Origin of the sequence: Paraglaciecola sp. 20A4 (assembly GCF_011378905.1) — a bacterium.
Classification (GTDB): domain Bacteria; phylum Pseudomonadota; class Gammaproteobacteria; order Enterobacterales; family Alteromonadaceae; genus Paraglaciecola.
The window spans coordinates 53,682-111,352 of sequence record NZ_WTPY01000006.1 but is presented as its reverse complement, the minus strand read 5'-3'; the positions used below and the strand labels follow the sequence as shown (position 1 = coordinate 111,352).

Genomic DNA, 57,671 nt, shown 5'->3' with positions numbered 1-57,671 from the left:
ATTTCATCGCATTTCGATGCTACGTTATTATCATGTGTCGATATTAAAAACGTCGTATTGTCAGTGCGATTGATCTCACGCAGTAAGTTCATAACTTGTTTTGCCGTATCTTGATCTAGATTCCCCGTAGGTTCATCAGCTAAAACAAGGTCCGGTTTATTTATCAGTGCGCGTGCAATCGCTACCCGTTGCTTTTGACCGCCCGACAATTGACTTGCTAGAAAGTGGCTACGATCACTCAGCCCTACTCTATCTAACAAATGCAAGGCTCGCTTTCTAAGCTCACCCGTTAGGCGCCCCTGAGGAGCGGCCGCTGGAAAAGCTACATTTTCTAGCGCGGTAAAATCGGGGAGTAAATTATGATATTGAAAAACAAACCCTAGATGTTGATTACGATACTTGGACAAGCTCCCATCCGATAAATTTGTTAAAGATTGGTCTAATAGCATTAACTCACCAGCAGTTGGGCGCATGAGCAACCCCAAAATATTAAGCAATGTCGACTTTCCTGAACCAGAAGCGCCCTGCAACGCAAGCATTTTTCCTTGAGGTATATTTAAATCAATACCTTTAAGAACACATGTTTCCTGCTCGCCATTACGAAAACTTTTAATAATATCCTTAGCCAACAGTAGTGTATGACTCATTGTTGAATTGCCTCGACCGGGTCAACTGCAGAGGCTGCCCGTGCAGGCAGCACAGCGGCTAAAGCAGCACCGAGAATGGTAAGCGTTATAACTAACGCATACCCCCCCTCATTGGGTGCAATTGGTAACATTGCATCGCCATCGGGGCCGGTAATAGAAGCTAATTGCACACATAACAGATAACCTGCAGTTGCGCCTAACATAGCGCCAAGAGCCCCGATAAAAACCCCTTGCAGAATAAATACAGTCGCAACAAATTGTCTGGAAACCCCCGTAGCTCGCATAATGCCTATCTCGGCACGACGACGGTAGGTTGACAATAAAAGGGCGCTAGAAATAGAGATAATAATGGCCAGCAATGCAAACGCTTGAATAAAGTTACCTGTTCGACCTTGGGCTTCAGTGGCATTTTGTAGACTTTTGTTTTTTTCTTGCCATGCAGTGGCTTTTAGCTGCGTGGCGTTGTGTAGTAACGTAGCAATAGCCGGCGCTTTAGCAGGGTCATCAAGCTTTAATCCCAATAGCGTTATACCGTCGGGTAATTCGAATAACGGTCTTGCCACACGTATTGATAAGAAACCAACCCGTTGATCTAAGCTTGCTAAACCCACACGAAAAATACCAGTGATAGGTAACAAACGCTCTGCACCGCGTTCCGATTTTAATAATACGGGCGTGCCAACAAGCAGCCCCAACTCGGTAGCTAAATCAGCACCGATAACTAAACCACCGGTTGTAAGCTCAGCGCTTCCTGAAATAATGTATGCACTAATATTGGTGATTGCATCAACCTTGCTAGGCTCAACGCCTTGGATTGCAACAGGACGGGTCGCTTCTCCTCGTACCAAAAAACCATTTCCTTCAACAATAGGACTAATTGCGCTTACACCGGGAGTGAATTGAGCAATGTCGATTACCTGCTGCCAATTACGTATTTGTTTGCGTTGCAACGTAGACACAGGTTGTGCCACAAAACGTGAGTCATCTATCAATACTCGCGCTATTCTATTCGGGGGCTCTAGTTCGACGTGTGCAATTTTACTTGTGGTTTCCTGAGTTAAAAAAATACTAAGGCCATTAATTAACGCCGTAATAAACACAAATACCACCACACTAAGCGCCACACCCAGCACCAGTAACAGTGTTTGAAAACTGTTTGCAGTGATATAACGCCACGACACTAATAATGAAAATGGCATTAGTCCTCCATTTTCTTGGTACTAACGCTTTGATTTTTAGCTAAAGCGACAGCAGCAATAGTTGCATCAAGAGCAACTAACGCGCCTGAATGTAGACCTGTCTCCAATACAACTGAACTACCTGGCCAATCGATAAAGGTCACAATATTAGACTTTATTGTTGTATCGACAATGGTGTAAACAAACCAACTATCGCCTTCTTTTCTAAGGGCACTCCTAGGCACGCTAAGTACTTCGTCAAAGGATTGCACATAAATATTCACATCGATTGAACGCCCCGGCACAAAGTCGGCGTTAAATTCATTTAACATTAAGCGCGTAAGCCTTGATCCATTTAACGGGTTTACTCTTGGAGATATTTCAGTGATACGTCCTTTCGTTACCTGTTGTTTACCAGTGGGCGCAAGTAGGGCTTGCATACCAAGTACGAGCTCTGAAGCGTAAATCTCATCTACTTCAGCTTCTATCTCAATGGGACCAACAGAGCCTATTTGATAAAGCGTATCACTGAGACCAACCACTTGTCCTTGGTCTATCGGGCGCGACAGCACAACCCCATCGAGCGGACTTTGAATAATATAGTCATCGACCCGAATTCGGGCTTGGTTACGAGCCTCCTGTGATGAACCCAGTTTTGCTTGGGCAGATTCAAGATTAGTACGAGCTTGATCAAGCAATGAATTAGCGACTAACCCTTTTTTTGATAACGCCGCTATACGCTTATAATCCTGAGCCGCGAAGTCGAGTTGCGCTTTAACTGCACGCAAGTCGGCATCCGCCTCACCAAGTGCAGCTTGCTGCGCCGCAGAACGCACCTCAGCAATAGTATCGCCACGATTAACCTTGTCACCTTCATCAACCAGCAAAGCGGTAACCTTGCCGGCAAACTCAACTCGTACATCAACCACATCTTTGTTGCGCACACGTCCGACAACAGCGAGTACTAACTGTGCATCGCCTGGGCTTACACGCAAAACATCAATCTCTAATGGCGCACGGCTTTGCTTATATAAATATCCAGCAATAAACACGATGACGAGTAAACAACTTACAATCAAAAATGGCTTTCGATATTGACCCATGCGCTTAAGTAACTTCCTACTAGTATGGATTTATTTTCATTATATTAAGTTTAAACAATATTAATGACTTACTAAATAAATAATGACGCTTAATTAGCACCGCAATCAAGCACATCGAATGATTACGCTATGGAAAAATTACAACCCGTTCAAATCGACACTACACGGTCTAACGCAATCTCTGCAACGCCAAAACTAAGCGGCGACCATACAAGTCATTGTACTTGACGTCACTCTTATCAATGCTTAAAAAATCTTTTTTAATTAATGTAAAAAGATAGATAAATCGTATTTCAGGCATAGGTATCCACACTTTTGGTGAATACGGGATCTATAGCCTTACCTTGCAATTTTTGTAAGTCGGCTAGAACATCACGGAAGTTTTCCGTTGACTGCCCAGTACTTTCTCGATAAGCAATTCTATTTTGGTAATAGTCGATGAAGTTTATTTTTTCATCCTGCACGGCTTCCATCTGCGCCTTAGTATTTGATGTCAGATCAATGCCCTCAGTGGGCAAAGCAATGTAGCCAAGCGGCACTTCTCCCGCCTTTACCAATTGATTGTATTCTCGGCGCGACATATTAGTAAAATCGTAAACGTCGCTAGTGTCTTGCTCGTTTGTAGTTCGAAACGCAGGTGGGTATTGCTGCGCTTCATTACCGTTGCCTGGCAATGCATTGCCTGATGCGCTAACACGTTTATTCTCGCTAAGTGATGATAAAACTGAGTTTGATGGGATCTGCATTATAACTCCTTAAGTTTCTATCCGCGATTTTTCCAGCTTATATCTGTGGCATAGCAAGGGGTATTCCAGTGTCGCAGTGATGGTGGTTTTGATTAACGATGAAACGGCACGTCGTTTGGTTAAATCGACCTAATGGCAAAAGGCTAGATAGCAATAATGGGGTGATGCAGGTCCTATGTGGGCTGCTCAAAAGGGTAAATCAGCAAAATATGAAAAATAATCTCACCTAAGTGTGCCTATAAAAACGCATTTTTGTTATATTCCCTAGACTTTGTGCAACGTATTTTCAAATTTTTCGGATGGCCATTCAATTCATGTCAAAATCTCTTCTACATCCAAGGCACTGGACCAGCTGGCTGGCAGTGTTGATCCTTAGGATAATCGCCTTACTCCCTTTTAAAGTAAAAATGTTAGCCGGCAGTGCATTTGGCAAAATTGGCTATCGGCTACTTAAACGACGCCGTCACATTACTACCACTAATATTGCCTTGTGTTTTCCTGAAAAATCTAAAGCTGAACAAGAGCAACTAGTCAAAGACATATTTGTAGCTAACGGTATTGGTTTTTTTGAAATCGCTTGGGCTTGGTGGGCTAATCCAGATTCATTGCGCAAACGGTTTACAGTAAAAGGGTTAGATGTGCTAAAGGCCGCGACAGAAAACGGCCAAGGCGTATTACTAATTGGCGGCCATTATACGCATTTAGATTTAGCGGGGATGATGGTTAACTTGGTTGCTGATATTGATGTTGTCTACCGCAAAAATAACGATCCTGTTTTTGAATACGTCATCACCAGTGGCAGAAAACGTGTTTTTAAAAACGTATTTGAGCGTTCTGACATGCGGGCCATTATTCGGACTTTGCGCGAAGGGCGCACCGTATGGTTTTCACCGGATCAGGATCACGGCATCAAGAACTCGGTATTTGCTCCCTTTTTTGGCATACCCGCGACGACTGTGACGTCAGCGAGTAAACTAATGAGATTAGGTAAAGCCAAGCCAGTCTTCGTATCACACAAACGTGACCTTAAGACCAACCAATATCAAGTTACCTTTGCAGTGCCAGAGACTGAATTTCCAAGTGGCGATGATGTACAAGACGCAACGATCATCAATCAGATGATCGAAAACTCGATCAGAGAGCAGCCAGACCAATATATGTGGGTTCATCGCAGATTTAAAACACGTCCAGAAGGCGAACCGTCAGTCTATTAGATAATAAAACGACTATTGGGATTAAACAGCGTCAACCTACAAAAGCTTGGTGACGCGCTTCTTACCCCATAGGGCTTTTGATGACGCGCAATACATTTCAGGTATAGAGGTTATTCTAAAAATACCACTAAGACGTTTCGACTATCGCTCACAGATACGGATCGCTAAATGTGTTTAATAACCATCAGCGTAATCAAGCTAATCACATTATCTTTTTTAAGCAAAATCCAACTATTTGCTAATAGCATAAAATCCATGGTTAGATAAAATATTAGATATATTTTACGATTCTGCATGCCAATAGTGGTTCTATCCTTAATGCGCGACTAGAGTGATAGATAAGTTATAGTCATCCTTATCAAATTTGGGTATATACCGCGTTGTTAGCTTTTAAATTGTTCAAATTTTTTGGCCTTCTTTTATTTTTTTTGTCCCTAGGCGCGCCTAGCATTGGACATGCCAACCCTATCAAAAATAATCGTGCTGATGAGATATATAACCGTTTTGATACCGCTGAATTTTTATCGGAAGAACAATTAGATCGTTTGTTAGAAGAGTATAAGAACAGCTTGGCACCGGACGATGTCATTCGGCAACGACTACATATACGGCTAACATGTTGGAACCTTCCTAGCGATACAAATGAGCAATTAGCGCATGTTATTGCCTATGCGGATGAATACTTAAGAATTTACAAAGAGCCTACCCCTTCTGCCCTTCAGGTTGATTTACAGCTATGTAAGACCTGGCAATTACATATGCTAGGCAAAAACGACGAGATATTACCTGAGCTAAACGAAGTGGTAAAGGATGCTTATTTATTAGAAGATCCTCGTCTTATTGCTGAGGCTCGCGGCATCAGAGGCTCTATTTTATCTTACGTTGGTAATTTTTCGGCAGCACTTGAAGATCTCATTACCGCGCAAGACCTATATGAAACGCTTAACCTGCCATATTCAGCCAACTTAAATTTAAGTGAACTTGCTAACAGTTATCGCCGTTTTGGTGACGCTGAAACCGCATTGAGATACCTGCGTAAACTCGAACAAAATTATTTAGACAAACAATTAATTTATGATGCGAACGAAACCAAAACGTTGATTGGCTTTTCATTAGAATCGCTGGGGAGATACGAAGAAGCGCTTGATGCTTTTCGTCAGATTCATCAATATTGGTTGAAAGAAAATAATTTGACGGCAGCAGCGGATTCGTCAATTGATATAGCCAATATTTTGATCAGTTTAAATCGGTTAGATGACGCACAAAACGCATTACGTGAAGCACAGAAACATGTGACACCTGAAAATGATACGAGCTACAGTCACATGAACTTAAATCTTGCCAAGCTACATTACAAATTAAACGATAATGAACAGGCTCTACAGTATATAAATAAAGCACAGGATGCGTTTAACTACAGTAACAACGCGAGAGGACTAAGTCTATCCCTTGACCTAAAACGTCAAATTTATCAAGCACTTGAAAAATGGCCCGAAGCGTATATTGCGTTAACCGAGTTCGTCGAAAACTACCTTGCGCTAGATAAGCAGATCATTTCTGAGCGAAACGCTGAAATGCAAGTTCGCTTTAATACTGACAAAATTCAAACTGAAAATGACCAGCTCATTCAACAAGAAAAAGTCAAAGAGAAGCAACTACACATCATGCAACGTAATGATAGTTTGCAGATCATAATTATCATTCTGGTAGCGATAATTTTGTTGATTGTATCAGTCTACGCCTATAAACAAGTTATGCGTAAACAGGTGTTTAGACAGTTAGCACTCACCGATGAACTCACCAATTTATCAAATAGACGTGACACCTATGCCCACGGAGAGGAGTGCTTAAAAGCCGCAAAGAAAAACAACCAGCCGTTTTCAATCATCTCTTTTGATGCTGACCATTTTAAATTGGTTAACGACAGCTTAGGCCACGAGATTGGCGACAAAGTACTCATACAACTTGCTTCCATTAGTAAAAGTATGATGCGTGAAACTGACACTGTCGGCCGCGTGGGCGGCGAAGAATTTTTGATTTTATTGCCCAACATTGATAAAGACAAAGCAATCGAAATAGCACAACGATTAATTGATACGATTGCCCAATACGACTGGTCAATAATTTCAGCGAACTTGCACCAAACCGTCAGTGCAGGGGTTGTTAGCTACACTGATGAAAATGAATTATCGCCCTTAATGTTAAAAGCAGATAAAGCGCTCTATTCAGCCAAAGCGGCGGGGCGAAACTGCGTAAGAGTGGAATAAGTGCCTTACATTCTCGAGAGACCAGCAATAGCAATGCTGGCATCAGACGTTTCAGCGTAAATATAGCCTCACAAAAACGATGCAAAGTGTTATACCAATTCCAATAAATAATTGCCCGTGGTTAATTATTTACTGAAGTTGGTATTAGTGATCCACTGGTATTTAATCAATTCTTCTTCTTAGCAATATAATGAAAAGAACAGAAAATAGCATCACAAAGTGCACGCTCCCCGCGGATTTTGAGGTGGTTTCATTGTTGACTGCGCTAGGTTTAGGTGCAACATTAAACGTAACGGTTTGCGAAGCCTGATGATGTCGGTCATCCGCAGTAAACATTAATGTGACTGACGTATCTGAGTAGTCCGTTGGAATGCTTACCTTAAACTCCCCCACCGTTGGCGGCAGGCTTAGAGAATTCGCGAGTAAATTGTCGCTTGAGACACTCATATGAATAAAATCTTTATTGAGATCGATGGCTTCAATATTAAAACTAGCCGTACTTCCTTTTGTAATGTTCTGCGTAACTTGAGAAACCGTTAAGCTAGGGGCAACTTGGGTTGGATTAATACGCACCCCAACTTGCTTCCTAATAGTTTGCCCTTGATCCCTAACAATAAACGCTAAGCCCACATACTCTTCTTGAGTCACCTCTGGTGCCACGAAGCTTATGCTGTTTTCGTCCGCAGTTAAGGTAACTGTTGGGCCCATAAATTGTTTGTAAAGGACAGAAGCGGTATTACTGTGATGACTTAATATATATGTGAACCTCGCTGTGTCTCCACCATCAATGACCTGCTGATCAGTTTTAATTTGAAATTGAATATCAGAGGGAATTTTTTGTTCCGGTAATCGATAGTTTTCTTTTTCTACTCCGATCGTATCGTAGTTAAAAGCACCATCGCGATAATTAGCATTAACGATCGGAGTTACCGCTTCACTTTCTAGCAAATACGCCTCTAAAAGCGCGTCAAGTTCAGTCACTTTATGAACCTGGGTTTCAGCTAAATTAACTGATTCAGAGGGGTCAAGGTCAAGATTATAAAGTTTATAAAGATGGCCCCCATATTTGCCGTAATGAAATGTACGAATTAATTTCCAGCCATCTAAGGTAACAGTAGCAGAGGGTGGCAGCCAATCTGGAACCTTTGGCTCCGCGGGATAGTAAGTAAAAATAGCACGCGTATCTAAGGTATCACCTTGTAAAATTGGCCGAATATCTCGACCATCAACAATATGTGTTGATGGCCACGACAAGTTAACTCCGTTGAGTAACGTAGGAAAGAAATCTGCCGTTTGTATAGGTGTATCACTCAACGTGTTAGGCTGCGTAAGACCCGGCCAAATAACCGCCGTCGGAACTCTTAATCCCCCTTCATATTCAGTGGCCTTCCCTCCTTTTAGAGGAAAGTTACTCGTTGCATGTGTGTTTCCTACAACGGTGTACATATTGCCACCATTGTCCGAGGTAAAAATAATAATGGTATTTTTTTCTACCTTAGCCTCAACCAATGCTTGCCACAATATACCAATAGCATCATCAAATTGTTTCACCATAGCCGCATAAGTGACATTACGTTGACTATGAAACCCCGAACGCTTATTAATAAAATAATCAATTACGTCGGCGTCTGCATTAAATGGAGCATGAACCGAAAACGCCCAAAAATTTAAAAAGAAGGGGCCATCATCTTTCACACTGAATATCCATTTTTTTGCTTCTTTGGCGAGTCGAATATCGATATGTTCACCCGCAGTTTGTGGCTGAATATCGGGCGCAAATGACCAAGGAGCAAGATACCCTCCGGTAGGGCCAGCTCCGTGAAAATTGGGTATATCTATATCAAAACCGTGTTCCAAAGGACTATATGGACGAGCCCCAAGATGCCATTTACCAAAGTGTGCAGTATGATAGCCGTTGGCTTTTGCTATAGAGGATAGAGTCGGTAGTTTTGTGTCCAAACGTGTAACCGTTTGTGGCGCTATAGACTTTCTATTTGTAGCCGCCGAGGCTGGTAATGAAGGCGTTAATCTCACCAAAGGCAAATGATGACTTGGAGTAGTTGAGCCGTGTCGAGCCGGGGTTTGCCCAGTAAGTAAAGAAGCGCGAGTAGGAGAACACAGTGGACTATTAGCATAGGCCTGACTGAAAATCATACCTTTCGCCGCAAGTGCATTAATATTAGGGGTTTCTAAAAATTGACTCGGCTGAAATATAGTTGTGTCATTCCAACCAAGATCATCAGCCAAAATAATAACGATGTTTTTGGGTTGCTCATCTAATGCCTTGATATTAAAAGAAATTATCAATATCAGACATGCAAAAAAACGAAACATGCTATTAAGTCCTTTTAAAATACGTCCACGCTCTAAGAATGTAAGGTCTTTGCAGCGATAAATACGACGTCAGGCAATTTATATTTTAATGTCCAGTTTAACGAACATCTGGATAAGCATATTAACGAGATGCTGCTACACCAAATCTGCTACCTATCCCTATAACAACAAAACTATCCTGAAAACTAATTCGAAAACCATCTCAAAAACTATCCCGAAAACAACACCTTACTTATTATCTGTCTATTATAGGACGCCGCAAAAAGAAAACCACACTAATTGGCAAAAAATAGTACCGTAAACCAGAAAATACTGAGTAATAAAACGTTCACCAACAGCAAATCTAGTTCCATTCGCTATACACAGAAATTATGATGGAAGTCCGGCTTAGCGCCATTTTTTGAACGACACGACAAACGTTAAGCAGTACTTATCTGTATAGGTTATTTCATTAATGTAAATCGATTAACCCAGCCATACTGGACACGGCAATAGTAAATACTGCCTGCAAGATTAACAATAATAGATTGAGGGTAGCCATTCCCAATACCGTCCAGTTTGATTGAAACTTAAAATTTCATGCGCCAATATTTGTGGTTTATTTAGTTGAAAACGTCAGGGGTGGCGCCCTCCTCTTCTTGGCAATGACAAACAGCAATCTTGATTAAACCGGCATAATGCCATACTTTATCGCGCACACAATTTTGCAAAAGAGTCTCGCGTGTTTTATTTAGTCGCTGTCACCGTTTTATGGGCATTTTCGTTTTCGCTAATAGGTGAGTACTTGGCGGGCGCCGTAGACAGCTATTTTTCTGTACTTACCCGAGTTTTACTCGCGTCTCTGGTGTTCTTACCCTTTTTGAAGCTCTCACTACTGAGCGCCAAGCAAAAACTGGCTCTGGCTTGTTTAGGCGCATTGCAGCTGGGTTTGATGTATATCTTTTTTTACCATTCATTTCTTTATCTATCGGTACCAGAAGTACTGCTGTTCACTATTTTCACGCCAATTTATGTGACTATGCTTAACGATGCGCTATTTAAGCGGTTCTCGCCTTTTCATCTGTTGTGTGCGCTAATTGCTACTGTGGGTGCGGCAGTCATTCGTTTTGAGGGCGTCAGTGATCATTTCTGGACAGGCTTTTTTATTGTGCAAGGCGCCAACCTTTGTTTTGCTATTGGTCAGGTTGGCTATCGAAAACTAGCTGCCACATTCCAGCCAACTGTTTCTGCGCATAATGTATTCGCCTGGTTCTACATTGGCGCTTTAGCCGTAGCTTTACCTGCTTTCTTTATGTTCGGTAACGCAAGTCAATTACCACAAAATACAGCCCAATGGAGCGTACTGTTATGGTTGGGCGTAATGGCATCTGGAATGGGTTACTACTTCTGGAATCAAGGAGCGCTAAAGGTATCGGCGGGCACGTTGGCTATTATGAATAATGCCCTGATCCCTGCTGGGCTAATCGTCAATCTAGTGCTGTGGCAAATAGACACTGATTTTAGCCGCCTTGCACTTGGCGGTTGCATTATTGCTATCGCGCTGTGGTTATCACAAAAGCGCAATAAAATGGACGCTGCATAACTTGATATATCTGCACTTATGTAGAGGTTAGCCTAATAACGTGTTTTAAATTGGGCACAAAGTACGTTATGCCCGTTGATAAAGACTTGTCATTTTATAGTCTTTTCGTGGGCCTTTGACCTGCCATGTTGACTCCCAGCATGGCCAATAATCAAAATCATACTTCACCACATAATGATCGTCACCACACAAGTGCTCCGCATAAGGTTTGGCCGCAGTAAAGCTATGAAAATAGCGGTGGTCATCAAATAACACGTCAATTTTACCGCCAGCTTGCTGTTGCCACACATAGGCGCGCTCAGCTTGAAGCACCTTTTTATCTGGTGCTGTGACTATCCCAGATTCTTGGTAAAGCAATTGAGAATCAGACCACGCAAAGTTTGCCGCCCCGTTGAATAAAAACGCTTCACCGCTACTTTGCAGTATTTGCCTATTGAGCTGCCATACGCCCACAAAGTCCTTAAGGCAAGAGGGCGAATCATTATTTGGAATCACCGAATTTCCCTGACGTAGACCAGTGCTGGTGTATTTATTCACCGCCATTAATTATTACCCAAGGTTGCTATTATCAAATGCCACTTTTATAAAAATCAATTCTTACCCATATAAATAACAGCTAATTTGCCGAGACTTTTAGCGCTCGGCATGGGTTAATCCATCTTGTTACCAGAAATAACTGGCAGTAGCCGATAATTGATCAGAGCGTCCCGGAGTGCCGGGAATTTCTTCAAAGGATTCATCCCACAGATTATCGACAGCGAGTACAACACTGAAGCCTTCAATCTGCGCTGGCGAGTAGGTCAGTGTAATGTGCGTGAAAAACGCCGTATCATCCCCCTTTCGTAACGCGTTCTGCTCTTGTTTACGCCATTCGTTGTCTACTCTTAATTCAAGTGAGTCCACAGGAAACCAAATCACCCCAAGGGTAAAACGATGGGGAGGATAGTTTAACGCGTAAAAGCTCGCGTCTATGTTCTCATCCCGATAGTCTTCGGATTTATCGAGATAGGTATAGCTTGTGACAACATCAACATTTTCTAAGCGCCCAATAGCGATAAATTCAACCCCTACTGTTTCGATATCTACTGGGTTTGCCACTCGCGCGGAGGTAGAGTCGAAGCTGTAAGTCCAGTCGGTTAATTCGTTATCCCAGCGGTAAAACACAGCTGAGTCGAGGCGCCATGTTGCTTCATCTAATGAGACGCCCAATTCCAGATTTTTGCTCGTTTCTCGCTGAAGTTCGTCATTACTTCTGAAAAGTCCGCTTGACGTACTTCCGCCAATGGCCGTGTACCCAGCTACTTGAGTGGCTTCAGAATAGGACAAATTTACCGTGCGTGTAGACTTGTCTGCGTTTATTTTATGCCAAACAATATCACTTATCACAGAGACGCTTGAATCATCGCGATTGGTATCGTCATACGCCGCCCCAACACGAAGTGTTAGGTGCTGATTGTCTGGCAAGGCAATAGCGTACTCAGGCACGACACTTAACTTATAGTAATCGCGAGAGGTAAAGTTGTTTTCAAGGGTCGTGGATTCAATCTCATCAGCCGTGAACTGCGCCGCGTAGTTCACGGCAAATTTTGCATCGACACGATGGCGACCAGATACCGCGACTGATTTTACCTTGGTTTCGTGAAACGCTTGAAAGGCCTCAGGATTTTCTCTTGAGAAAACGTAGTGGTCATTGTGCTTTCGATAATAGGCAGACACTTCAAAGGCGCTATCTTGCGCATATTGCTGTTGATGATTAAACATCAACAAACGGGTTTGTAATTCCTCAGTCTCGTTTACATTAAAAGGGGTATACAAGTTAGGCCAACCAAAGAACTTCTCTTGATAACCAAAAAACAAATCCGTTTGCGAGGTGTTACTTTTCAGTTGCACCCGCCCTGAAGCTCGCTCAAAATCATGATCACCATTTTCTATTGTTCCATCACTTTCAGAGCGCGAATACTCACCTTCAACGCCTGCGACCCATTCTGAAGAACCATCGACAGTCCAAGCAATAGCGTTGTGCACACTTTGCATATTAAAGTTATTGTTGCCAGCACCTAAAGAAACACTGCCTGCAGTTTGAATAGGTCGCCATTTATAGGAAACCGAACCCACCGAGCTATTTGTCCCGTAAAGTGAATTATCGACGCCTGTTAAAATTGCAGGTGCACTGAGCATCTCTGGCGCAATAGGTATTTCTGCAAAGTAATGCCCAGTTTGCGGATCTATAAGGGTTGCACTTCCCACGCTAAAGCCAGTGTTTTCGAATATACCACCGCGAATTGTTACATCGGCCTGGGCTTCAGCCATGTTTCTGGATTGAAGATCGACTCGTGGATCGTATTCTAAATTAGAGATAGGCGAATTAAAGGTGCCAACAGGTGATTCATTCGCTGTCGCGGCGCCCTCAATAGTGATTTTTTCAATATTTTTTACACTACCTTTTTCTGTGCCTGTCATAACAAGAGCGGCACCGTATGAAGATATTGAGAAGGTAGAAGCCATATATATAGCCGTCATCATTACAGCGCGAGTCATTTTTTATCCTTTTTGCGTGTATTTTTTATGTATATTTCATGCGCGTTTGATTGCATTTTTTATTAGGTTTTTTATTGTTTTTTTTGCGCACTATCAAAACACCGCCACCTGGTCAGCTAGCCATTAGCTTGAAACTAGCCAATACACTGTATTTTTAATTGTGAGGGTGTGCTGGTGTCCCGATAATAAACGGTCGAGGATTGTATATGATTGAGAGATATCAAGGAAGATGGCAGGTGCCGAAGAATACACGCTAAGGCGTAATCGAGCACATAACGTCTTTTAGGGATGATTAAAATCTTGATGGCTAACATAGAAAGCCTGTTGGCAGTATTGCTACCAGACTGCTGTGGCTTATTGTTTGCTGTTTGCCGTATGGCTACTACCCAGCGGTTGGCATTTAGTGCGCTGTCTTTTTCTGTGACGTTTCTGTACTTGGCAAGTCTTGAAGTTGCAATGATCTGCTGTAAAGTCCTGCCAAGTACGTGTGGTTTTACCTCACCATTTTGTTAACTGATCCTGCACAGTTTGCATATCAGGATCATCACATTCCAACTCTTCTTTATCTTGCTGCACAATCCGTAATACACGCGCTAAGTAAGCTTGAGTTTCAAGGCTGCGCTTTGCCACTTCTTCTTTGCTTGGCTGATATTGGTCAAGCTCGCCCTTGGCAATCACGCCTTTGTCCACCAACATGCACTCAAGAGAAGCTAAGCGCTCTTTAGTCACGGACAACTCCATGGCTAACGTCATGGCCACCGACAATGCTTGCTCGGTCTGTTTATCAACCAAAAAGTACGGTCGCTGTCCTTTGGCTTTCGTCCCTGCTAAGTTAGCTTTTTCTGCGTCACTCAGTTGTTCTTTATGTTCACTCATGCTGCATTCTCACTCAATTTAGCGTGTTGTCCTTTCCATAACCCTAGCGCATTCCAAATAGGAGAACGTCCATAATCTTCGCCGTCAGTTTTTGGCTTACCAAAAATCTTTTCATCTACCTTGGATATCACGCCGACGTCAAACATATCATTAGGATCAAAGCCGCAATCGGTAAAGACTTGCTTTAAATCTAACTCATGCATGGGGCCCCAGTAAGGCTCGTTGTTGAAGTAGGTGTCCCAATCGCGAATAAACTGTTGGTATACATCCATGCCTGTATATTGCGGTTGCTCTAGGTGTAAATTCAAACCACCATCGGCTAAGAGTCGATTGATGTTCTTGAGTATTTTTGGCAGTGCTTGATGAGACAACTCGTGTAAAAACATCGAAGTAGTAATCAAATCAAATGAGCCGTCATCAAATTGGCTTAAATCTTCGGCATTCGCTTGTACAAATTGAATATTGTTCACGCCTAACGATTTCGCTCTAGCATGAGCGTAGCGCAAACTGGGTCGCGCCACATCAATGGCTATCACCTGGGCATCAGGAAAATGCTCGGCTAAGGGCAAGGCATTGTGCCCCACAGTGCAGCCGATATCTAAAATACGCTTAGGCGAAAAATCTGGGTGTTGGGTTTTAAGCCAGTTAGCAATACCTTGCCCACCTCCGTCACTCAATGCACCGAGTAAGCCTGCGGTGGTCACAAACAAACCTACATCATAGCTGGCAGCGACGGTGACATCATTCTCAAAATACTCTGCATAGTAACAGCCGGGCTGGCAATGAATGTCCACTGAGCCTACGTTTGGCGGTATGCTCACGCGGCTATCAAGCTGAATATTGGCATCATTTTCGCAGGCTTTATTGACCTTTTCGACGATGTCATCAATTTGACCAAGCACTTGAGCGCGCGCCGCTTGATGGCGCATTTCCATAGTATTTCGGCGTAGCGCACTCCACATCTGAAAATAGCCATTTTTCAGCATGTGCTTACGTACTTCGTGACGTGACTCAGGCGCTTTACCCGTTTGCGCAATGATCTCGGGCATAACCTGTTTGTCAAAAGCGGTTTTTACCCCAGGCAATATTTGACTACTCAAGTGCACATTTAAATGCGTTAAAAAGTTAAGCCGGGCGACTTCATCGTGATCTGCAACTGGAAATACATCATGTTTACTCAGTACATCCCATGATGGTAACGCGTTACTGTTGCTCATTACTCGCCTCCAATAATTTGGTATTCGGTTAATTCATAATGGGTTTGCATATAACCGTCAACACCGGCTTTGAGTAAAAGATAGTCGTCATCAGCGGTTACCCACAACTCGTATGGTGGATGCTCTTCTGGTAAGTTGCCCGCCGTATCAACGACTTGAAAATGGCGTGCGAGAAATTTCCCGGCTTGAATGACAATCTCTTCTTCACCCACATACTGAATACCCAACCCGTTCATTTTAAATAACATGGGTCCGGTCGCACCACGATGATCTGGCGAAGTGAGCATAATATCTGGGAAAAAAGTTTTACCTGGCCCTTGGGATAGGTCATATAATTTCATTAAGATCCCATCGCCAACTATAGGGTGCGACTGTAACCACTTAACTGGGCTGTCGAGTTCAATTCGCTGAGTAATACGGCCATCACGCTGATTGTGTGTTTCACATTCAGCGTAGGAATCGGTCACGCGGATCCAGCCGCTACCTTCATATTTGTCACCCACAGATAAGCGCACACTGCAATCAATCGGACTGCAGTCCTGTCGCATAGACTGCACCACATCTCGAACAACATTTGGCTCATCGTCTATTTCGCAGTGAGCGTGCATAACTTGTACGCCATCGGATTGAGTAGTAAGAGTGAAGAATTCACGCCCTCTTTCATGGCCAAATTTTTCAGGCTTTTTACTGGTATATTGTATCGTTCCGCGAATCGTTCTGTGCTTCATGTATGTGTTCGCCTTTTTTGTATGGGTAAGTAAGTCAACTAGCTGGGTATCTTTTAACACTCAAAAAGCCTTCAGCAATTGGCCGATGTCAATTTGGCCAGCAATTATATTTGCAAGCAGTATTAAAATTGCGTTATAAATACAATTGTTATATCAATAGTACATTAATTATAAATAACACTAAAAGCTAACGCAATTCAAGGTTAAATTGTTGCCAATATCAGCCATAAAACCTATGACAATTATCAAAGATTTGAAGGTAATCCGATGCAAACGACCACTAAGACCGCAAAAGAAATATACAACGAGGTAAAAAACAATCCCGCACGTAAGCGTTTCGGCTTTGGCAATAAAGCAGTGTTGGTGAATATCGATCCGCAAAAGGCCTATACCTGTAAAGATGAATTCGCGACCGCTTATGAAACTGATCCCCGCCAGATGGAATATATTAACGAGATGTCAAAAACATTTCGAGCCTTAGGCTGGCCCGTTGTTTGGACACACGTTGCCTACATGGAAGGTGCCGAAGACGCCGGTATTTGGGGAACACGCACCGATACGCCTGATTCTTTACAGAATATAAAATTTGATTCTAGGCGCAGTGAGTTCGATGATCGGCTCGAAATCGACTACGTAAAAGATGTGGTGTATTTAAAGAAAATGCCCTCCGCGTTTTTTGAAACACAACTACAGTCATTGTTAGTTTGGCATCAAGTGGATACGGTTATTCTCACTGGAGGCTCTACCTCAGGATGTATTCGCGCCACAGCGGTCGATTCACTGTCTCGCGGTTACCGCACCATTGTGCCAGAGGAATGTGTGGCGGATAAACACGAGAGCTACCATTACGCAAATCTGACAGATTTATCGTTAAAATACGCAGATGTATTAACCCTTGATGAAGTTAACCAGTGGCTAAGCCAGCAACACACGAAATAGTCGCTCAGTAGCAAAGAGGTAGTAAAAAATGAAAAGTGATCCTGGGTTCTATGATTACTGGCCCTATGAAAATCGCCCAAAAATTCGCTGGCCCGATGGTAAAAAAATGGCCTTTTGGGTAGCTCCGAATATTGAATTCTATGAGCTTAATCCACCGGCAAATCCGTCACGTAAAGCGTGGCCTCAGCCTTACCCTGCCACACAAGGCTACAGTATTCGAGACTATGGTAATCGCGTGGGCCATAAAAGACAGATGGATTTACTGGAAAAATACGGCATACGCGGCTCTATTTCATTATCGACTGCCCTGTGCGATCACCATCCTGAAATCATTCAAATGTGCAAAGAGCGTGACTGGGAATTTTTTAGTCATGGCATTTACAATACTCGCTACACCTATGGTATGTCAGAGCAACAAGAGCGTGACATGATCAAAGATTCAATGGAAAGCATTTATCAGCACACTGGCCAAAAATGTGCTGGTTATCTAGCCCCAGCTTTATCACACTCAGAGTTAACCTTGGATTTATTCGCCGAAGTGGGTACTGAGTTATTTGGTAGCGAAGGCGGCATATATACCTGCGATTTGTTTCATGATGATCAACCTACGCCAATCCATACCCGCAGTAATAAGCCGTTTGTCTCAATCCCCTATTCGTTGGAAATGAACGACACCATCGCCTTTGTGGTGAATAAAATAGAGCCTAGGCGCTACGGGCAAATGCTAAAAAATAACTTTGACCGACTTTATGCCGAAGGCGAAGAGTCGGGCACAATCATGTGCATTCCGACGCATAATTACCAGGTGTCTTGCCCTCATAGAATGAAAGCCTATGAAGAAGCCTTAGATTACATTACCAGTCACGATGACGTATGGATCACCACAGGCAAAGAGATAGCTGATTACTACCTAGAGCATTACTACGAGCAAGCCAAAACAGACATTGCGCAAAAAAATGCTGCCGCGCTTCAAACTGCTCTGAACAAAGGAGCGAAATAATGGCCCTTGATAAATCATACCTACAATACGCTCATCGCAGTTATGGCATGGATCACGAACGTTATGACTGGTCGATGCTTAGCAATCGACCTGCCATTACTTGGCCTGGTGGAAAAAAGCTCGCACTTTGGGTAAACGTGCCTTTGCAATTTTTCCCGCTAGATCAAAAAGGCGAACCGTTTAAGATCCAAGGCGGCATGACCATGCCCTACCCCGACTTACGGCATTTTAGTCTACGTGACTATGGTAACCGGGTAGGTATTTTTCGCTTTTTAAAAGCCTTCGATAAATACGGCGTCACGCCCACGTTTGCCATGAACACTGAATTAGCCAAACGCACGCCTTATCTACTTGACACAATAAAAGAGCGCGGTAATGAAGTAATGTGTCACGGCATGCACATGGACGCACTGCATTATGGTGGTCAAGACAAACAAGTAGAAGCTCAGTTAGTAAAAGATTCATTGACACAATTGCGCGAGTTAACCGAACAAGATGTCACAGGTTGGTTAAGTCCCGGGCGTAACGAAAGTGAGAACACCCCAGAGCTATTAGCAGCCAACGGCATTAAGTATTTTTGTGATTGGGTAAACGACGATATGCCGTACACCTTTAACACCCAACAGGGAAACTTGTGGGCCATGCCGTTATCTAACGAACTAGACGATACTTTTATCATGCTTAACAACTTGCACAGTGAAGAGTCTTACGCCGAGCAGATAATTGATGCGTGTGACTATTTGCTCAAAGAGGCAAACGAACAAGGCGGGCGTATTCTAAGTTTGAATATTCACCCTTGGATGCTTGGGCAGCCCCATCGTATTAGCGCCCTAGAACGGGTATTAGAATATGTAATGGACCAAGATGTTTACAGCGCGTGCGCCAGTGACATACTCAACGCATATACATCACAGATAAAAACCTAGCAGCGAAATGTTAGATTAGGGCAGCATAAATCACTGGTTTTTTTAAGCTGCCCTGATGTAATCTGAAGCGAGGCAAGCTAACTTATCGCTCACCTGTTGCCTATTCCGCGTAACCACTACCAATCGCACGAAATGGCATATCTAATTCCAATTCTGGTACTTGTAAACCTACCCACGCAGGAAATGTATTACTGTTAGGACCGGGAAATAACGTGTATTCGTTTGCCCAAGGATAGCGATTAACCGCAGCGGTTACTCTAGGGATAAGCTCAGCGGCTTTTTCACCTTGAATCGACAACACTTTTTCAGGCTTTGCGCCGTACCAAAAGCGATCGGGTGTCGTCGTTTGGTATTCACGCAATGCTGGCAGACCTTCATTTAACGCCCAGCCTACGACTTCATATACGGTGTACTCAGGCTCATTTTCTTTTTTTACCGCCAGCCAAGTATGCACAGCAAACCAACCACGCCAGCTAAAGGCATCAGCAGCATAAATTTCAATAGATGCTTGTGTATCAATTGATGGGTCAAGGGCTAACCCTGCTGACTCACGAGACGCCGTGCGCCAGTCACTATTTGTGCACGCTGTAAGCAGACCAAACATGGCCAGTACCAATACTACTCTCATTTATTTGCCTCCCGCGTTTATTTAAACCTTGCTGCTGTTGTAACATTAATAAAGCAAATTTGGGCAATGTACGCAACGTGACAACTGTTACTAATTTCGTCATAACATGGCGCAAAAGTCGCTTTTGGTGACGAATTTAGCTTATTATCGTTAGAACTGCACCTATACCAAACGCGTGGGTAAACACCAATTCATTATGCTTGGGCGTATTCGATGCTTATCAGCGACAAGCTCGTTTCACTCGTGTTGTCAGTGATAAAGCCACATTTGCATACTTAACAGATGTATTTATTTTACCTTTGCAGCTAGGAAAGGGCCTATGCAAAGCATCGTTAGCCACCCAAATTTACAAGGCTTACGCCGCACAATGCTCGTCACTAAAGATGCTTACAGCCTTTATGCCCAATTTGGCTTTAGCCAAGTAGAATCCCCTCAAGGGAGCATGCAAATCTGGCAACCCGATATTTATCAACCTTACAAGGCTAACCAAGCAAATGAGTAGCGGCCAACTTAAATACTTTTTTACAGCGTTAGTGGCAAAAGTGTCCGGGGATCTTTAAACCACGACACCTTATATTTCTATAATTTTAGGTCTAGCTAAGAAACCAATTAAACGCCCAAAAAGGTGTTGGTACATAGCCTCTATTTCCTCTTTACTAATACTGCCGCCAAATATCAGCATCTCAAGTTTCTCCCCAGGCTCTTGAACAATGTAGCCTGATGAGCGAAAGCCGTTTTTCTTATAAAAAGCTTTGCGCTTGACCCTTTGTTGGTAGTTATCTGCTCGTTCATCCAATATTTCAATATTCAATACCACGCGTTTTCCAGCGTGCGTAATTTTCATTGAATCCATTACTTTACTGCCATATCCACCTGAGCGATAAGCTTCTGATATGGCTAAAAAGTGTATCAACACAATATCCTCATGCTCAGTGGTATAAATCAGGCCAATCCAAGTATGATCTGAATAAAGCACATTAAAGCCTTCTTTACCGTTTCTAAGTTTAAATCTAAGAAACCACGTAGGAATATGCCGAGCGGTGGTAAACGCTTTTTTGTACAAGTCGATAACCTTCAAATAGTTATCGTCATATTGCGTTAACGGTCGTAGATTAATACTCATATAGATTATTCATAACGCAAAATAGACTGACGAAAAAAGCATAGTAAGTGGAGGGCAGAACAATTGGCTTGATATAAATCCTCAAGAGACACCTTCTTTTTTCTTCACTTGCAAATCACATTATAAAGTAAATTTTTTGCAAATGAGCACCGACAGACTCCTAGTTGCCCAGGCAATTTTGAAAAATATTAGGTTAGCTACATTTTATATTTTTTCTATTGAGTTAAATACCCGTCTAACATGCACTAAGCTTGCTACCTTCAAAACTGGCTTGATTAGCAGCAGCGCGCTTCCAGCTATAAATAACCAAGTCCCATCCTCAACGAGTGAACCATATAGAAAGAAAAAACTACCAATCAAAAACAACAATGCGATCAACAAATCATTTAGTGCACCTAGCGCTTCGTATCTACGTTGAATAATAATATGCCTTTGGCCTAAATCTAGTTCAACTTCATTAGCATCTGTTTTCATACAACTCCATTTATAGCTGACTAAACTCTCTGAGAAATATAACGCTACAACAAAGAGTACGCGTCCTAAAAAGATTACCAAACTAGGTTAAAATATCTAGTTAACATACAGTATTGCCTTGTTTTCTCGAATTTTTAGACATTACTGAGTTGTAAAAATAGTGAATGTGAGACCTCAGAAAAGTTGAATACTACAACAATTAGTATCTACCTGCTGATAGCTTTCAAGAGCGGCTTGATTTTATACTTTAGTCTAACCAGCATACAGAGTGAGCCGTTTATCTAAATGTACCGCGCGTTTTCGCGCGTGTTGCAATGTGGCAATTTTGCTAACTAAAGGAGCTACATCATGATCTGGAATACACAAACCTCTCACATATCGACACGAAAGTTTGTGATTACATTGATTAGTCTTTCCGTTGCATTATCACTTTCAGCGTATAGCAGCGATTACGGCGCTCAAGGTTCCCAAAGTGAAATGGGTACGCCAGGCAATGATGGTCATCAAGGTACGCCTAGCTTTATTACCGCCCAAATTTTGTTATCAAATAATCGTCCTGAAAACGCAGACATAGTCGATTTAGTCGATTTAGTCGATTTAGTCGACAAAAGTATCGCTGAACTAAAGACGTTTTCAACCGGTAACAATGAAGGTATAGCCCTTGACCCGCTCAATAACCTTGTTCACGCAGGTGACGCCACTGCTGGCAGTTTACGTTTCTTGTGCGCTTTACAGCAGCGCGGCGAAGATGATGTTTTCAACAGCGCTCAGGGTCGTGAAATCACCGGAGCACATAGTGCAGCCCTTGTTTTAAACGGCATGCGTATCAGCGTGTTCGGTTCAGCCGCAGCGGATGATGTTGCACCGTTAGCTGAAACGTTAACCGATGCTAAGCCATGGGATTTGGATTACGACGAAGTAAACGATCGCCTGTTTGTTGCCTTGACCGATGGCACCATTGCGATATATGACGATTATGTATCAGGTGGATTTGCCGATTAAAAATATCCCCCCCCGTACCCTGTCGTTCGATCCCCTGCCCGGTGCTATATATACTCACTTCAATCTGTAGCTATTTCACCAAAGAGACATGATAAAACCAATTTAAATCAATACATTTAGAAGGAAGAAATAGAAGCGTCATAGAATTTTATTCAATGCGAAAAACTACCGTTAATCGCAAGACTTTCTGTTGAGCCAATTATTTCACTACATTCATCTGAAGAAATTCAGGATAACAGTTTCGACACAAGCCATTTTTGCAGGGCATCTTCGCTGTACCTAGGGTGCCAAGCGGCAATAACGTCAAACGGCTCTGGTGACTCTTCGAGTTCAATTTCAATCAAATCTAGCGCTTTGATTGCTCGAGAAGGCAAAAAAGCAATGGAGTCAGTGACTTCCAAATACATAGGCACGATTGAGAAACACGGCGCAGAGACCACAACGTTACGCGTGAGCCCAAACCCTTTAAACCAGTCATCAATCGAGCCTTTAAAGTTGGGGCGCGAAGGAGAGGCGATAATACTGGGATAGTCAGCAATTTCGGCTAACGAAGGGGTAAGTTTTGATATGGACGAGTTACGTGATGTCACGCAAACATGGTGCTCTTCAAACAGTTTAACGATAGGGTAACTATCAGGAATGTAATCAGGAAAGGCAATCGCCAGGTTCACTTTTCCGCTTTGCATTAAGTCATGAAGTATGTCGATTTCAAAATCTCGAACGATGATTTTCAAATTCGGCGCCTCAACTCTAAGTTTTGCAATTAAGCTAGGTAATACAACCTGTTGCGCATAATCCGTGGCGGAAATAACATACTCACCACTGATGGTTTTAGGGTTAAACACTTTTGGCGATAACAGTGCCTGAAAACCATTCAACAGTTTATCGATATCAACGGAAAGTTGCTCTGCCAGTGGTGTAGGAATAAAGCCATTGGTTTTTCGCAGGAACAACCTGTCGTCGAACACATCTCGTAGCTTCTTTAACTGTTCGCTCACTGCTTGTTGGGTTAAACCCAATTGACTGGCCGCTTTTGACGCATTTTTCTCGCGTATCAGCGCCTGAAAAATCCTGAGTTGTTTAATATCCAATCTGTCAATTTTGCTCATGTTATTCCTCAGCCACTCAGAACGCTTTATTCAAATACCCGAGGCATGTTAACACTTAACCAATTTAACCTGTATCACTAACAAAGAATCGTTGTTTCTATTTGTTGCAAATAGTCTCTAATATCCTCCCATCAAATGACATGACACAACCGGAGAGACAAATGAAAACAGTAATTTTAATTGGTGCATTGGGCAAAATGGGACAAGCAGCATTAACTGGGCTTGGTAAACACAAGGTTATCACCGCCGGGCGCTCTGGCGACGTTGATCACATAGTGGATATCACCAGCGAAGCATCCATTCGTGAGCTGTATAAAAAAGTAGGTCACTTTGATGCAGTAGTGAACACTGTTGGTGTATGTGAATACGCAACTTTCGTCGAGATGACAGAAGCACAGTGGATGACCACGGTGATGAGCAAAATGATGGGCCAAATAAACCTAGTTCGCATTGGGCAAGAGTACATCGCTGACAGCGGTTCGTTCACCCTAATCAGCGGTATCTTGAATATAAAGCCCATCCCATTCGCGATTGCAGATGCCACCACCAGCGCCGCCATTGATACCTTTGCTAAAATCGTATCGCTGGAAATGCCACGTAACACCCGTATCAACGTGGTCAACCCAACGGTACTCACAGAAGCATGGGACGTTTACGGCGAAATGATGGCAGGCTTTCAGCCTGTACCAAGTGAATTGGTAGGCAAAGCGTTCGAACGCTCAGTAGACGGTTTCATCACAGGCGAAGTTATCATCGTCGATGCCTAAACTTTGAGTACTTATCAGGCATTCAATGCACTTTTACAGTGTGTTGAAAGCCTCTATACAAATGGGCTTTAACATAAGATGCGGTGAGCATTCTGGCGCGCCATTGTAGACGAAATGGGAAAGCTAAAAATACCTAGCGAGGGAAAATCAAGATGACAAATAGCAGAAAACGACTAAGTAAGATCCTGATTGATATCTCTCCAAGAGATACCTTCTACCTTCCCAGACTCTAGTTCAGCACTTCGCGCTTCTGCAAGCTTTAACCACTGGGTTTCGACATCATCTTCGGCAGCTGAATCCATAGCGGCTGTAAGACAATGAGCAGCAAGTGCTTTCTCTTTTGTACTTAATTGCTCGATGTTTTAAAGCTGATTATTAACTATCCCATCATTAAACATGATCGCTCGGCGAGGCCATTGTTTGAGAATGACTTAAACTTATATAATCCACAGCCTTGTTGAAAAATCTCTCCAACAAGCAAGCCATTGTCGTTAACTACGCTGGCGTCTGTGATAATTTTCTACTGCTAACCTGATAATGTCTTCGATTTACTATAGAATCCGCGTCGAGTTTTTACGTGTATGAATAAAAACGTGTTAAGCCGTTTAGCCTCAACCTGTATCTAACAACGCCTTCCTTTTCCTCTGTAAAATGATAAAAAATGATGAATGATAAAATAGTAGTAACCCACAGCGGCAATTTTCATGCTGACGATGTATTCAGTGTCGCGGCCCTCAAAAGCGTTTTCCCTACGTTTACACTCATTCGCACCCGAGATGCAGAGGTTATCGCCAAGGCGGATGTAGTGATTGATGTAGGGGGCGAACACGATGCAGCAACAGACCGCTTTGACCATCACCAACGCGGCGGCGCGGGTGAGCGCGACAATGGCGTGCCCTACTCGTCATTTGGTTTGATTTGGCAAAAGTACGGCCTCGCCATATGCGAAAATAACCAAGAGCTCGCCAATGCGATTGATGCCGGTCTGGTATCCACCATTGACGCCATCGATTGTGGCCATGTTAAAGGGGTGTCTGAAGGCATAAGCCTTAGCCAAACCATTTCAATGTTCAACCCAACGTGGCAAGAAGAAGGTGACTTTGACGCCGGCTTTAACGAAGCGGTTGATTTCGCGGCCCGCGTATTAGCACGCGCAATAGCAGCGGCCAGCGGTGGTTTAAACGCAAAATCTATCGTCGCCGCAGCGATAAAAAACGCCCAAGACCCAAGAGTGATCGTGCTAGAAAAATACACCCCATGGAAGAAAACGGTTCACACCCTATCAGAGCAAGCTTTGTATATGGTCTACCCGTCACAGTCAGGGCAATGGATGATCCAAACCGTCCCCGTTGAACCCGGCTCATTCGAAGACAGAAAATCCTTACCCAACCCATGGGCAGGCTTATCAGATGCAGAGCTACAAACAGAAACAGGCATTAAAGACGCTATGTTCTGCCACAACGGCTTATTCATAGCCGGCACCGCATCCTTCGAAAGCACAATGAAAATGGCCGAACTCGCCCTGCAAGAATAAAACACCAAAGGGGCAACTAATAAAACAGTTGCCCTGCTTACCAGCTATTTCAACTTTGGCTGCCGACGCAGAAGCAGAGCCAAGGTTGAAATCCTCACTGAGTAACCTTAGCAATCAGCTAGTTATCATGCCTGTCTTGTTACTTTCTAAAATTCACGATTTTTACCATGGCTGTCTCTGTAACTTTCTCTTTCCATGGTATTAAACCAGCTTAGTGCCCATTTTAGAGGCTGATAACAGTTTGCTAAAATGTGTAGCGAGGCGAAACCGAGCAAACTGCTAGCAGTCCCGCTTTAAATTCTTGTTAGTTCATGACTTTGCATGCTAGCACCGATACCCCGGGGTAAGTTTTGTACATTGCCATTAAGGTTAGGATGACTGGAAATACTATATCTAAAACCCACAGGCTCAAAAAGCGTGCTTTGAGACGGTGAGATAGATTATCCATTTTTCCAATAGTGGTTCGCCAGTTAAGAATTAACGGCGTAACTTCTTCAATTAAAGATGATAACGACGCGTTAATCGAGTCCAATTTTTGCTGTGAGCTTCTAACGTCTTTAGCTACCTCTATTTGTGCTTGCATGCCTTCTTCGAGCCAAAGAGCATCAAGTTTATCGGTAGCATTCTTAATTTGCTCCCCAGTTACGCTAACTTGGTTTTCAATGAGATAAACTAAGTCAAAATACGGTTTCGTTTGTTGCTTCTCGCGGCTAAAGTTCCATGCGGAGTAATCAATATAGGCGTGAAAAACAAATGATAAGAAGAAATAGAGAGTAATAATAAACGCCAGCCCTTGGGCAAGATCATTACCTAAGTTCATGTTGGTTGCTTTGAGACCAAGAAAACCACTAATTTCTAGATTTAACACTGAAATTAAGAGGCTAATAAAACCAGCAGCCAAAAGATTCCTCTTGGCCTTTCTAGCCACGTCACTAAATGGATCAGTGAATAAGACTTGATCCATGTCGTTTTCGTTTATAGCTTTGTAAGTTTCAAGCCTTACTTTAGCCATCTATTTCTCCATACTCTTTGGGAGCTAACACTAAGCTAACGGGCAAAAACATGCGGCGATAATGCCGAAGGCGTCGCGCATTTTTGTCTCAGCGTTTTGTTAGCTTGACTCACCAGCGCTTGTTAAGACCTTTGACACGGCACTCGCTTGGAACAGACTTTTTAAATTCGTCCACAAAACTATTCCAGTCTTGATAAGGTATATTTGTAGATTCTGTTATGAATTGGGCATTGACCGATTTGCATTCATTTTCTCTATCTTCGATTTCTGATATTTTTGAGTCCACGTATTCTTTTGAAACTCTAGCGGCTTGGATACCACCAAGCGCATGCGATAACAAAAGGGTATTGGTATCGTCAGAAAGACTAAGTGTTCCACCATTTAGCTCAAATTTACCGTCAGAAGCAGACAATCCCTCATACGGCTTACGTTTTAGAACATTTTCTGAAATGTATAGCTTTCCTGCATCTTCTTTTATGTGGATTATTCTTTCAGATTTTGTGGGGGCATGCTCGTGGGTGAAATATCCAATAAAGCTATCTTCTTTTTTGCTACATCCTACTGTCATCATTAAAGCTAGCAGTATAAAAAACTTGTTCATTTGCCCCTCCTGATTTAATAAGAAGCTAACGCTCCGTTGACGGGCGAGCGTACTTTGCGAGTCCGTGCCAGCGTTGTTTGCTGGCGTTTTTCGTTAAACGGCTTGTTGTGTGTTTAGAACATGCCCTGTTGTTCAGGTGCTTCTTTATGGTCTTTCACTTTAGTTATAACTTTCTCAACCTTTAAGCCTTGAGGTGTCTTAGTTTGAATAATTTCCATTTCAACTATTAGGAGATCACCTTTACCGAATCTTTCACCTTTATCTACACTGGCAATGAATTCATCATCTGTAATTTCTGCATAAAAGCTTGATTGACCATCGTGTAATTTCCATTTATTTCCGTCTTTGAAAGATGGAGATTCGATTGTTAGACCAGTTGTAATTGTATTTTTAAATAATGGTAATGCAAAATCTAAGGGTTTGAAAAAATCAGCGTCATTTGCAGAAGCCTCAGTTTGAATATCAAATTTCGAGGATTTTAATTTTACTGCACTTAAACCTTTAGTTAATGGCTCTCGAATAAAGGTATCTAATGAATTAGATGCTTTAGGATCTGAAATTACATTTAAAGTTTGAATATGAAAAATTTGCGTATCACCATTAGCATTTTCTATATTTACCTTATTATCATTACGATCAGGATTACAACTTTGAGGTTGTTTACCCGCTAAATGAATACATGCTTTAATTGAGTCAGTTGCTAAGGTTATAAGATCCTTGGGTGAGCCAGTACAGAATATCGCACTGGAAGATAAGCCAATTACTTGTAGAGCAAAATCAACATCAAACGACTGACCTCTAAAGCCTGAAACATCCATACTAAGAGATGCATCTTTACCGTAGGCTTCTCTAGTTACAACAGTCATGAAATCATCTAAGGCTAGAATATATCTTGCAACATCCTTTGCTCTTAATTGGCCGCTTTCAACCGCAGCACCATAATATTCAAGAGACAGTTTGTCTTCTGTTATTGGTTGCATCAAAACTCCTTATGCATACAAAACTCTAGAAACACTTAACAATATTAGCAGTCGGAAAAGTTCCGCATTTAATAAGCGGTTTCAATCATGGGAGTTTACCACCTTTCCTTATCTGTCTTTTTTTAGCATACACCGTAACTTGTTGTACAGGTTAAATTTTTCCATTTGTTGAACCAGCTATTGTAAAAATATGGAAAAGTTCCAAGTTCTTGCTGTTTATCGGAATTACTGATTAAACAAGCGCATAAAATTGTCCCGAAATATTGTGCTCGTTTGAGTGAGCAAAGCGAATGCTTTGGCGACAAAGTCGCTGCTTTGCTTTTGCTTTTGCTTTTGCTTTTGCTTTTGCTTTTTTCTTTTATACCGACTCAAGTTTCCCGAGCATCGCGGGCTCACTCTGGTTCGATTGCATGGGGTGAAGCTGGTATCTTTAGCTACGAAGAAGCGCCCAGTTGAACGGCTCGCCAAGGAAGGCGAGACGCGCAGGAATAGAAACTTGCTGGAGGGCGGCTTCTTTTATGAAATACATCCATGTATATCACCTGCGCAAAGAACGCTTAGGCCATCCTTCGGATGTTCAAATTCATTCCCGATGAATTTGTGGTTACTTTTCTAGTAGTTGGTGAAAAATAAGTTGAACCGCACGGCGGCCGCTTATAGATTCCGTTTGAAAAGCGTCATGCGACCAACATGGATGTTGGAAGGTAGGGCAACGCAGGAGCAGTTGCCGAGATGACGTGGGCGAAGCCCATAGAAGTGCACACAGTGCATAAACGATAGCTATCAAACAGACGCCAGATCTCACCTAAACCCTCTACCCCCTGCTATATAACCACCTCTAATTACCACGTATAAAAACCGCTGACTTCGCAATGTCCCTTTTTTGTTTTATTTTTGAGCAATATTGTTTCTTCTGCTAGCGAAAAAAATGCCCGTAAATACCAATGACCAAGGAAAACTATTCACTGATATAGAAGTCGTGCAGAGGATTTTTGCGCATATCGACAATGCCACAACCGATTTGGGCACGCAAAGCTGGAAGGAACCGACCGATAACTACCGTTCAAAAGCGCGACTAATGGCAGAGCTCGATATCCTGCAAAGCCGGAGCATCGTTTTTTGTCCTTCAAGCGCCCTGGCGAATATTGGGGATTATGTTGCCCGTGACGCAGCCAACGTCCCCTTGATAGTGGTACGCGGTTTAGACGGCGTTGTTCGTGCATTTAGAAATGCTTGCCGCCATAGAGGGGTTAAGCTCGCCGATGGTGAGGGTTGCGCTCGCGCCTTGGTTTGCCCCTATCATGGCTGGGCGTACAGCCTAAATGGAAACCTGCTAGGTATTCCCCATGAAGCAGGGTTTCCGGATGTTGATAAAGCAACACGAGGACTTGTCGCAGTAGCTTGTTTTGAGAGTAATGGTTTAATATTTATCAACCAAAACCCCCAAGTGAGTATTGAGAAAGGTATAGAGCAAGATATCGTGCCTATCCCAAAAATTATCCCTGACCACTACCGGTTGTTAAATTCAGCCAGTCAGATAGTCAACACGAACTGGAAGCTATATCTAGAAAGTTCGCTTGAGGGTTATCATATTCGCCAAACGCACAAAAGCACGTTTTTCCCAGTACAATACGACAACCTCACGGTGGTAGAAGCCTTTGGGGAAAATAGCCGCGTCACATTTCCCTACCAATCCATCGAAGGTTTAAGACATAACAAAGAATCTGACATCTCAGTAGATGGGCGACTGACCTACGTTTACCACCTATTTCCCAATGTTATAATTTCAACCTTTCCCGGATGTATACAAGTGAATGTACTTGAGCCGATTGATGAGGCAACGACTCGCCAGCATACCTACCTTATCAGTGCTATTGGCGAGAACGACACCCCACGGCTCGATGCAATTTCACAAGGTCAACAGTTCGCGGCCAAAGGTGCGATTGAAGATTTGCAGATAGTTTTATCTGCCCAACGAGGACTGGCAAGCAAGGCAAATGAATTTTTAGAGTTTGGCTTGTTTGAGAGCGCTATCGTGCGCCTACATGCTCACCTTGCCAAAGAAATTGAACGAGCGAGTAAGTGAGTGAGCAAGGTGAAAAAAAGAGGCCGTAGGTAATTGATTGCACGGTCAATCACTGCCAATCACTGCCAATCACTGTCAAAAAATCTACTAGGCTGGCATTACCAGCTGTACCTTTTGAATAACTGACTGAGAGCTTACATGCCTATTAATAAACCCTATCTACCCAAAAATACGCCAGCCAACGAGCTACGTTCACTGGGCCGTGCCGTAAAACCCAAAGATGCGGCAACACTGATCATAGTCCGGCGAGACAGCTTACAACCCCAAATTCTGATGGGTAAGCGATCAGCCGAACATAAATTTATGCCGAATAAATTTGTATTCCCTGGGGGCAAGGTTGACCTAGGAGACAGTCGTATTCGCCCGCCTAACGATCTTCATCCCAGTGTACTGCAACGCTTAATGAAGGGATGCTCTGAGTCGCGCGCCCGCGCCCTTGCACTGGCGGCAATTCGTGAAACGTTCGAGGAAACTGGGCTGCTTCTCGGTGAAACCGATAGCTTGACTATTAAGACCCGCTCGCCCCAGTGGCAGGCGTTTTTACAGCACGGCATTAACCCGCGTCTTGATACCCTGAATTTAATCGCCAGAGCCATTACGCCGCCCTATCGAAACCGCCGCTTCGATACGCGCTTTTTTATGGTTGATGCAGATATTATTCAAGGGGATGTATACGCAGCGCCTCAAGGGTCTGGGGAATTACTCGCTATGCACTGGGTATCACTTATCGATGCCGAAAAGCTCGATTTACCCATTATCACCCGAATGATACTTAAAGAAGTAGAACAACGCCTAACCAGCGGCCAATCACCGGAAGCAGAAGGCCCATTTATATACTTTCGTAATGGGAAACCCGTCATAGACAAAGTATAAAGCGTAAAAGTCGAAGGAATAGCACAAGCAAACGGATCAGCTTGCATCAACAAGACACAAATAATTTTGCCTTCAAAATCAACTCAAAGCATAGTTTTTTTTCGAACTTATTATCATGACTGTCTTGTTAATTTATCCCTGTTGATTTAACTGCTGCTATTTAGCCCTGCTAATTTATGATATTTTTAGCAGCTGTATTGACTATCAAACTTAGCGTTAAGCTCCGGGTATCTGTAGGCATTTAAATCCGTTCACACGCTATGTTGAAGACCAATTGATGGGCTTATTCTTAGTAACAGAACTCAACACTTCTAGTTTGCCTGATTGAGCCAGTTCCTGTGTTTGTTGGCAAATCGTTTCAACAGCATTGTCGTCAAAATCGTCGCTTGTGCTATTTACGCCGACCCATGCATTTCTACCGGTGTTTTTAGCAGCATACATACAATAATCAGCAATGTTGATCACCTGCACCCATGACAATAACTCTGGTTTTTGCGTAATAAACGGATAACAAGCAAAGCCTATCGAACAGGTTTTTTGCAGCGTTTGTCCGCCACTGATATCAAAATGATAGTTTTCAACTGTCAACCTCAATCGTTCTGCCAATTTGGCTGCTTTGTTTCGTTCAGTGAAGCGGACGATAACTAAAAACTCTTCACCTCCCCAACGAACCAAATAGTCGGTTTCTCTAAAGACCTGTTCAAGAATTGCTTTTATTTGAATAAGCACACTATCGCCAGAAGCATGGCCATACATATCATTCACTTTTTTGAAATGGTCGAGGTCAATAAGAAAAAAAATCATGTCGGCACCCAAAACGGACTTTTGAGTATTACTGGTGTTGAAGTCTCGATATTTACGAAGGCTAAGATCGACGTCGTCTTTCAGGTGAGCTAACAAAAACCGCCTGTTCTTCAATCCTGTTAATTGATCTGTGGTCGTTAATTCTTCTAACTTCTGATTAGCTTTTTGTAGCTCAGAGGTACGTTGTGCAACCTTAACTTCTAGGTCCTCACTTATTTTACGTTCAAACGCCACTTTATTTAACTGTACCCTTACAAAAAACCACAACAATCCACAAAACAGCAAGCAATAAAGGGTATAAGCCCACCATGTTTTCCAAAGCGGGGGCAATACGACTATTTTGAGCGAAGTACCTTCTTCATTCCAATATCCATCGTTATTGCTTGCGATTACTTTTAGCAAGTACGTTCCGTCAGACAAATTAGTATAGGTCGCTCGGCGGTTTTTATAATCGGTCGTTATCCAGTCGTTATCAAAGCCTTCAAGTTTGTAGGCATACTGGTTCTTTTGCGTATTAGTAAAGCTTAATGCGGAAAATTCAAAGGCAATAATATTGTCATTGTGACTGAGGGTAATATTGTCAGTTAAATGTATTGCTTGGGGTAATGTGAAATTGTGATTGTGATTGTGAGGATCTACAAGCCCTTGCTCTTGGCTTATTGGTACCCTTTTATTAAGTAAAAACATACTAGAAATAACAACCGAAGGCTTAATAAGGTTATCCTCGATCCTTTCTGGGAAAAATCGATTAAAGCCTTTTATTCCGCCAAAGAATAACTCACCAGTTATACTTTTAAACGACACCGCTGAGGTAAATTCATTACTTTGTAAACCGTCTCGTACATTGTAATTTTTAAAAGTACCATTCTTGACATTATATTTAGAAAGTCCGTTGTTTGTTCCTAACCAAATTTCTCCCGAATTATCTTCCTCAATAGAGTAGATAACGTTATTTGGTAGGCCATCCTTTTCAGTGTAAAGAATAAATTCATTGGTTTTATGATCATAACGATTGAGCCCTAAACTGGTACCAATCCAGATAGCCCCATGTCTATCTTCTTTTATGGCGTGAACAAAGCTAGCACTAGAACTTTCGGCGCTATTTTCATCTTTAAGAAAATAAGTGATATCTCCCGTGTCTGGATCAAAATAGCCTAGACCCGTTTCGAAACCTAACCACAGCTTACCTTGGCTATCCGGGGTAATAACATTAATCGCCCCTTCAACAAAACTCCCTTTTTGACTAAATTTTTCGTTGTAGCGAGTAAATTGTTTAGTATTTACATCAAATAAATATAACCCACCTATAAATGTACCGATCCAAAGGTTCCCTCCCTTATCTTGCGCAATAGCACTAACACCACCCGACGTTGTTGCATTATTGCTAGGGGCGTAAATGTATTTTGTGAGTTTTCGGGTTTTAAGGTCTATATGATACAAACCATCTGAATTTGCTCCAATCCAAAGATTGTTATGTGTATCAGCTTTGAGGGAATAAATACTGTACGTATCTTTGTCAGCTGGATCGGCTGTATCGAGGGAATATTGACTAAATTCTTGGGTCTTAGCGTTGAAATAGTTTAAACCGCTTGAATCGGTTCCCACCCAAAGATTACCGCTACTATCTTCAGCAAACGCGTAAACATCATCTGAATGCAAACTATGCAAATCATCAACATCTGATTGGTAATGGTTAAATGCCAAGGTTTTTGGATTAAAGAAGTTAACTCCGCCATCGTGAGTACCAATCCAAACATTTCCTTGATTATCATTTTCGATAGTATAAATAGTATCGTCACTCACACTATTAATGTTTGCCGTTTGGTAGCGATAGTGAAAAAAACGTCCTGATTTTAGGTTAAAGCGATTAAGGCCGTTTAATTCAGTTCCAATCCATATATCGCCTTGGCCATCTACTTCAAGAGCGTTGATATGATTGCCACTAATGCTAACTAGCGCTTCGTCACTTTGACGGAATCGAGTGAATTTACGAGTGTTCGCTTCAAGTCGGTTAAGCCCACCACCTCGCGTACCCACCCAAAGATTTCCCTCTGCGTCGTCAGTTATTGCGGTGACTATATTATGACTCAAACTCGTTGGGTCATTGGCCTCAAATACATACTTTTTAAACGACTGCGTGTCTGGGTCAAACCGGTTAAGTCCATTTTCTGTGCCAACCCAAAGACTGTCGTTAGCGTCTTCATGAAGGGTGAACACTTTATTATTAGCCAAACTTTCAGGCTCATTGTCATCATGTGTAAAGCGGGTGAAAGATGTTTATTCAAAATCTAAGCGATTAAGCCCACCTTCACGAGTGCCTGCCCATACATACCCTAAACGGTCTACTGCAATGGAAGTCACATAATTATCACTTAAGCTAGTCATATCATGGCTATCGAACAAGTATCTTTTAAATGTTTCAGTCTTCGGATCGAAGCGATTTAGCCCACTCTTCGTGCCTACCCAAAGATACCCTTTAGTGTCTGTTGCAATAGCCGTTATGCTGTCATTTGAAATGGAGTTTTTATTATCCCTAGAATATTTATGCACGATAAAATTATACCCGTCATAACGTGCTAATCCATCGTCGGTACCGACCCAAAGAAAGCCTGTTGAATCAGTAGCTATCGCAAAAACGCTAGTTTGAGGTAAACCATCTTCGAGCGATAATCGCTCAAAACCCAATGTTGGCTCAGCAGCAAAAACAGAGGAGTGAAAGAGCAGAATAAAAATAAATAAGACAAAGTTAAGTACTGTAGTTCTAATTATCTTGCTCCTCATTTAATGGTATTAGTAGCTTAAGTCATATTTTATATCTGGGTTAAATATCGACTCACATGCCTCAGTATAATAGATTAATTTTTGAGTTGGCGGTTAACATTTGTGTGACCCTTTTGATTATTTATTGCACTTTCACTTATCATGACACCCTACAAAATTATCAATACCCGAATGATATTCAAAGAAGTGGAACAACGTTTAGCCAGCGGCCAGTCACCTGAAGTCGAAGGCCCTTTTATATACTTTCCCAATGGAAAACCCGTTATAGACAAAGTATGAAGCTTAAAATTAGCCGGTATAAAATTGGCTGAGACAACCCAATCAAATTTATTAGCCGGCATCAACGAGACAATGTTCCTGACATTGAAGGCTTTTGAAAGCAGCTTAAGCATCTGCTTAGTTTTTCGCTCGTTATAATGGATGTCCTGTTAATTCTAACCTCTGACAACGGAACTATCATTTGCAGATCTAGTGGTGGCACACAAGTTTCGCACCTCCTAAAACCGGAGCTTCCAAAAGGCACATACACTTTTACGCTCCAAGCCAGAAACGGTGCAGGACTAAACAAAGCTGAGTTAAAAGCCTCTTGTGACGATTAGGTTCCCCAGCCAGTAATTATCATAGCGGTCCTGTTAACTGGAATTATTTACCCAAGCCAGTTTGCTGGCTGAGCAAAATTGGCTTGTTATATTTCATCGCTAACGCTTTGCTCAGCATATTTACCAGACAAGAACTGCCCCTGAATTTTATTGGAATACCAGTAATAAAATGGAAAACCAAGTACACCTGTGAACATCGCTCCAATAGCAGAAGCCAAGGGTGTCAATAAAAACATCAAAAGACCTTGTACCCACTCCCCTGAGTGAAAAAAGGCATGAATGTAAAGACGCTTAAAAATATCCCACTTCCAAAGCCAAGAGTTGCCGATATTTTAACGATAGACATAAAATCAAACTGAGTTCTAAAAGTCCGTTTCAAAGAGTTCTCCTTATAAATTTAACAATGTTATTATCTTCAAAGTTTCCCTAATTAATACGCGAACGCAATCGCGGAAACATCCACTTTTCCCCATGTATTTTCTAGCATAGACAACAACTTGTTGTACAGGTTAAATGTTTTCCGGTTTTATATTCAGAGCTTGTATAAACAGGCAATAATCACAAGAGCATTATATTTACCGCAACTAGAGAAGGAAAAGTATATAAAAACACCCATTCAGTTGTTTTCATCTCAGTGAGCGAAGCGAATGCTTTTACAATAAAGTCGCAGCTATTGATTTTTACGCGACTCAAACTTTCCCGCTATAAGTAAAGACTTGTCAGATGGCCAGACAGGACGTCTGGACAAGGCGTGTTGCTTTACAGGCGATCTGCATGGATGCAGAAAGGTAGAGCAATGCAGGGAGCAATTGCCGAGATGCTTCCTCACGCCGTTCTGACATTCAAGACGTCACTTTTAGCGATTAAGAAAGTTTGTTGGAGTCCGGCCATTTTTGTTTACTTTTTGCGGCTGTTGGTAAAAAGTAAATCGAGCTCGCGCGGCGACTGCCTCAGGACGAGGGTTTGAAAAAGCGTCATGGATGACGTGGGCGAAGCCCATAGGTGCACGAAGTGCGTAAAGTGTGCGCAGCACATAAATAAGCACCGCACATGCTTAGCACACGCAGTGTGTAAACAGCGAAGCTGTGCTCAGTGCACGAAGTGCATAAACAAGCGCAGCGCATACTCAAAACCCATAACACGAAGTGTGAAATCCCATTTCCTCAGGTAGAATACCGCCACTTAGGTGATTCATTTTCTGGACAATTTTTGAATGCAAATCAATCGTGTACTGCTAACGGCCATCGCCAGTGTGTTGCTGGCTATGGTGACCATTCAATCTGGAGCCTCTTTAGCCAAACAACTTTTTCCTTTAGTTGGCCCAGAGGGCACCACTGCACTGCGTTTAGGTTTTGCCGCGGCGGTACTTTGGGTAGTGTTTCGCCCATGGCGCGCGCTGCCTCAAGGGCGAGATTGGCGTAGCATTATTGTTTATGGCTTGTGCTTAGGCGGGATGAATATTCTGTTTTACATGGCCATTGAACGCATACCACTGGGCATAGCCGTTGCCCTTGAATTTACCGGCCCACTGGCCGTGGCGCTATTTTCGTCCAAGCGCAAAAGCGACCTATTATGGGTGGCCTGTGCCATAGCGGGTATTGTTCTGTTGCTGCCTGATTTATCTAGCACACAAGGGCTTGACCTTATTGGTGCATTATTGGCGCTTGGGGCGGGTGCATGCTGGGCAGGCTATATATTATTTGGTACCCGCACCGGTAAGCAGGCGTCCGGCGGCATTACGGTGGCGCTGGGCATGACAGTGGCCGCTATCGTACTGGTACCCATTGGCGCAGTAAGCCAAGGCCTAGCGTTGATCAGCTGGGAAGTATTGCCCCTTGGGTTATTAGTTGGGGTGCTATCAAGTGCTCTGCCCTACTCTTTGGAAATGGTCGCCCTTAGGAATATGCCGACGCAGGCGTTTAGTGTTTTGATGAGTTTGGAGCCAGCGATTGCGGCTTTAGCGGGTTTTATTATTTTAAATGAGTATTTGAGTCTGTTGCAGTGGGCGGCGATTGGTTTGGTGATTGTTGCGTCGATAGGCAGCAGTTTTACCCCTAAAAAAGCCGTCGGCATGAGCGTGTAATCACTGTTAGTTACCCTTTTTTTTGGTCAGGCTGTCGATGCTGTTACGCTCAAGAAGTTTGTCGTTTACGGGCGTAGCAAAATGCTGATATTGACCGTGATGCTCTTTATCTAACGCCAGTGATATATTCATAAACTGCTCAGCGATACTTGGGTCATAGGGCAAAAGTAGGGCATAATTATTTTATTCATCAATAACACGGTAACCGACAAGGAGGTAACCCGATAAGTGAAAAAAATTAAACTCACCCAAGATGAAAACCTCTCGATAAGAGTCAGTTACCCGCTGTTACCCAGTGACCAGCAAAGGCTGGATCTGTATTTTTCATTGCCTGATGAAATGGGCATTAGCGCAAAAACCTTAACGGAAGAGCAATATTTTCACCATAGCATTCAAAACCACAGCGCCTATTATTCAGACCAACTGCATATACCTTTGGTCCGTAGTCGTTTCATTAGCCAAAAAAAAGGCGAGCAAAGCGATTACCGTTTAAATCTTAATTTATATTCCTATCAAATTCGCACCGCCCTAGACACAGATATTAAGCAAACCTTAAAGCTTAAAGAGAGCAAAGACTTCTACCCTCACGCAATAGAGTTGGCAGAGCAGATTTCTGGCTTGCTCACAAAACTAAGAAGATACACGCCATCAGATCAAAAGCTTAGAGCGTATTTTGAAAATGCCGATAATTATCTTAGCTGGCAGGTTGAACAGTCGTTTTTAAAGTTGTTGTCAAGAGCGCCCAAAAGCACTGAATACACCAGTGAAAGAAACTTTTTGTTCGCCTTGTGCCGCCGAGAAAACGAATACCGAGACGAGAACCATTACAACTCACAGGTAACCTTGTCTGACCCAAATCGCATCACTAATAAAATGCGCCTGCTGCAACGTTTGATTGAATATGGAGTGGTCTTTCAAAAGACAACCAAGAACCTTAATAGCTACTTAAACCGTATTGTAAAAGGCACAGTGACCGCTATTATAATGGCATTTGTGATGGTATTAGTGCTAAACGCGCGAACTAATTTTACCGAAGTCACTATTGCATTGGTCGGCATGCTAGGGGTGATTTACGGGTTAAGGGAAATATTTAAAGAAGATATTACGCGCATTATTTGGCGGCGAATTCAAAAAGGCCTGCCGAAATGGAAGATCATTTACAGCCACAGTGTGAATAAAAGTAAGGTGGCCAGCCAGACTATTTGGCTTGAATATATTCGCAATAAAGACTTGCCGCCGAAAGTCGATACGTTATTTCAAACCCGCCGACAACAAAACAAGCAGGCTGCGCAGTTACTGCATTTTCGCAGTGAAACGAAGGTAAATGCTAAGAGCTTTTTACCAGGTTACGATAAAATACAACAGCAGATTTATTTTAATTTAACCCCGTTTGTTCGTTTTTTGAAAAAAGGCGAAGGTCGGCTATATGCACTGGAAAATATCAAAATTTCTAAGCAGGCCGTTGAGCGACGCTATCAAATTAACGTGGTGTTAATGCACACCGATAAGCAAAAGCAACAGCAGATCCAGCGTTTCAAAATTACCCTTAATCGTTCGACAATCATTAATATTGAGGCGATTGACGTGCTTAACGCTGATTGAGTACTCAGCAAAATGGCATTTTTTTTTCAAAGTCTAATTTACATCGCTAAACGCTGAGAGTGAGATGTTGTTTCGTAACAGCAAAACGGTTACATGTTAGAAATAGGCAAGCAGCAACAAAAGATAAAGCCACAAGGGGCGCGACCACGTGCGCTCCTCAGGCATTGCACAGTTTTGAAGTTGTAAATGGCAGCGAATGACAAAAAATCGCTATTGTACACTTGGAACAACAGCGAGTTGCTGCAGATCTCGAGGCAGCGACTAGGCGTGCTCGGCGCAAATGTCTCCTGACTTGCTGGCATCAAATATTTCAATCCAGTAGTCATCAGGATCTCTGATAAACGCTATCCCTTTCATTGCGCCATCCTCTGGGCGCTTTTGAAACGGCACATTTAAGGTATCAAAACGTTGGCATGCCAATGCTAAGTCCGGCACATGAAAACCAATATGCCCAAACCCTCTGGGGTCACTATTGCCATTGTGATATTGCTTATTCTCAGCCGTATCGCCCCAATTATGGGTTAGCTCAAGCATGGCTGGGCGACCAAACGTCTGAACGGTACGGGTATTGCTGTCTTGGCTGATGTCAGAAAAGTCATCCCCTGCGCTTAAAAAATACAAACTGAATTCCATTTCAGGGAAATCTAGGCGCTTCAACAGCGTCATGCCCAGCACGCGAGTATAGAAATCTAACGAGCGTTTTGGATCAGCAATGCGCAGCATGGTTTGGTTAAACACTATGCCAAGGGTGGCAGGATCTCTTTGTTCACACAGACCGTCGGCCTTATCAAAATGACGACTCATAATAATGTTCCTTTTAGATTAATTCGTTTGTAGTTAGTGAATGGGGATAATTGCAGCCATTAACAATGGGCAGCACCAAAGGCTAGAGGTATATAAAGGCAAATTCATTCAAACATGGCTAAATAAAGCGACACATACCGCTGCCAAGGGTTGAATTCGGCCTGTTCACATAATGGTATCGCTGATAAAAAGATTCTTTGCCTTTCGCTGCTAGCAAACCAACCGTGGCGCCTTTGCACGCGGCTGTTTGCAAATATTGTTAGATACTAAGCATGACTTGATGGCCTAAGCCTTGCCCTTGGTAGCCGCTACTCACAATCACGTCTTGAATGTAAAAATACTGTGCACCGTCTCCCACCACTCGGCCCGTGGCGAGTAACTTTTGTGACTGGCGAATGCATACGCCGTAAAGCGTATTCCCTAGGCTTATTTCAGCCATGTTCACATCGGTTTCACCCCTGCCTACTTGACTACGCAAAGCACATAATTCTGCCGCCGCAGGGCATTGGTCAATCACGCGATAATGTTCTAATTTGGTGTTTACTAATTTATGACTCTCCACTTTGAAATTAGACACGTGATAACCTCTTAATTTAACACTTGCGAGGTTGAAACTTGCCATTAGTAACGACCAATCCAAGTTCGCCCGCTATTTAAAACATGCATGTTACCTAACACTGGGAATGGGAGAACGTTAACTATGACATTATCAATATTATTTTGAAAATGTTTCATCGCGCCCCTAGTGTTTCTTTATCACTGGTTGCCATAAAGTGTATTCATCGGACGGCGACATCCCCTACTAACGGTCACGCTGCCAAGTAGGATTGATGAAAATCAGCCCACATTATCAAAACTTTATTACTAATAGTTGCTAGAAACCTAGTCGGAGAACGAATTATGTCAGTACCAAATGAAATGAACGCCATCGGATTCACTCAATCATTACCTATTGAAAATGAAAATAGCTTGTTCGAATTTACTTTGCCAATCCCAGTTGCCGGTGAAAACGATATGCTAGTGCGCGTTATCGCTGCGTCCATCAACCCTGCGGATGCAAAAAACCGCGCTCGTTCGGCCGTTGAAACACCACACCCACAGCCTGTTGTATTGGGTTACGATGCAGTTGGTATTGTTGAATCACTAGGCAAAAATGTATCGGGTTTTGCCAAAGGTGACAAGGTTTATTACGCCGGGGATGTAACTCGCGCTGGTTCAAACGCTGAATATCAAGCAGTGGATTATAGAATTGTGGCTCATGCACCAACCTCCCTATCAGATGCCCAGTCGGCGGTTATGCCGTTGGTATCATTGACCGCATACGAAGCCCTTTTCGATCGCCTTCGGGTGTCTAAAACCGAAGCCAAAACCTTGCTTGTTATTGGTGGAGCCGGTGGCGTAGGCTCAATTGCGATTCAACTTGCTAAGCAACTGACTAACCTGACTGTTATTGCTACTGCTTCACGCCCAGAAACCGAAAAGTGGGTACGTAACATGGGGGCCGATCACGTGGTTAATCACAGAAATCTACTTGAGTCTGTGCGCGAAAATGGCTTTGAACACGTTGACTATATTTTCAATGTAGCGGATACGCTGGGTCATTGGGATGCCATGGTCGAGCTAATCGCGCCGCAAGGCATGATCAGCTCAATCGTCGAGCTTGATAGCAAAGTAGATATATCGCCATTAGCGCCAAAATCTGCAGGGTTTGTTTGGGAGCTAATGTTTACTCGCTCTATGTTCAACACCAGTGATATGATCCGCCAGCAAGACATTTTGGCCGAAGTAGCTCAACTGCTTGACGAAGGCCGTATAAAAAGCACCTTGACCCAAACCTTTACTGGCTTTAACGCTGATACGTTTAAACAAGCCCATCACGTTATTGAAAGTGGCAAATCTATTGGTAAAACAGCGGTGGTCTATTAATTAGTGGTTTAATTAGTGGTTTAATTAGTGGTTTAACTAGCGATTATATAACAGGCACAGTAAATCGTTTAACCCTAAACTAGCTCCAACTGAAAGCCCGCTACTCGCGGGCTTTTACATGTCTTTAAGTCACTATTTTCAACCCATTAAAAATAGTTATTGCATTTAAATAGACGATCGGTCTAATATAATAAAATGAACGTTCTAATTATGCTTTTATGAATATACCAACAGCAAAACCAAGACGTGGTCGCCCGCCAAAGGTTGCACGTGAAAATTCAGATACCAAAGCAGAATTGATCCGTGTTGGCTTAGAGCATCTGACAGAATTCGGTTTTGCGTCATCTGGTATCGACACCATTTTAAAGAAAGCCGGGGTGCCTAAAGGGTCTTTCTATTATTACTTCGCCAGTAAAGAAGCCTTCGGTGCAACCCTTATTGCCCAGTACGACAGCTACTTTTCTCGCAAATTAGATTTACATCTGCTCAATGAAGAACACTCACCGCTTTTGCGTCTTTCTCACTTTGTGGATGACGCCGCCATTGGCATGGCCCGTCACGAATTTAAACGTGGCTGTCTAATAGGTAACTTAGGCCAAGAGGTGGATGCCCTGCCTGTGAGCTTTAGAGCGCAAATTTCGGCTGTTTTTTCAAACTGGCAACACAAGGTTGAAAGATGTTTAGAGCAAGCAAAAGCGAATCAAGAGATAAGCCATACGGCAGATTGTAAAGCGCTGTCTGAGTATTTTTGGATAAGCTGGGAAGGCGCAGTGAGCCGTGCAAAGCTTGTACAACGTGAACAGCCACTTCGACTTTTTCTACACTATTTTTTACAGACTCTGCCCAAATAGCACTACGGGCTTTTATTTAACTTTTAATAGACGATCGGTCTAAATTGGAGAAATGAATGATGAATACCGCAACAAATATAGAAACCACATTCAAAGGCATTTTGATTAACAAAGACGAGCAAGGTTACCGAGCCGAGTTACAGGACATAAATGAAAATGTGCTACCCGAGGGTGATGTGACTATCAAGGTGCTATACAGCACATTGAATTACAAAGACGGTCTAGCTATTACCGGTAAAAGCCCCGTCGTGCGTCACTTTCCTTTGGTACCCGGCATCGACTTAGTGGGCGTGGTAGAGCACAGCGACAGCGCTGATTTCAATGTCGGTGATTTAGTCATTAACAATGGTTTTGGCGTGGGTGAGAAGCACAGCGGCGGCCTGGCGCAAAAAGCACGCATGAAAAGTGAGTGGTTGATCCCCCTACCCACTGCATTCACTCCCAAACAAGCCATGATCATTGGCACTGCGGGTTATACCGCGATGCTGTGCGTAATGGCGTTACAGAAAAACGGCGTGACCCCAAACAAGGGTGAAATACTAGTGACGGGCGCGAACGGCGGCGTGGGCAGTTTTGCAATTACCATACTATCGAAGCTGGGTTATACCGTTGTCGCCTCAACCGGCCGCCTTGATGAAAGCCCTTACCTGAAAGCATTGGGGGCCAGCGAAGTGATTCACCGAGACACCTTATCGAGCCCCGGCAAACCTTTAGCCAAAGAGCGTTGGGCAGGTGTAATTGACTCCGTGGGTAGCCACACCTTGGCTAACGCCTGCGCCAGCACAAAATACGGCGGTACTGTTGCCGCATGCGGCTTAGCCCAAGGGATGGATTTTCCCGCCAGTGTGGCGCCGTTTATTTTACGTGGCATAACATTAGCTGGCATCGACAGCGTGATGCGACCCATTGAAGACAGAAAAGAAGCATGGCAGCGCTTAAGCGATATTTTAGAGCCGAGTGTGTTTGATGATATCGCCCAGGAAATCAATCTAGAACAAGTAGTAGAAGCTGCAACTAAGTTACTCGATGGTGAAATTCGTGGCCGAGTGGTAGTGAACGTGCAAGGTGAATAGTGGATCCTAATCACTGATAACGCATAAAAAACGATGCAAAGTTGCATCGTTTTTCTATGTCAGATCAAACTAGATTAGGTCTTACGTTTACGATTGCGTAATCCTAGCCCTAGCCCAAGAGCCATAAACGCTACGTCCATTGGTGCAGGCACGTCTACAGGTTTACCCCACCGGCGGTCGCTGACCCAAACGTGATGTCATCGTAACCCGTTTGATTTACGGTTCCGCCAAAATCAACTGACATTACTGTGCCCGCAAAGGAAGCGCCAACGGCTGTCCAATTACAGAACGCACCACTTGGATCCCCCGAGCAATTATCCGTATGCTGAGCTGATAAATTCAAGGTTGCCAACAAATTTCCAGTCGCATCTAACTAAAAAAGTTTACGAGATTGAACTTGCCCATAGTTGTCCAGTGAATATCGATACCAAGCCGCGCGAGCAGGATTGGACGCGGCCACATAAAGGTTTTTCTCGTCTGGCGACAATGCAATACCGTTAGGATAGACAAGGCTTTTATCTAACAAGGTCAACTCACCTGTGGGGCTAAGGGCGTATACACCCTGAAAATCCAGTTCTTTAGCTGGATCGTCCAATTGCTTAGGTAAACCACATGGCGGATCGGTAAAATACAAGGTGCCTTTGCTCTGCCCTTTCATACTCATTACCCCATCATTCGGACTATTGAACTTTTTACCTTGGTACATATTGGCGAGCACAAGATAGTCGTTTGGGTTAAACGACCCAGCGTTTTTGACCAGGTCGACTGCAGCCCTTTTTATCGGCACTTCGGGCTGATTTACCGGCATATCTGTATGCGAATAAACAGACGAATCAGCGAGCAACATGCCCACTTGACGAGAACGCGATTGCAGTAAAATAAGTTGTTGCTGGCGATTAAACAGCAAACCATTTGAAAAGCCATTGTGGTGAATATACTCGCTCACACCTTGACCGACCTTATAACGATAAACTTTGTGCGCTGGGATATCCGAAAACAGTAGGGCGTCATCTTCACCAGACCAAACAGGGCCTTCCACCCATTCAAAGCCGCTAGCCACCGTATTTATAGTGGCGTTAACATCTAAGATGCTCAGCACCTTAGGATCGAATATATCAAAAACACCGATACGCATCGGTACATTTAACGTGCCCTACCTGGCTAACTGCAACGACGACTGGCCGCTACTTTCAACCTGGCGCTGATTTATATTGTCTGAAGATTCACTCGAGGCCTTGCAGGCACTTAGCAAGAGCATGATGGCAACACTAAACGCACCCGCCCTTGTTTGGCGCTTACTTAGGTTGTGCATCGCCAAAACGCCTCGTGTAAATACTCTCGTTTACTTTTTTAGCCGCATCCACTAATGGCTGGTAAGGCGTATCGGTGACACTGACAAACCCGACGTTGTAGTTCTCACCGTCATAAGCGCGGCCAGTCAGAGGAGAATCTATATACTGGAACCAATGCGCACCAACAAAATACGGATTATCGATGACACTATTCATGTACTGTTGATATTTTTTACCACGATCGGCCTGAGATGATGCATGGATAAGACCTGGGTTAAGTAACCCTGAATCTAATGCGCCATTGTGAAACTCACCGATGATGCTAGGTTTGTCAATTTCGGCTAGAAATCCCCAAACTTGCTCAGTTATAGCTTCTTTGTAGTAGTTGTAGCTGACAACATCGGCATATTTAGCTGCCGCTTTACGTATTTCATCTGTCATGCCCCAGTCAGCGAAACGAGCCCCCATATACATATGATTCGGCATCGTTTGATTAAGGGCATCTTTAACGACAGCGAAATACTGCTCAGCATAAAGACTAAGCATGGCAGACAAATCATCAAGCAGTGGATCATTAAAATTGGTTAAAGTAATTCCTGTGGCAACCTCATCCCATGAGCGGATATCGGTATTCCATGATACGTTTAAATCGTGAATATCTGGATATTTTGTTTTTAAGTAAGCGACAAACTGCGCTTTAGTTGGGCTGTCATTTGCGTCGACCGCAAGAGTGTGAATAGCGATTCCGTAATGGCCGGCAATCGATTGTTCATTACCCCAGCTTTTCTCGTTGTCAATAAAGATCCCTACACACCATGGGTTGTTGTTAACTTCAGTTGCAATTTGACTGGCAGTAACAAGGGCCCGCTCTTTAAAAACAGGATCGAATGGGTCAGGCAATGGGCTCCAGTAATCATTGCCGCTACTAACGGTTTTGTAATCACCGATTATCCAACCATTGGCAAAATAAGGAATACGATTAAGCTGATAGAAGCTAGGATCTATCCAATTACCGAATGAGGTGAACCCCCAATCTAACATGCGATCCACCGTGGTATCTCGCCACTTGGTCATGAATACCTCGGGGTCATCACTGGCGTATTTACGCGCTAAATTAGCGCTGTAAAAACTATAGGTTTCGCCTCTTTTCACTGGACCGGTGTGCACTTCTCGTCGATAACCAAAATGCTCGCCTAATGGCTCTTCATAAGTGGGCAACCACGTAAACATCTCGGCCCTTAACTCTGAGCTCACATGTCGGCTCGGCCAAGCTTCTTTTGGAGCGCGGTTTAATCCAATGGAATCTTCTGGGGTGAAATCCCCTGCTTTACGCTGCTTAATGAATTGGCTGTCAAAATCGTAACCGGTAATGGTTGAGGTATTAGACATACGGACGTTGGCGATACCATTTGAGAAAAACAAGTAACCTTGAGGGTCAACTAAGCTCCACTTGCCTTGGTATTTTTCGGTTCGAAAATAGCCCGTTGCCGCAAGCTTTGGCCCATAAGCCCAGCCATTAAATTTTGATCGTCCTTTTGGAACCTCATGGGTGAACGCACTTTGCTCTTTGACATTGAGTGCTTGTAGCTGTTCAACCGTATCGATTTTATTGGTGAACTTCAGCTTATCGTTCTGACCAAACTCGTCGACTAAACCCACAAGATAATTTTGGTCTAATTTCTGCGGTTTAATAAGTCGCAGATTATCCACAATCAAGTGTTTGTCTTCTGGCACGCCTCTGACATCAAATTCGATACTTTTGACTTGGCTCAAATCAATTTGCTTAGTGCCATGTCGCCAAATCATCGGGGTAAATTCGGTTTGCCAATTATTAGGGTTAGAGCGAATGCCCGTTTCAATAGACAGGTCAGGGTCGTTCAGCGCCATAAAATAGGTATCACTGGAGTTACCAGGTACGGCAAAGCTACGATTGTGGGATTGACCCGAGACGTCTGTAGCAGAAACATACAGATGCACGGAATTAGCATCGGGATTTTCGATGTCCAGCGCAAAGGCAAATTGTCCTTCTTGGCTCCAGTCCCAAGGTGTTTTAGGGGTAAAACTAAAACCTGCACTTTTATGATCTTTGGAATGCAAATCAATAGCCAGCCTTCTGTCTGCATCATCACCCATCAACCGACTATCAGCAGATAAAAGTGTTACCCCTGTTATTTTGCTACTCCCATTGAAATCCCAAGGTAATTCGTGCCCCTGCTTTGTGATATTCGCCTTTGTGCTGGCGGCCACTGAAGACTCATCGATTGACCTGTCGCTACAGGCCACAAGTAAGGCCAACGTTAGCGCCGAGAGCAAAAAGCCCATTGTTTGGGTAACTGGTTTCATGGGTTATCCTAGTTTCATTTATGTTTTAGACGATTGACGATAGCGTGCACTTTCGAAGTCAAAGCACTGCTTTGTCTTGGTTGTGAGCAGGCGATGCCGGTGCGCTACCGATATCTTGCCCTGCAAAGATCACAAATTCACGCATCAATATTGTTAATATACATTCTACAAACTCCGTCACATTGTCAACAATTAACCTTAACATAATCAACAAAAGTATACTTTAGAATTTTTATGAAACATTGAAAATGCAGTTTACATCGTCATTCTGGCAAAGTAATAAGCATGAGTTTCACGTTATTAAAGCGTGGTATTACTGCGCTTTGTAGTGCGGCATTGACCTTATAAAAAGATTAATTAATGGAATTGGCCTTGCCGAGTCTGGTAAGATAACGGCCGTTTTAGTGTTTATTATGATTGGCCTTCTATGAAAATAATTTCTTTTAACATCAATGGTATACGTGCTCGCCTTCACCAACTTCAGGCGTTAATAGACAAGCATCAACCAGATATCATCGGTCTACAAGAGATCAAAGTACATAACGATATGTTTCCGGTCGCAGATGTAGAAGCCATGGGCTATAAAGTTTACTTTCATGGTCAAAAGGCCCATTACGGTGTTGCAATGCTATGTAAAGAAGAGCCCACCGATGTGCAATATGGTTTTCCGACTGATGATGAAGACGCCCAGCGACGCATGATTATGGTGAGTTACCCGATGCCTAACGGTGAAACCGTACGGGTACTAAACGGCTATTTTCCCCAAGGCGAAAACCGTTCTCACGAAACGAAGTTCCCGGCCAAGCGCAAGTACTACGAAGATTTATCAACTTATTTGAATACTCACTTCACCCCGGATGACAATGTCATAGTGATGGGCGATGTGAATATTTCTCATACCGATCTAGATATAGGCATCGGTGAGCCAAATCGTAAACGTTGGCTACAAACCGGTAAGTGCAGTTTCTTGCCAGAAGAACGTGTTTGGCTAAATGACCTTATCGATTGGGGCTTTACCGACGGCTTTCGCAGCCTTAACCCAGAAACGAACGAACATTTTAGTTGGTTTGATTATCGCTCTAAAGGCTTTTTAGATAATCGCGGTTTGCGCATTGATTTAATTCTAGCGACTAAAAAACTGCATGCGTCACTAGTCGATGCGGGGATCGATTACGAATTACGTGGTATCGAAAAACCCTCTGACCATGCCCCTATTTGGGCGACCTACAAGCCCTAAACGAGGAAACAAGTTTGTTAGACTACACCACTAATATTCAGTATCTCGCATGGGTGGGATACTTAGCCTGTCTGGCTGCTGTTGTACGAAATTTATCGGTCGACACATTAGTCAAAGACAAAAAAATCCAACATTTGGTGTTTGGATGTTCTGCCAGTGTGTTCTTTTTATGGATTTTTCAAACCGGTATTTTCCCTGGTCTGCAAGTACACTTTTTGTGGTTGACCGCCTTAATGCTCATCCTCGGATTCCGCTGGGCAATGATCAGCGCCTGTTTAGCACTTGTAGGCGTGACACTGGTAGGCGAAGAAAGCTGGCGTATGCTGGGCGTAAACGGTTTACTGGGCGTATTGGCGCCATTAGGCTTAAGCTATTTGATATATAGTTTTGCCTTCCATAAATTATCTCGCCATGTGTTTATCTATATCTTCGTTTGTGCCTTTTTACCTGGCGCATTAATGATGGCTGTGAAAATGTATTTACTCGGAGGGTATTTTTATTTAGATGGGCAGTACGACTGGCTGACCATTGAAGACAATTATTTGGTCCTGATTTGGTTGCTCTTATTCCCTGAGGGGATGCTCAATGGCATGACTATGACCTTAATGGTTATTTATAAACCCGAATGGGTATACACCTTCTACGAGAAGTTTTACATTGATCAAAAGTAGGCTTTGTCGCTAGTTACCTTGCTTCACACAAAAAACCCGCTTATTGAAGCGGGTTTGTATCTTCTAGATAAAAACGCTGATGCAAATTGACAAACTCGCCAGTATTAATGCATGTGGGTTTTATCGCTAGTGTCAATTTACTGAGCTAGACGCTCAACCATTGCTTGACCCACTGCCCCAGCTGAAGCAGGATTTTGTCCGGTGATCACGCGGTCTTGTTTAACCACATATTCTCCCCAAGGCGCAATTTTAGAATATTGGCCTGCTCGTCTTGTGAGTGCTTCTTCTAACAAAAAAGGGATTTTGTTGATGGTGTCATATTCTACTTCTTCTTCACGGGTGAAGCCTGTCACCATAATGTCTTCAATCAGATATTTACCGTTAGATAATTTAATCGGTAGCAAACCTGCAGGACCGTGGCACACAGCCCCTATAACCGCGCCGTTTTCAAACAAGTTGGCCGTTAGCTTGGCAACATTTTCGTCCTCGGCAAGATCAGATAATAAGCCGAAACCGCCTGGGTAAAATACTGCGTCATAGTTGTCAGGGTTTACATCACTGGCTTTGCTGGTATTGGCTAACTTGGTCGCCAGATCTTGAGCTTCAAACACGTCGCTGTTTATCTGGTCGCCTTCCATTTCAACACCATAGACTGGTGCATTTCCGCCTTTAATAGAAACCAAGTCGTAGCGATAACCCGCAGCTAAAAATGCATGCAGAGCATGGGTCAATTCAGGAGAGAAGGTTCCATTTGCTTCATCGGTGGTTCCTAGCGTGCCATGGTTAGTCACAATAATAAGTACATTTTTCATTTATATCTCCTAATGTTGAATTGGATTTGTCTTTTACGATGCAGAGAGTCTAGCCCAAGGGCATATATTTGATAATCCCGATAAATTGCAAATGATTATTGCAAATATGCAATAATCATTATCTTAAAGAAAATCGTTAAGAACACTTATATGAGTATTACCTTCAATGGGATCATTGAGTTTGTTGCTGTGGCTGAAACGCAGGGCTTTTCAGCGGCGGCGCGTAAGCTGAACGTCAATGTGTCTCATATTAGCCGCAAGGTTGCCGCGTTAGAGAAAGAGCTTGGGGTGTCATTGTTAGCCCGTAGCACACGAAATGTGCGCTTAACAGATGCCGGTCAGGCTTATTTCAGTCGCTGCCAAGAATTGGTATACGGATTACAGGAGGCCAATGAAACCGTATTCGACAAGCAAGTAGAATTAAGCGGAGTTTTAAAAGTCTCTGCCGCCGGAGAATTTGCCGAGCAGCATATCGCCCCAATGCTAATGGAATTTGCTCAACTGCATCCAAAGCTTGCCATAGAGATGGACTTCAATTCGCAAATGGTGAACTTTATTGATGACGCGTTTGATTTCTCAATTCGATATGGCCCCATGAAAGATTCAAGCCTAATTGCGCGTAAGCTAACCAATCGCTCGTTAGTTGCTGCTGCCAGCAAAGCTTATCTGGATTTACATGGCGCACCGACTCACCCAAATGAACTAACCGAACATCACTGCTTAATGACCAACAATAGCACGTGGTATTTCAGCCATGATGACAAACGCCTTGAGGTAAAATTAGAGGCAAGGTGGCGTTCAAACAGTGGTAGAAGTGTCGTATCTGCATGTGAGCGCGGTTTGGGCATTGCTTATATGCCACGCTCAAGCTACGGCAATGCAATAAAAAATGGCAACCTAGTGCCCATTCTTGAACCTTACTGGAATCGTGATATCGCTACGTGGATTGTATACGCTAACCGCAATTTTTTACCCGCTAAGGCGCGCCTTGCAATTAACTTTTTATTGGAGAAGTTTGCTAACTGGCAGGAATAAACCCGCTCGATATTCATCAAGCAGGTTTTATTAACAGCGCTTATCGCTAAATTTTTAATATGAATTAATAAGCGCCAGCAGCGTACGTCAATTCATAACTATGACTGTAGATTTCAAGGATGTTACCAAACGGGTCTTCCATATAAATCATTCGGTATGGCTTTTCACCAGGATAGTAGTAGCGAGGTTTTTCCATACGCTTCTTGCCACCGGCCGCAACGATCGCTTCAGCAAGCTCTTCAAGATTAGGATCTTGTACACAGAAATGAAATACGCCCGTTTTCCAGTACTCAAAATTGTCTTCTGGGTCTTTCTGGTTGGCAAACTCAAATACCTCAACACCCACTCTGTCTCCTGTAGACATATGGGCAATTTTGAACTTCTTCCAGTTAGCGCCGAAAACGTCGGTACACATTTCACCGATTGGGCTATTGTCTTCCACAATCTCTGTTGGCTGCATAATCAAATACCATCCAAGGACTTGAGTGTAAAACTCAACGGCTTTTTCAACATCGGGAACAGAGATTCCGATATGGGAAAACGTACGTGGATATTGTGCTGTCATACTGTTACTCCTAAATAATAAGTCTACTGGCGTACTATCAATGGGATAAAGCATCCCCTAGCTAATTGATGATTTGTCCATCAAGTGACGCTACTGTATCCTTTGTGATAAAGTATGAAAAATTATGATTTAAAATTAATATAAGTACGTTTTGTTATGATAAATCCCATCTGGTTAAAAACGTTTTGTACCCTAGCGGACGTTGGCCACTTTACCCAAACAGCCCACGCACTGTTTATGACCCAATCTGGCGTTAGCCAACAAATCAAAAAGTTAGAACAGCAACTGGCTACCCCCTTACTCATCCGTGATGGTAAGTCGTTTACATTGACCGACGCGGGTATGAAACTTTATCGCGATGGACGAAAGTTATTGCAAGCTTCTGAATTGCTTGAGCAAAACATTAAGCAGGATGATCCATTTAGTGGGCAGGTACGTGTCGCCACGCCCGGTAGTGTAGGGCTAGCGTTATATCCATTTTTACTCGGCTTACAGCACCAACATCCGAAGCTAAGTGTGTTTCACTCATTCGCGCCGAACAAAAGTATCGAGCGAGATATCAGTCAAAGACAAGTTGATGTAGGCTTAATGACCCAGCCCAGTTCGACTGCTGAGGTACTCACTGATGCCATCGCCCAGGAGGCGCTTGTATTGGTAACAGACAATCGCATCCAGGATATTAACTGGCAAGTTTTGCAGCAATTAGGCTTTATTTCTCATCCAGACGGGCACCATCATTGCCAAGCGCTGTTGAGCAAAAACTTCACTCAATTCGAACACCCTACTCAGTTTCAAGAAAAAGGTTTTTCCAATCAAATAAGCCTGATATTAGAACCGGTCAGTCGAGGTTTTGGCTTCACTGTTTTACCTCTGCATGGAGCCAAGGCATTTCACGACCAAACCCGTATTCGCATTCACCCCTTAGGGCATCCGGTCAATGAAACCTTATACCTTTGTCGTCACGCGCAGGTCACGCAAAGCCAACGCCTACACTATGTCAGCCAGCAAATTAAAGCGGTGTTGCAATCAAAAAATAATTTACCACTTTAGCCCTTAAACACTGAATAACGTCATGGCCACTGAATCCCGTTGCGTTGAGCAGGTTAAAGCCTTCCGTTCCCCCAAAAGAGATAAATGGTGCTCACCCTAGACGCGCTCGTGAATAGTATACATTCACTCATAATCTTAAAGACCCATTCGTCGAACGGTAGAATACTCTTCCCGATGTACGACGCTATAGGGAAGCGTGTTCATACTGAGCTCATCCCATTTATTTAACGCAGAACGCCCCGACTGTTTATGACTTAGCGCAGCAAATGCTGTGCATCAAGATAAGCTTATTCCCTAATGTAATCCGATAATCGCCGGCCGCTAGCAACAATTAAACCAATAAACTGCGAATACACATGCACGTAGCCTTATTGATGTTGGCCTTTATCTCAGATAACACGAAAAATATTTTGCAATCGTATATTTTTTTACAAAAAATAGCGGCGACTAGCATTGTAAATAACACCTTCAAGAGCATGATCATTGACACTGAATTTTTAACGTTTGTTAAAACGTTTCGCCACGCATTTTTCAATAAGTTTCAATCATTAGGAGTGTCTTTTTATGAGTCAAAGTATCGCAAGTTTTATCACTCAAACCCTTGAGCAAGCTGGCGTAAAACGTATTTGGGGAGTCACTGGCGATTCACTTAATGGGATCAGTGATAGTCTGCGGAAAATGGGAACAATAGAATGGTTAGGTACACGCCATGAAGAATCCGCAGCCTTCGCGGCTGGGGCAGAAGCACACATCTCAGGAGAGCTCGCCGTATGTGCAGGTTCTTGTGGTCCGGGTAACCTTCATTTAATCAACGGCCTGTTCGATTGCCACCGCAATAAAGTGCCAGTATTGGCGATTGCAGCGCATATTCCGTCATCTGAAATTGGTAGCAATTATTTCCAAGAAACCCATCCACAAGAATTATTCAAAGAATGCAGTGTTTTTTGTGAATTAGTGTCTAGTCCTGAACAAATGCCATACTTGCTCGAAACTGCCATGCGCCAAGCCATATTGCACAATGACGTGAGTGTGCTTGTGCTTCCAGGCGATATCGCGCTAAAGGCGATGCCTGAAACGACTAAACAAAAATGGAATGTCCCAAAACCTGCAACGTATAACCCTGCTTTAGCTGATATCGAAGCCATGGCCACTCATTTAAACAACAGTCGAAAAGTAACTTTACTGTGTGGTGCTGGTTGTAAAGATGCCCACGATGAAATTATTGCTCTAGCGGCTAAGCTTCAGGCCCCCATTGTGCACGCTATGCGTGGTAAGGAGTTTCTAGAATACGACAACCCTTACGATGTGGGAATGACCGGATTTATCGGCTTTTCCTCTGGTTACCATGCTATGCAACAAGCCGATACTTTACTGATGATAGGCACCAGTTTCCCGTACCGAGCCTTTTATCCAGAAAATAGCATCATCTTGCAAATCGATAATCAGCCAGCATCGCTTGGACGACATGTGCAGATTGATTGTGGTGTATTAGGCGATACTAAAAATACCGTGACCACACTACTCGAACAAATTACAGGTGAGCGCTGTAGCGAGCATGTAAACCAGTGTGTGAAAAATTATCATCGATCCCGAAAAGAGTTAGATCTGCTGGCAACGGCTAAAACCTCGCAAAAGTTGATTCACCCGCAGTACCTAACACGTCTAATCGATGAACAGTCCGCGGAAAATACCATTTTCACCTGCGATGTTGGCACACCTACCGTTTGGGCTGCCCGCTATTTAACCATGAATGGTCGACGCCGTTTAATTGGATCTTTTAACCACGGCTCAATGGCGAATGCACTGTCACAAGCTATGGGGGCACAGTCTATCGACCGCAGTCGTCAGGTGATTGCCATGTGTGGTGATGGCGGATTCTCGATGTTGATGGGTGATCTACTGTCATTAAAGCAACTTAACCTGCCGATTAAAATCGTTGTATTTAACAACCGCTCTCTTAGCTTTGTCGCCATGGAAATGAAAGCTGCTGGCTTCCTATCAAGCGATACTGACTTAGACAATCCAAGTTTTGCCAAAATTGCGCAGGCCTGTGGTCTAAAAGGGATCCATGTAGACGAACCAGAAAAATTATCTGACGCTATAACAGAAATGATGACGCATTCAGGGCCGGTCGTCCTTGAAGTAGACACAGCAAAACAAGAGCTAGTAATGCCACCGCAAATAAAGCTTGAACAAGCTAAAGGTTTTAGTCTTTACATGATGAAAGCGCTTATAAATGGCAAAGGTAATGAAATTATCGAGCTAAGCAAAACCAACTGGTTACGCTAACAAACACACCTCGATAGGCTAGCTCACACGAGCCTCTGTTCAACAGAATGTGCAACGTCGCAAAAACTTCACGCCATTAGAGCACCTTGGTCCGGCTCCAGCAAAAGGCTTTTCTAATCTGATAAACCTTTTGCTGGGGCCAGTCAATCGTGGTTTGGGTTTCAACGTTTTGTCGTTGCGCGTAGCGCAGGCATTTCATAATCTAGCCAGTATTCGTATCTTCCCTTATGGCATCCGCTCATTGAAACCCTGTATCTATGTCGCCATGCACAAGTCTTTCTTGAAAAGCGAATGGCCTACGTAAGCGAAAAAATTAAAACCTTGTTGCATCTAAGCAGCAAATAACAGCCAGCGAATAGCAAAAAACATAATCGTCTTAACCCTCTCTAACATTCACTATAGAGGCATATTTAACACTTCATTAACGAGATAAATTATGTTGAAACCCGTTTATAGGCTGCCAAAAAGTGCTGCGATTGCTTTAGGATTTGTGTCGCTTATGGCTAGTTCAATTACCTTGGCATCGTCACTAAAAGAACACTTCGCTGAACAGTTCTTAGTGGGCAGTGCCATCAATAGCGCTCAAGCCCAGCAAAGTGAAGAAGATACTGACACGTTAATTCAACAACAATTTAATACCATCACCCCAGAAAACGAACTGAAGTGGGAACGTATTCATCCTGAACCCGACGCTTATAATTTCTCTCTTGCCGATGAATACGTTAGTTACGGGGCGACCCACCATATGTTTACCATAGGACATACGTTAGTTTGGCACAGCCAAACACCTGACTGGGTGTTTGAAGATGATGTTGGTCGGCCCTTGACCCGAGACGCTTTGTTGGCGCGAATGCAGCATCATATCAGCACCGTTGTCGGCAGGTATAAAGGGAAAATAAAAGGTTGGGATGTCGTTAACGAAGCACTAAACGAAGACGGTACATTACGAGACTCCAAGTGGCGACAAATCATTGGCGATGACTTTATTGAAAAAGCCTTTGTATATGCTCATGATGCTGACCCTGATGCCGAACTGTACTACAACGATTACAACTTATATAAACCTGAAAAAAGCGCAGGTGCGGCAAAATTAATTAAGTCTTTGCAAGACAAAGGCATTCAAATTCATGGTGTTGGCTTGCAAGGGCATTATTCACTTACTCACCCAGAATTGAATGAGTTAGATAATGCCCTTAATTTATTCGCAGGCTTAGGTATAAAGTCCATGATCACTGAATTAGATGTATCGGTATTACCTTTCCCTAATGAAGCAGAACAAGGTGCCGATATTAGCCAAGATTTAGCCTTACAAAAAACCTTCAACCCCTACCCTGATACCTTACCAAAGGCATTGCAAACCGCGTTAAGCGAGCGATATAAAAATATATTTGCGCTATTTTTAAAACATCAGTCAACCATCTCTCGCGTGACATTTTGGGGAGTAAATGATGCAAATAGCTGGCGCAACAACTGGCCAATGCGCGGACGTACCGACTACCCTCTTTTATTTGATCGAAACAATCAGCCAAAAGTGGCATATGATGGGCTGTTGAATCTGCCAGTGAAAAACTAGCTGGTTAATGGTTAGGCCGAGTTCGATAATAATTCAATCAGTCTAGTGTCGTTAGTATTAGAGTGAGTACTAACGGTCTGCTATGCCCTTTAACTATTGATTCGGGTAATTTATCGCTTTAACCGACGGCCAGACTAAGCGTACATCCCAAGCGTTGATAACGTTTAGTCATGATGAGTCCAACCGATTTAGCGGCTAAATTATTCAACGTCCTTGGTGTATTTGGGTGAATGTCGACGCTACCTTTGTGCGTTAAGCACCTAAATATGAATATAAATAAGAACATAAATATTATAGATAGTCAGTAGAAAACAGACGACTGCAATAAGTGCAGTCGCGACGAATAACGGCAGTATTACATCAAATGAATAATAGGCGAATGCAGCACAGATAAGGCCAATAAATAACTCGATAAAACTAGCCTCAATGCAGGTCTTAACATTTGTATTAACGGGTTGAGCGAAAAATTTGAATTTAACAGACAGGTTAACCTTCCTTATACACGCAACGCTTTATCCATACAAAAAGCCTCAACACATTTTGTTTTCGGCTTTAAATAGCTTTACCAACTTAACTAACATACAAAAAAACAACCAGTAATACGAGTATTAAAGCCAGCCAAAAAATAGCTCTCAACAGGAGCTTATCAATAATAAAATTTACCTGATATAGCGATAAATGAAAGTCATTGTTTGCCGTTTTATGAACTGGTTTAAAGCGTAACATCTCAAAGCTAATAGATTCCCATCGACGACTCTGCCCAATGTTATCCAATAGCCCGAGCTATTCACACTCTG

At 43.1% G+C, this 57,671-nt stretch carries 54 protein-coding genes (1 of these 54 only partly in view); 24 read left to right on the top strand and 30 right to left on the bottom strand.

From position 1 onward, the window contains the following. From GQS54_RS08795 to GQS54_RS08780, 4 genes are all read right to left on the bottom strand, one after another. Positions 1 to 647, bottom strand: partial view of an ABC transporter ATP-binding protein gene (locus GQS54_RS08795; RefSeq protein ID WP_166423618.1) — the 5' portion only. Its footprint begins 37 nt before the window's first position; 647 of the gene's 684 nt are visible here — the first part of the coding sequence; the start codon lies at positions 645 to 647; its stop codon lies beyond the left edge, outside the window. Next, complete coding sequence (locus GQS54_RS08790; protein WP_166423617.1) at positions 644 to 1,846, bottom strand: ABC transporter permease; 1,203 nt, start codon at positions 1,844 to 1,846, stop codon at positions 644 to 646. Before GQS54_RS08790 ends, GQS54_RS08795 begins: the two co-directional genes overlap by 4 nt. Then, positions 1,846 to 2,928, bottom strand: a complete 1,083-nt coding sequence (locus GQS54_RS08785; protein WP_166423616.1) for an efflux RND transporter periplasmic adaptor subunit — start codon at positions 2,926 to 2,928, stop codon at positions 1,846 to 1,848. Before GQS54_RS08785 ends, GQS54_RS08790 begins: the two co-directional genes overlap by 1 nt. A gap of 293 nt (positions 2,929 to 3,221) precedes the next feature. Next, positions 3,222 to 3,674 carry a hypothetical protein gene (locus tag GQS54_RS08780; protein WP_166423615.1) on the bottom strand — a complete coding sequence of 151 codons (453 nt, stop codon included), beginning with the start codon at positions 3,672 to 3,674 and terminating at the stop codon, positions 3,222 to 3,224. Between the two features lie 314 nt (positions 3,675 to 3,988). Here GQS54_RS08780 and lpxL point away from each other — a divergent pair, with 314 nt between their 5' ends. Together lpxL and GQS54_RS08770 are read left to right on the top strand one after the other, a co-directional pair. Next, positions 3,989 to 4,888 (top strand): LpxL/LpxP family Kdo(2)-lipid IV(A) lauroyl/palmitoleoyl acyltransferase, encoded by a 900-nt coding sequence (gene lpxL, locus GQS54_RS08775; RefSeq protein WP_166423614.1) that lies wholly within the window; start codon positions 3,989 to 3,991, stop codon positions 4,886 to 4,888. 380 nt (positions 4,889 to 5,268) lie between these two features. Then, entirely contained in the window at positions 5,269 to 7,155 is a 1,887-nt protein-coding gene (locus GQS54_RS08770) for a diguanylate cyclase (protein WP_166423613.1), read from the top strand. 162 nt (positions 7,156 to 7,317) lie between these two features. Here GQS54_RS08770 and GQS54_RS08765 read toward each other — a convergent pair whose 3' ends face one another. Then, positions 7,318 to 9,489 carry a sulfatase gene (locus GQS54_RS08765; protein ID WP_166423612.1) on the bottom strand — a complete coding sequence of 724 codons (2,172 nt, stop codon included), beginning with the start codon at positions 9,487 to 9,489 and terminating at the stop codon, positions 7,318 to 7,320. Between the two features lie 721 nt (positions 9,490 to 10,210). Here GQS54_RS08765 and GQS54_RS08760 point away from each other — a divergent pair. After that, positions 10,211 to 11,071, top strand: a complete 861-nt coding sequence (locus GQS54_RS08760; RefSeq protein WP_166423611.1) for a DMT family transporter — start codon at positions 10,211 to 10,213, stop codon at positions 11,069 to 11,071. A 66-nt stretch (positions 11,072 to 11,137) separates the two neighbouring features. Here GQS54_RS08760 and GQS54_RS08755 read toward each other — a convergent pair whose 3' ends face one another. The 5 genes from GQS54_RS08755 to GQS54_RS08735 all read right to left on the bottom strand — a co-directional run bounded on the left by GQS54_RS08755 (position 11,138) and on the right by GQS54_RS08735 (position 16,430). Next, entirely contained in the window at positions 11,138 to 11,614 is a 477-nt protein-coding gene (locus GQS54_RS08755) for a DUF6314 family protein (RefSeq protein ID WP_205967686.1), read from the bottom strand. Between the two features lie 120 nt (positions 11,615 to 11,734). Next, a complete protein-coding gene (locus tag GQS54_RS08750) occupies positions 11,735 to 13,609 on the bottom strand; it encodes a TonB-dependent receptor (RefSeq protein WP_166423610.1) in 1,875 nt (624 codons plus the stop codon). 498 nt (positions 13,610 to 14,107) lie between these two features. Further along, positions 14,108 to 14,485 (bottom strand): hypothetical protein, encoded by a 378-nt coding sequence (locus tag GQS54_RS08745; RefSeq protein WP_166423609.1) that lies wholly within the window; start codon positions 14,483 to 14,485, stop codon positions 14,108 to 14,110. After that, complete coding sequence (locus GQS54_RS08740) at positions 14,482 to 15,702, bottom strand: class I SAM-dependent methyltransferase (protein ID WP_166423608.1); 1,221 nt, start codon at positions 15,700 to 15,702, stop codon at positions 14,482 to 14,484. The genes GQS54_RS08745 and GQS54_RS08740 overlap by 4 nt, the downstream gene beginning before the upstream one ends. Beyond that, complete coding sequence (locus tag GQS54_RS08735) at positions 15,702 to 16,430, bottom strand: hypothetical protein (RefSeq protein WP_166423607.1); 729 nt, start codon at positions 16,428 to 16,430, stop codon at positions 15,702 to 15,704. The genes GQS54_RS08740 and GQS54_RS08735 overlap by 1 nt, the downstream gene beginning before the upstream one ends. A 267-nt stretch (positions 16,431 to 16,697) precedes the next feature. Here GQS54_RS08735 and GQS54_RS08730 point away from each other — a divergent pair, with 267 nt between their 5' ends. From GQS54_RS08730 to GQS54_RS08720, 3 genes are read left to right on the top strand one after another with little or no spacing between them, the layout of a single operon-like run. Continuing rightward, complete coding sequence (locus GQS54_RS08730) at positions 16,698 to 17,369, top strand: isochorismatase family protein (protein WP_166423606.1); 672 nt, start codon at positions 16,698 to 16,700, stop codon at positions 17,367 to 17,369. Between the two features lie 28 nt (positions 17,370 to 17,397). Further along, positions 17,398 to 18,369, top strand: coding sequence for a polysaccharide deacetylase family protein (locus GQS54_RS08725; protein WP_166423605.1), 972 nt, complete (start codon positions 17,398 to 17,400; stop codon positions 18,367 to 18,369). After that, positions 18,369 to 19,295, top strand: coding sequence for a polysaccharide deacetylase family protein (locus GQS54_RS08720; protein ID WP_166423604.1), 927 nt, complete (start codon positions 18,369 to 18,371; stop codon positions 19,293 to 19,295). The genes GQS54_RS08725 and GQS54_RS08720 overlap by 1 nt, the downstream gene beginning before the upstream one ends. A 100-nt stretch (positions 19,296 to 19,395) precedes the next feature. Here GQS54_RS08720 and GQS54_RS08715 read toward each other — a convergent pair whose 3' ends face one another. Next, entirely contained in the window at positions 19,396 to 19,923 is a 528-nt protein-coding gene (locus tag GQS54_RS08715) for a DUF3750 domain-containing protein (RefSeq protein WP_166423603.1), read from the bottom strand. Positions 19,924 to 20,242: 319 nt separating this feature from the next. On the opposite strand from GQS54_RS08715, the gene GQS54_RS08710 reads away from it, so the two are divergent. Continuing rightward, on the top strand, positions 20,243 to 20,425 hold the full coding sequence (locus tag GQS54_RS08710) for a hypothetical protein (RefSeq protein ID WP_166423602.1): 183 nt from the start codon (positions 20,243 to 20,245) through the stop codon (positions 20,423 to 20,425). Positions 20,426 to 20,494: 69 nt separating this feature from the next. Here the strand turns inward: GQS54_RS08710 and GQS54_RS08705 are convergent, their stop codons facing one another. After that, the gene (locus GQS54_RS08705; RefSeq protein ID WP_166423601.1) at positions 20,495 to 21,046 is read right to left on the bottom strand and encodes a GNAT family N-acetyltransferase; all 552 of its coding nucleotides are present in this window, start codon (positions 21,044 to 21,046) and stop codon (positions 20,495 to 20,497) included. Positions 21,047 to 21,250: 204 nt separating this feature from the next. Beyond that, on the bottom strand, positions 21,251 to 21,520 hold the full coding sequence (locus GQS54_RS08700; RefSeq protein ID WP_166423600.1) for a YrhK family protein: 270 nt from the start codon (positions 21,518 to 21,520) through the stop codon (positions 21,251 to 21,253). Between the two features lie 348 nt (positions 21,521 to 21,868). Here GQS54_RS08700 and GQS54_RS08695 point away from each other — a divergent pair, with 348 nt between their 5' ends. Beyond that, positions 21,869 to 22,522, top strand: coding sequence for a hypothetical protein (locus tag GQS54_RS08695; RefSeq protein ID WP_240919878.1), 654 nt, complete (start codon positions 21,869 to 21,871; stop codon positions 22,520 to 22,522). A 227-nt stretch (positions 22,523 to 22,749) separates the two neighbouring features. On the opposite strand, the gene GQS54_RS08690 is transcribed toward GQS54_RS08695, so the two are convergent. Then, the gene (locus GQS54_RS08690; RefSeq protein ID WP_166423599.1) at positions 22,750 to 23,631 is read right to left on the bottom strand and encodes a LysR family transcriptional regulator; all 882 of its coding nucleotides are present in this window, start codon (positions 23,629 to 23,631) and stop codon (positions 22,750 to 22,752) included. 161 nt (positions 23,632 to 23,792) lie between these two features. Between GQS54_RS08690 and GQS54_RS08685 the strand changes: the two genes are divergently transcribed. Next, a complete protein-coding gene (locus tag GQS54_RS08685) occupies positions 23,793 to 24,398 on the top strand; it encodes a short chain dehydrogenase (protein ID WP_166423598.1) in 606 nt (201 codons plus the stop codon). A gap of 173 nt (positions 24,399 to 24,571) precedes the next feature. Here the strand turns inward: GQS54_RS08685 and GQS54_RS23250 are convergent, their stop codons facing one another. Next, complete coding sequence (locus GQS54_RS23250) at positions 24,572 to 24,757, bottom strand: addiction module protein (protein WP_346766563.1); 186 nt, start codon at positions 24,755 to 24,757, stop codon at positions 24,572 to 24,574. Between the two features lie 305 nt (positions 24,758 to 25,062). Between GQS54_RS23250 and GQS54_RS08675 the strand changes: the two genes are divergently transcribed. Next, a complete protein-coding gene (locus GQS54_RS08675) occupies positions 25,063 to 25,932 on the top strand; it encodes an MYG1 family protein (RefSeq protein ID WP_166423739.1) in 870 nt (289 codons plus the stop codon). Between the two features lie 304 nt (positions 25,933 to 26,236). On the opposite strand, the gene GQS54_RS08670 is transcribed toward GQS54_RS08675, so the two are convergent. The 3 genes from GQS54_RS08670 to GQS54_RS08660 all read right to left on the bottom strand — a co-directional run bounded on the left by GQS54_RS08670 (position 26,237) and on the right by GQS54_RS08660 (position 28,525). Continuing rightward, positions 26,237 to 26,944 (bottom strand): hypothetical protein, encoded by a 708-nt coding sequence (locus tag GQS54_RS08670; RefSeq protein ID WP_166423597.1) that lies wholly within the window; start codon positions 26,942 to 26,944, stop codon positions 26,237 to 26,239. Between the two features lie 109 nt (positions 26,945 to 27,053). Beyond that, the gene (locus tag GQS54_RS08665) at positions 27,054 to 27,545 is read right to left on the bottom strand and encodes a hypothetical protein (protein ID WP_166423596.1); all 492 of its coding nucleotides are present in this window, start codon (positions 27,543 to 27,545) and stop codon (positions 27,054 to 27,056) included. A 113-nt stretch (positions 27,546 to 27,658) separates the two neighbouring features. Further along, complete coding sequence (locus GQS54_RS08660; protein ID WP_166423595.1) at positions 27,659 to 28,525, bottom strand: hypothetical protein; 867 nt, start codon at positions 28,523 to 28,525, stop codon at positions 27,659 to 27,661. A gap of 928 nt (positions 28,526 to 29,453) precedes the next feature. Here GQS54_RS08660 and GQS54_RS08655 point away from each other — a divergent pair. Together GQS54_RS08655 and GQS54_RS08650 are read left to right on the top strand one after the other, a co-directional pair. Beyond that, positions 29,454 to 30,611: an SRPBCC family protein gene (locus GQS54_RS08655; RefSeq protein WP_166423594.1), complete on the top strand. Its 1,158-nt coding sequence runs from the start codon at positions 29,454 to 29,456 to the stop codon at positions 30,609 to 30,611. A 138-nt stretch (positions 30,612 to 30,749) separates the two neighbouring features. Further along, positions 30,750 to 31,484 carry an NUDIX hydrolase gene (locus tag GQS54_RS08650; protein ID WP_166423593.1) on the top strand — a complete coding sequence of 245 codons (735 nt, stop codon included), beginning with the start codon at positions 30,750 to 30,752 and terminating at the stop codon, positions 31,482 to 31,484. 258 nt (positions 31,485 to 31,742) lie between these two features. Here GQS54_RS08650 and GQS54_RS08645 read toward each other — a convergent pair whose 3' ends face one another. The 3 genes from GQS54_RS08645 to GQS54_RS08630 all read right to left on the bottom strand — a co-directional run bounded on the left by GQS54_RS08645 (position 31,743) and on the right by GQS54_RS08630 (position 35,904). Continuing rightward, positions 31,743 to 34,520, bottom strand: a complete 2,778-nt coding sequence (locus GQS54_RS08645) for a two-component regulator propeller domain-containing protein (RefSeq protein WP_166423592.1) — start codon at positions 34,518 to 34,520, stop codon at positions 31,743 to 31,745. A 45-nt stretch (positions 34,521 to 34,565) separates the two neighbouring features. Continuing rightward, positions 34,566 to 35,069, bottom strand: coding sequence for a two-component regulator propeller domain-containing protein (locus GQS54_RS08640; protein WP_166423591.1), 504 nt, complete (start codon positions 35,067 to 35,069; stop codon positions 34,566 to 34,568). A gap of 685 nt (positions 35,070 to 35,754) precedes the next feature. Beyond that, positions 35,755 to 35,904, bottom strand: a complete 150-nt coding sequence (locus GQS54_RS08630) for a hypothetical protein (protein ID WP_166423590.1) — start codon at positions 35,902 to 35,904, stop codon at positions 35,755 to 35,757. A gap of 977 nt (positions 35,905 to 36,881) precedes the next feature. On the opposite strand from GQS54_RS08630, the gene GQS54_RS08625 reads away from it, so the two are divergent. After that, complete coding sequence (locus GQS54_RS08625; protein WP_166423589.1) at positions 36,882 to 37,751, top strand: DMT family transporter; 870 nt, start codon at positions 36,882 to 36,884, stop codon at positions 37,749 to 37,751. A 6-nt stretch (positions 37,752 to 37,757) separates the two neighbouring features. On the opposite strand, the gene GQS54_RS23415 is transcribed toward GQS54_RS08625, so the two are convergent. Further along, a complete protein-coding gene (locus GQS54_RS23415; protein WP_277344128.1) occupies positions 37,758 to 37,883 on the bottom strand; it encodes a hypothetical protein in 126 nt (41 codons plus the stop codon). Positions 37,884 to 37,979: 96 nt separating this feature from the next. Here GQS54_RS23415 and GQS54_RS08620 point away from each other — a divergent pair, with 96 nt between their 5' ends. After that, positions 37,980 to 39,353, top strand: a complete 1,374-nt coding sequence (locus tag GQS54_RS08620) for a hypothetical protein (protein WP_166423588.1) — start codon at positions 37,980 to 37,982, stop codon at positions 39,351 to 39,353. Between the two features lie 261 nt (positions 39,354 to 39,614). On the opposite strand, the gene gloA is transcribed toward GQS54_RS08620, so the two are convergent. Together gloA and GQS54_RS23245 are read right to left on the bottom strand one after the other, a co-directional pair. After that, positions 39,615 to 40,157, bottom strand: a complete 543-nt coding sequence (gene gloA, locus GQS54_RS08615; RefSeq protein WP_166423587.1) for a lactoylglutathione lyase — start codon at positions 40,155 to 40,157, stop codon at positions 39,615 to 39,617. A 259-nt stretch (positions 40,158 to 40,416) separates the two neighbouring features. Next, positions 40,417 to 40,734 (bottom strand): GNAT family N-acetyltransferase, encoded by a 318-nt coding sequence (locus GQS54_RS23245; RefSeq protein WP_240919876.1) that lies wholly within the window; start codon positions 40,732 to 40,734, stop codon positions 40,417 to 40,419. Between the two features lie 323 nt (positions 40,735 to 41,057). Between GQS54_RS23245 and GQS54_RS08605 the strand changes: the two genes are divergently transcribed. The 3 genes from GQS54_RS08605 to GQS54_RS08595 all read left to right on the top strand — a co-directional run bounded on the left by GQS54_RS08605 (position 41,058) and on the right by GQS54_RS08595 (position 44,007). Continuing rightward, positions 41,058 to 42,083, top strand: a complete 1,026-nt coding sequence (locus GQS54_RS08605; protein WP_166423586.1) for a zinc-binding alcohol dehydrogenase family protein — start codon at positions 41,058 to 41,060, stop codon at positions 42,081 to 42,083. 218 nt (positions 42,084 to 42,301) lie between these two features. Further along, positions 42,302 to 42,934 (top strand): TetR/AcrR family transcriptional regulator, encoded by a 633-nt coding sequence (locus GQS54_RS08600; RefSeq protein ID WP_166423585.1) that lies wholly within the window; start codon positions 42,302 to 42,304, stop codon positions 42,932 to 42,934. A gap of 56 nt (positions 42,935 to 42,990) precedes the next feature. Then, on the top strand, positions 42,991 to 44,007 hold the full coding sequence (locus GQS54_RS08595; RefSeq protein WP_205967685.1) for an MDR family oxidoreductase: 1,017 nt from the start codon (positions 42,991 to 42,993) through the stop codon (positions 44,005 to 44,007). A 154-nt stretch (positions 44,008 to 44,161) separates the two neighbouring features. Here GQS54_RS08595 and GQS54_RS08590 read toward each other — a convergent pair whose 3' ends face one another. From GQS54_RS08590 to GQS54_RS23040, 4 genes are all read right to left on the bottom strand, one after another. Then, positions 44,162 to 44,359, bottom strand: a complete 198-nt coding sequence (locus tag GQS54_RS08590; protein WP_166423584.1) for a hypothetical protein — start codon at positions 44,357 to 44,359, stop codon at positions 44,162 to 44,164. Positions 44,360 to 44,380: 21 nt separating this feature from the next. Next, positions 44,381 to 45,142 carry an SMP-30/gluconolactonase/LRE family protein gene (locus tag GQS54_RS08585; RefSeq protein WP_240919875.1) on the bottom strand — a complete coding sequence of 254 codons (762 nt, stop codon included), beginning with the start codon at positions 45,140 to 45,142 and terminating at the stop codon, positions 44,381 to 44,383. 160 nt (positions 45,143 to 45,302) lie between these two features. Beyond that, a complete protein-coding gene (locus GQS54_RS08580) occupies positions 45,303 to 47,642 on the bottom strand; it encodes a beta-galactosidase (protein ID WP_205967684.1) in 2,340 nt (779 codons plus the stop codon). A gap of 58 nt (positions 47,643 to 47,700) precedes the next feature. Continuing rightward, positions 47,701 to 47,847: a hypothetical protein gene (locus tag GQS54_RS23040; protein WP_205967683.1), complete on the bottom strand. Its 147-nt coding sequence runs from the start codon at positions 47,845 to 47,847 to the stop codon at positions 47,701 to 47,703. Positions 47,848 to 48,069: 222 nt separating this feature from the next. Between GQS54_RS23040 and xthA the strand changes: the two genes are divergently transcribed. Continuing rightward, the gene (xthA, locus tag GQS54_RS08575; protein ID WP_166423583.1) at positions 48,070 to 48,879 is read left to right on the top strand and encodes an exodeoxyribonuclease III; all 810 of its coding nucleotides are present in this window, start codon (positions 48,070 to 48,072) and stop codon (positions 48,877 to 48,879) included. A 14-nt stretch (positions 48,880 to 48,893) separates the two neighbouring features. Continuing rightward, a complete protein-coding gene (locus tag GQS54_RS08570) occupies positions 48,894 to 49,550 on the top strand; it encodes an energy-coupling factor ABC transporter permease (RefSeq protein ID WP_166423582.1) in 657 nt (218 codons plus the stop codon). Positions 49,551 to 49,687: 137 nt separating this feature from the next. Here the strand turns inward: GQS54_RS08570 and GQS54_RS08565 are convergent, their stop codons facing one another. Next, the gene (locus GQS54_RS08565; RefSeq protein ID WP_166423581.1) at positions 49,688 to 50,362 is read right to left on the bottom strand and encodes a type 1 glutamine amidotransferase domain-containing protein; all 675 of its coding nucleotides are present in this window, start codon (positions 50,360 to 50,362) and stop codon (positions 49,688 to 49,690) included. A gap of 150 nt (positions 50,363 to 50,512) precedes the next feature. Here GQS54_RS08565 and GQS54_RS08560 point away from each other — a divergent pair, with 150 nt between their 5' ends. Then, positions 50,513 to 51,397 carry a LysR family transcriptional regulator gene (locus tag GQS54_RS08560; protein ID WP_166423580.1) on the top strand — a complete coding sequence of 295 codons (885 nt, stop codon included), beginning with the start codon at positions 50,513 to 50,515 and terminating at the stop codon, positions 51,395 to 51,397. Positions 51,398 to 51,461: 64 nt separating this feature from the next. On the opposite strand, the gene GQS54_RS08555 is transcribed toward GQS54_RS08560, so the two are convergent. Then, on the bottom strand, positions 51,462 to 51,962 hold the full coding sequence (locus tag GQS54_RS08555) for a lactoylglutathione lyase family protein (RefSeq protein ID WP_166423579.1): 501 nt from the start codon (positions 51,960 to 51,962) through the stop codon (positions 51,462 to 51,464). A 156-nt stretch (positions 51,963 to 52,118) separates the two neighbouring features. Here GQS54_RS08555 and GQS54_RS08550 point away from each other — a divergent pair, with 156 nt between their 5' ends. The 4 genes from GQS54_RS08550 to GQS54_RS08535 all read left to right on the top strand — a co-directional run bounded on the left by GQS54_RS08550 (position 52,119) and on the right by GQS54_RS08535 (position 56,874). Beyond that, positions 52,119 to 53,012, top strand: a complete 894-nt coding sequence (locus GQS54_RS08550; protein ID WP_166423578.1) for a LysR family transcriptional regulator — start codon at positions 52,119 to 52,121, stop codon at positions 53,010 to 53,012. 564 nt (positions 53,013 to 53,576) lie between these two features. After that, positions 53,577 to 55,301 (top strand): ubiquinone-dependent pyruvate dehydrogenase, encoded by a 1,725-nt coding sequence (gene poxB / locus GQS54_RS08545; protein ID WP_166423577.1) that lies wholly within the window; start codon positions 53,577 to 53,579, stop codon positions 55,299 to 55,301. 49 nt (positions 55,302 to 55,350) lie between these two features. Further along, entirely contained in the window at positions 55,351 to 55,605 is a 255-nt protein-coding gene (locus GQS54_RS08540) for a hypothetical protein (RefSeq protein ID WP_166423576.1), read from the top strand. Between the two features lie 132 nt (positions 55,606 to 55,737). Further along, the gene (locus GQS54_RS08535) at positions 55,738 to 56,874 is read left to right on the top strand and encodes an endo-1,4-beta-xylanase (protein WP_240919874.1); all 1,137 of its coding nucleotides are present in this window, start codon (positions 55,738 to 55,740) and stop codon (positions 56,872 to 56,874) included. Positions 56,875 to 57,671 lie beyond the last annotated feature (797 nt).

Excerpts from the sequence above, each read along its gene's own strand:
- GQS54_RS08630 (WP_166423590.1), bottom strand. The coding sequence starts at position 35,904 with ATGTTTTTATTGACACCCTTGGCTTCTGCTATTGGAGCGATGTTCACA.
- GQS54_RS08685 (WP_166423598.1), top strand. The coding sequence starts at position 23,793 with ATGAAAACAGTAATTTTAATTGGTGCATTGGGCAAAATGGGACAAGCA.
- GQS54_RS08550 (WP_166423578.1), top strand. The coding sequence starts at position 52,119 with ATGATAAATCCCATCTGGTTAAAAACGTTTTGTACCCTAGCGGACGTT.
- GQS54_RS08740 (WP_166423608.1), bottom strand. The coding sequence starts at position 15,702 with ATGAGCAACAGTAACGCGTTACCATCATGGGATGTACTGAGTAAACAT.
- GQS54_RS08660 (WP_166423595.1), bottom strand. The coding sequence starts at position 28,525 with ATGCAACCAATAACAGAAGACAAACTGTCTCTTGAATATTATGGTGCT.
- GQS54_RS08675 (WP_166423739.1), top strand. The coding sequence starts at position 25,063 with ATGAATGATAAAATAGTAGTAACCCACAGCGGCAATTTTCATGCTGAC.
- GQS54_RS08730 (WP_166423606.1), top strand. The coding sequence starts at position 16,698 with ATGCAAACGACCACTAAGACCGCAAAAGAAATATACAACGAGGTAAAA.
- poxB (WP_166423577.1), top strand. The coding sequence starts at position 53,577 with ATGAGTCAAAGTATCGCAAGTTTTATCACTCAAACCCTTGAGCAAGCT.
- GQS54_RS08710 (WP_166423602.1), top strand. The coding sequence starts at position 20,243 with ATGCAAAGCATCGTTAGCCACCCAAATTTACAAGGCTTACGCCGCACA.
- GQS54_RS08585 (WP_240919875.1), bottom strand. The coding sequence starts at position 45,142 with ATGCGTATCGGTGTTTTTGATATATTCGATCCTAAGGTGCTGAGCATC.
- GQS54_RS08690 (WP_166423599.1), bottom strand. The coding sequence starts at position 23,631 with ATGAGCAAAATTGACAGATTGGATATTAAACAACTCAGGATTTTTCAG.
- GQS54_RS08535 (WP_240919874.1), top strand. The coding sequence starts at position 55,738 with ATGTTGAAACCCGTTTATAGGCTGCCAAAAAGTGCTGCGATTGCTTTA.
- GQS54_RS08785 (WP_166423616.1), bottom strand. The coding sequence starts at position 2,928 with ATGGGTCAATATCGAAAGCCATTTTTGATTGTAAGTTGTTTACTCGTC.
- GQS54_RS08735 (WP_166423607.1), bottom strand. The coding sequence starts at position 16,430 with ATGAAGCACAGAACGATTCGCGGAACGATACAATATACCAGTAAAAAG.
- GQS54_RS08780 (WP_166423615.1), bottom strand. The coding sequence starts at position 3,674 with ATGCAGATCCCATCAAACTCAGTTTTATCATCACTTAGCGAGAATAAA.
- GQS54_RS23415 (WP_277344128.1), bottom strand. The coding sequence starts at position 37,883 with ATGAATATATCACTGGCGTTAGATAAAGAGCATCACGGTCAATATCAG.
- GQS54_RS08565 (WP_166423581.1), bottom strand. The coding sequence starts at position 50,362 with ATGAAAAATGTACTTATTATTGTGACTAACCATGGCACGCTAGGAACC.
- GQS54_RS08720 (WP_166423604.1), top strand. The coding sequence starts at position 18,369 with ATGGCCCTTGATAAATCATACCTACAATACGCTCATCGCAGTTATGGC.
- GQS54_RS08700 (WP_166423600.1), bottom strand. The coding sequence starts at position 21,520 with ATGAAAACAGATGCTAATGAAGTTGAACTAGATTTAGGCCAAAGGCAT.
- GQS54_RS08650 (WP_166423593.1), top strand. The coding sequence starts at position 30,750 with ATGCCTATTAATAAACCCTATCTACCCAAAAATACGCCAGCCAACGAG.
- GQS54_RS08765 (WP_166423612.1), bottom strand. The coding sequence starts at position 9,489 with ATGTTTCGTTTTTTTGCATGTCTGATATTGATAATTTCTTTTAATATC.
- lpxL (WP_166423614.1), top strand. The coding sequence starts at position 3,989 with ATGTCAAAATCTCTTCTACATCCAAGGCACTGGACCAGCTGGCTGGCA.
- GQS54_RS08745 (WP_166423609.1), bottom strand. The coding sequence starts at position 14,485 with ATGAGTGAACATAAAGAACAACTGAGTGACGCAGAAAAAGCTAACTTA.
- GQS54_RS08560 (WP_166423580.1), top strand. The coding sequence starts at position 50,513 with ATGAGTATTACCTTCAATGGGATCATTGAGTTTGTTGCTGTGGCTGAA.
- GQS54_RS08600 (WP_166423585.1), top strand. The coding sequence starts at position 42,302 with ATGAATATACCAACAGCAAAACCAAGACGTGGTCGCCCGCCAAAGGTT.
- gloA (WP_166423587.1), bottom strand. The coding sequence starts at position 40,157 with ATGAGTCGTCATTTTGATAAGGCCGACGGTCTGTGTGAACAAAGAGAT.
- GQS54_RS08655 (WP_166423594.1), top strand. The coding sequence starts at position 29,454 with ATGCCCGTAAATACCAATGACCAAGGAAAACTATTCACTGATATAGAA.
- GQS54_RS08715 (WP_166423603.1), bottom strand. The coding sequence starts at position 19,923 with ATGAGAGTAGTATTGGTACTGGCCATGTTTGGTCTGCTTACAGCGTGC.
- xthA (WP_166423583.1), top strand. The coding sequence starts at position 48,070 with ATGAAAATAATTTCTTTTAACATCAATGGTATACGTGCTCGCCTTCAC.
- GQS54_RS08755 (WP_205967686.1), bottom strand. The coding sequence starts at position 11,614 with ATGGCGGTGAATAAATACACCAGCACTGGTCTACGTCAGGGAAATTCG.
- GQS54_RS08665 (WP_166423596.1), bottom strand. The coding sequence starts at position 27,545 with ATGAACAAGTTTTTTATACTGCTAGCTTTAATGATGACAGTAGGATGT.
- GQS54_RS08790 (WP_166423617.1), bottom strand. The coding sequence starts at position 1,846 with ATGCCATTTTCATTATTAGTGTCGTGGCGTTATATCACTGCAAACAGT.
- GQS54_RS08625 (WP_166423589.1), top strand. The coding sequence starts at position 36,882 with ATGCAAATCAATCGTGTACTGCTAACGGCCATCGCCAGTGTGTTGCTG.
- GQS54_RS08750 (WP_166423610.1), bottom strand. The coding sequence starts at position 13,609 with ATGACTCGCGCTGTAATGATGACGGCTATATATATGGCTTCTACCTTC.
- GQS54_RS08695 (WP_240919878.1), top strand. The coding sequence starts at position 21,869 with ATGATCTGGAATACACAAACCTCTCACATATCGACACGAAAGTTTGTG.
- GQS54_RS08705 (WP_166423601.1), bottom strand. The coding sequence starts at position 21,046 with ATGAGTATTAATCTACGACCGTTAACGCAATATGACGATAACTATTTG.
- GQS54_RS08640 (WP_166423591.1), bottom strand. The coding sequence starts at position 35,069 with ATGAGGAGCAAGATAATTAGAACTACAGTACTTAACTTTGTCTTATTT.
- GQS54_RS08595 (WP_205967685.1), top strand. The coding sequence starts at position 42,991 with ATGATGAATACCGCAACAAATATAGAAACCACATTCAAAGGCATTTTG.
- GQS54_RS08555 (WP_166423579.1), bottom strand. The coding sequence starts at position 51,962 with ATGACAGCACAATATCCACGTACGTTTTCCCATATCGGAATCTCTGTT.
- GQS54_RS08580 (WP_205967684.1), bottom strand. The coding sequence starts at position 47,642 with ATGAAACCAGTTACCCAAACAATGGGCTTTTTGCTCTCGGCGCTAACG.
- GQS54_RS08605 (WP_166423586.1), top strand. The coding sequence starts at position 41,058 with ATGTCAGTACCAAATGAAATGAACGCCATCGGATTCACTCAATCATTA.
- GQS54_RS23040 (WP_205967683.1), bottom strand. The coding sequence starts at position 47,847 with ATGTTAAGGTTAATTGTTGACAATGTGACGGAGTTTGTAGAATGTATA.
- GQS54_RS08670 (WP_166423597.1), bottom strand. The coding sequence starts at position 26,944 with ATGGCTAAAGTAAGGCTTGAAACTTACAAAGCTATAAACGAAAACGAC.
- GQS54_RS08725 (WP_166423605.1), top strand. The coding sequence starts at position 17,398 with ATGAAAAGTGATCCTGGGTTCTATGATTACTGGCCCTATGAAAATCGC.